Origin of the sequence: Kribbella sp. NPDC059898 (genome assembly GCF_042730855.1) — a bacterium.
Taxonomy (GTDB): Bacteria; Actinomycetota; Actinomycetes; order Propionibacteriales; family Kribbellaceae; genus Kribbella.
In genome coordinates, this window is sequence record NZ_JBHWKR010000002.1 from 115,030 (window position 1) to 172,583 (window position 57,554).

The following is a 57,554-nucleotide window of genomic DNA, read 5'->3' on the forward strand; positions in this document are numbered from 1 at the left end:
ACTGGTCGGCGCAGGCCGCGTACGACGCGATCCTGGCGCTGCCGGACGACACCGACGTGACCGCGGTGGTGGCGGCGAACGACGTGGTCGCGATGGGCGTCGTGCGCGGCGCGCTCGCCCGCGGATGGAAGGTGCCGGACGACCTGAGCGTGTTCGGCTGGGACGACGAGGAGATCGGCCGGTTCGCCACGCCGTCCCTGTCCACCGTCGCCGTCGACCGCGAGGCGCAGGGCCGGGTCGCGATCCAGCGCCTGCTGGCCGAGATCCGCGGCGAACCGGCTCCGACGCCTCCCGAGCAGAAGATCAACCGGCTGATCTTCCGTGAGTCGACGGCACCTCCGCGCGATCAGCGTGGGTGACGATCGACCAACCGATCCAGCTGCCGCAGATCCATCGCGTCCGCCAACTGCTGGTACGCGGCGGCGTTCGGGTGCAGGTGATCGCCGCTGTCGTAGGCAGCCAGCAGGTGGTCCGGGTTCGCCGGGTCGCGGACCACGGCGTCGAAGTCGACCACCGCGTCGAACGCTCCCGACGTACGGATCCAGCTGTTCACGATCGCCCGCTGGGCAAGGGGCCCGGCGCCGCAGACGCCGTACCCGCCGCACGGTGTGATGGTGAGGCCAACGATCTTCAGGCCGGCCGCGTGCGTCCGGTCGACGAGGTCCCGCAGGCCGCCGATCACCTCGTCCGCAGGGATGTTGCTCGCGGTCAGGTCGTTGATGCCTTCGGCAACCAGTACCAGTGAAACCCCTGGCTGGTCGAGGACATCGGCGTCGAGCCGGTGCTGCGCGCTGACGCCGAAGTAGGGCGGCTGGCGGTCGAGTGTCACCTCGTTGCCGCCGATCCCGGAGTTCGTGACCGCCTGCAGTTGCCCGGGTTGGCCGGCCGCGATCCGGGCGAACAGCGCGTCGCTCCAGCGTGTGTTGCTGTTGTCGGCCGTTCCGGTCCCGTCGGTGATCGAGTCGCCGAGCGCGACGCTCGTACCGACATGCGGCGCCGTCACCACGTCGACGCCGGCCGCGAGCGTCACCGACGTACCGCCGCCGAAGGTCACCGGGGTCTTCGCTCCGTTGGGCTGGCCAACGGTCACCTGGTCGAACGTCACCGGCCGGGTGCCGTACCGGTTGGTCAGCCGGACGCGGACCGACGTACCGCCGACGGTGGGGTAGACGACGTTCCGGATGGTCTGGTTGGCAGCAGCCAGGCAATCGAGGCGACCGAAGGTAGGGCGGACTCCACTTTCGGCGGTTACGCTGAGTGTTGTGATCACAACACCGCAGGGGTGGGTGCCGGTTGAGCATCGGGTGGTTGGGCTGGATCGGCGGACGTTCGGGGCCGGGTTCGCCGCGCTGGTGGTGGCGTTGCTGTTGATCTACGGGTTTCAGGCGTTGAACTCGGCGATCCCGTGGCACAACGAGATCAAGGCTGGGCAGGTGCTCGACCTCGGCGGCGGTGCGAGCGCCGTACCGCCGGTGGGGTGGCAGCTCGAGCGCGGCACGCTGGTCGGTGGTGCGGGGGCCGTCGCCACGAATCTGCAGGTGGTGCTCGCGTCCGGCGGTGCGACGGTCGAGCTCGACGGGACGACGTACGACGGGGACGCCGCCGCGTTTCTCGATCAGGTACGGCGGTCCGAGGGCGACTCGGCCACCGTGCTCGGCGCGCGGGGGTCGTTGACGACCGAGGCGGGGCTCGTCGGGGTCGTGCAGAGCAGCACCGGGCCGAGCGGGGACGCGGTCGACGTCGCGTTCAAGATGGCCGTCGGTACGCCGGAACAGGTCGCCGCGGCGCCCGCGCTGCTGGTGGAGGTGCGGACCTCGGCCGGGCAGTTCGAGCGCTACCGGGATCAAGTGGACGCCTTGCTCCGCAGCATCAAGCCGGGAGCGCCGCAGTGACCGCGCAGCAGGAAGCGATCGAGGAGTCCGGGTGGGGACAGCCGTACCGGTTCCTGCAGCCGCAGAACGTCGCGTTCTGGGTGTACCTGTTCGGTGTCGGTAGCGGCGCGTTGACGATGTGGCGGTACTTCGCGACCGGCGCCCAGTTCTACCAGGCGGCGCTGACCGGCGGCGTGATCCTGTTCGGGCTCTACCTGGTCCCGTGGCTGATCCTGCTGCAGCGGCAGAACCGGTTCACCGCGCAACCTCCGGCGCTGCTCGCGACGGGCTTCGTCTGGGGCGGGGTCGCGGCGACGTTCTGGATCGCGTTGCCGGCCAACAGCGCACTTCTGGAGATCTGGACCAAGCTCGGCGGTACGTCGTTCGCGACGAACTGGGCGGCCGGTCTGACCGCGCCGGTCAACGAGGAGTTCGCGAAGGCGCTCGGCCTGGTGCTGCTGATCGGGCTCGCGCCGCGGCTGGTGCGGAGCGCGTACGACGGGTTCATCATCGGCGCGTTCATCGGGCTGGGGTTCCAGGTCTTCGAGGACCTGCTGTACGTGTACAACGGCGCCACCCAGGTGTACGGCGTCGACCAGTTCAGCTCGTCGTTGCGGGTCTTCGTGGTCCGCGGCGCGGCCGGGATCGTCTCGCACGCGATGTTCAGCGCGATCTTCTGCGCGGGGCTGATGTGGGTGCTCGGGCGGAGCGGTGACCGCCGGGTGGTGCGCGGCGTACTGACGATGCTGATGGCGATGGTGTTCCACTTCGCGTGGGACGACATGGGTGGACTCAGCGGCGGCTCGGCGTTCGCCGTCGTGCTGCCGTTCCTGATCGCGATCGTCGAGCTGACGGCGCTCTTCTACGTACTGCGGCACGCGGCGGCGCAGGAGCGGACCTGGATGCGGGACCTGCTCGCGCCCGAGGTGGAGTCCGGCGTACTGGACGAGGCCCTGCTCGACGCGGTCAGCGGGCTGCGGAAGGACCGGAAGAAGTACCGCAAGCAGCTGCACAGCCGGTCGAAGGCGCGGCACCGGATCGAGGCCGCGAACGACCTGGCGCAGGAGATCGCCCGGGCCGGCGGCGGCAGCTCCCCCGGCGTCGACCACGCGCGCTCCGAGCTGGTCCGGGTCCAGGGGTAGAGCACGCTCTACCTCGCGCCGGGCGCCAGCGGGATCGATTGCCGACGGCATCGTTTCTAGCCTTTTCGACATGCCAAAGTTCACTCTCGCCGTCGCCGCCGTCCTCGCACTCGCCGGACTCGGCACCGCCGCGACCCTGACCAGTACGCCGCCGGCCGCCGAGGCGGCAACGATCCGGCACGACGCCGTACAGCAGCAGCTCGACGCCCTTGCCAAGGGCAACAGCTTTCCAGGCGCGATCGCCACCGTCCGGGACCGCAGTGGTCGGGTTCGGACCTACACCGCCGGAGTCGCGGACCTGACCACCCACGCACCGATCGCCCGCGACAGCCGGGTGCGGATCGGCAGCAACACCAAGCCGTTCACGGCCACCGTCGTACTGCAGCTCGTCGGCGAGGGGAAGGTCGACCTGGACGCGCCGATCGACAAGTACCTGCCGGGGATGGTCCGCGGCGACGGTCTGGACGGGCGGCGCATCACCGTTCGCCAGATCCTCCAGCACACCAGCGGGATCCCCGACTACGACGACGTACTGGCGGGCGATTACCTGAAGCTGCAGCACGTGTACTGGGAGCCGCGCGAGCTGGTCGACGTCGCGCTGAAGCACAAGGCATCGTTCCCGCCGGGGACGAGCTGGGAGTACAGCAACACCAACTACATCCTGGCCGGTCTGCTCGTGCAGAAGGTGACCGGGCGGCCGATCGGCGAGGAGATCACCCGGCGCGTGATCGACCGGATCGGCCTCAGGGACACGTACTGGCCGGCGCTCGGCGACCAGACCATCGCGGGCCCGCACCCGCACGGCTACTACAAGACGACGCCCACCGGCCGGAACGTCGATGTCACCGAACTCGAGCCGTCGCCGGGATGGTCCGCCGGCGCGATGATCTCGACACCCGCGGACCTGAACCGCTTCTTCACCGCGCTCATCAACGGCAAACTCCTCCGCCCCGCGCAGCTCAAGCAGATGCTCACCACCGTCCCCGCACCCGACCTGGATGTGACGCCCGGCGGCAGATACGGCCTCGGCATCGCCGCCCGGCCACTCCCCTGCGGCGGCTACGCCTGGGGCCACGGCGGCGACATCTTCGGCTTCGAGACCCGCAACGAGGTCACCACCGACGGCCGCGAAGCTGCCCTCGCCGTCACCTCGATGCCAACCACCGAAGCCGACGCCAAGCGGGTGGCCGGCGCTCTCGACACCGCCCTCTGCCAGTAACTCAGGCCGGGACCGGGGCGGTGAGGCGCCCGTCGTCCATCGTCACGGTCCGGTCGACGAGGTGCAGGTGTTGCAGGTCGTGGGTGACCATGACCGTGGCGACCTGCTGCTCGTGCGTGATGTCGCGCAACAGACGGACGACCGCCTCGCCGCGGTCGTGGTCGAGGGCCGAGGTCGGTTCGTCCACCAGGAGCAGAGCGGGGTCGCCCATCAATGCGCGGGCGACCCCGACGCGTTGACGTTCGCCGCCGGAGAGCTGCTGCGGCCGCTTGCCCGCCTTGGAACCGAGCCCGACCCGGTCGAGCAGTTCGCGCGCACGGGTTTCCGCCGTACGCCGAGAGGTTCCGGCGACATGCGCGACGAGCAGCAGCTGGTCGACGGCCGTCAGCGAGGCGAGCAGGTTGGCCTGCTGGAACACGAACCCGATCCGCTCCCGCCGGAGCCGGTCACGGCCCTGCTGGTCGAGCGCGGTGACATCGGTCGACTCGAGGACGACGGTCCCGTGCTCCGGTGTCGTGAGCGCTCCGGCCACCGCGAGCAGACTGGACTTCCCGGAGCCGGACGGGCCGGTCACCGCGACGAACTCGCCCGGCGCGACCCGCAGGTCGACGGCGTCGAGGGCGACCAGGCGCCGGTCGCCGTCCGGATAGGTCAGGCGGACATCGGTCAGGGTCAGGGTCATCGCGCTGCTCCCAGAGCGGTCAGTGGGTCGGCGGTGCTGACCCGGCGGACGGAGAAGGCGGCGCCCAGGGCGCCGGTGACGATCACGGCGACGAGCGGGATTCCGATCGTGCTGACGTCCAGGACGAACGGCATCACGCGAGCCGCCAGTACGCCGACGCCCGCGGCGACCGCCGCGCCCACGGCGGCACCGGTGAGCAGGACGATCCCGGCCTGCGCCAGTGCATCGCGCAACAGGTATCCACGGCTGCCGCCGATCGCCCGGACGACGGCGAGGTCGGGGCCGCGCTGCATGGTCCACACCGTGAAGAACGCGCCGACGACGAGCGCGGAGACCACCAGCAGCAGCGCGCGCATCAACTGCAGCGAGCCTTGCTCGGAGGCGTACCCGCCGACCGCGGCGAACGCCTGATCGCGGCTGACCGACGTCCACCCGTCGCCGTCGCCCGGCAGTTTGCCGGCGGACGCGACCGCGGAGATCGTGTCGGTCCGGGCGATCCGCTGCCAGGCACCGATCGGGGTGTACACGACCGGCAGGTGGTTGAACGAGGTGCTGTCCACGATCGCCGCCACGGTGACCCGCTGACCGCCGAGCAGCACGGTGTCGCCGACGGCGTACGACTGGGACTTGGCCAGCTCACTGCCCAGCGCGACCTCGGCACCGGTCGGCGCCCGGCCTTGCCGGAGCGCCGGGTAGAGCGCGGGATCGGTACCGAGCACCGTGACCGCGGTCGAGCGGTCGCCGGTCTGCAGCCGGGTGGTCGCGGCGCCCAGCGGATAGGCGGCATCGACACCGGGCCGGGCCGCGACCGCGCCGGCGGTGTCCGCGGGAAGGTTGCTGGTGGCAAAGGAAATCTGCTGCCCAGCGGCCGGGCGCTGGAAGGTGACGGCGTCGACCGGCAGCGCCGACACCGCCGACACACTGGCCGCGCCGAGCCCGGCTGTCAGCCCGGTCAGCAGGACGACCATGGCGGTCATCAGCGCGATGATCGACCCGAGCAGCACGAACCGCCCGCGGGCGAATCGAAGGTCACGAACTGCGATGAACATGTCTCCAGCGTGCTCGCCCGGACGCCCGCGCACATCGCGCGACCGATGGGACCTGGAACCCATCGAAAGTTGGGGGTGCGGCGCCCGCCGGGCCGGTACCGTCGTTACCGTCATGGATCGTCCCCCGACGCGGCCCGCGGCCGTCACGCTGTCGTTCCTCCGGCAGGCCGAGCATGTCCTGTTCGCGGTCCTGCTGGTGGTCGGTGCCGTCCGTACGGCGCGGTCCGGCGGGCACACAGCCGCCGTACTGGCGGTGGTGGTCGCGGTCGCGGTCTGGTACGTGCTGGGCATCGTCCTGGCGCGCCGGGCGTCGGGCCGGGGCGTCGCCGGCGGCTGGTTCGCCGGTCTCGTCGCGGGGTGGATCGTGCTCGCCGTGCTGTCGGTCGACTTCGTGTGGCTGGCGTTCGCGTTGTTCCTGCTCGCGATGCAGCTGCTGCCGCGGACGGTCGGGCCGCCGGTGGTCGCCGTACTCACCGCGGTGGCGATCGCGGCCGTCGCCGTACCGGCCGGGAAGCTGACCGCGCCGAGTGTGCTCGGCCCGGTGATCGGCGCGGCGGTCGCGGTCGTGATCATGACCGTCTACCGGAACCTGCGGCAGTTGCTCGCCGAACTCACCGCGGCGCAGGACCAGCTCGCGGCCGCGCAACGCGAGGCCGGGGTGCTCGCGGAGCGGGAGCGCCTGGCCGGCGAGATCCACGACACCACCACCCAGAGCGTGTCGGCGATCGTGCTGCTGCTGAAGTCCGCGGCCGGCCGCTGGCCCGACGCACCGCCCGCGGCCCGCGAACAGTTGGACGCCGCGATCGAGTCGGCCCAGGCGGCGCTCGAGGACACCCGCCGGACGATCCGTGCGCTGACGCCCGCGTCACTGGCCGGACGCCCGCTGACTGACGCGCTTGGCCAGCTGGTCGAGGACGCGCGGCGGCTCGGCGTGGACGCCCACCTGACCGTCGACGGTACGCCGTACCCGCTCGCTACTCCGGCCGCTGTCGCGCTCCTCCGCGCCGGGCAGGAGGCGGTCGCCAACGTCCGTGCCCACGCCGGCGCCGGCCACGCGGAGCTCACGCTGACGTTCCATCCCGGCGCGGTCAGCCTGGACGTCGTCGACGACGGAGAGGGCTTCGATCCTGGACGGCCGCGGTCCAGCAGCACCGGTACGGGCCTCGGGCTGAGCACCATGCGCCGCCGGCTGGAGGCCGTCGGTGGCACGCTGGTGATCGAGTCCGGTGCCGGGCAGGGCACCGCGCTCAGCGCCCGGATCCCGATCGAGGAGGCACCGTGAATGCCGAGCCGCTGCAGGTGCCGATCGAGGAGGAACTGTGAGTACCGAGCCGCTGCGGGTGCTGATCGTCGACGACCACCCGATCGTGCGCCGCGGGCTGCGCGCGGCGCTGGCCGCCGACCCGGGGATCGAGGTGGCCGGTGAGTCGGCCACCGGCGCCGACGCGGTTACCCAGGCGGCCGAGCTCCACCCCGACCTCGTCCTGATGGACCTCAATCTTGGCCCCGGGATGAACGGCGCCGAAGCCACCCGGCGGCTGCTGGAGCTGCCGCGGCCGCCGCGGGTCCTGATCCTGACGACCTACGACAGCGACGCCGACATCCTCCCGGCCATCTCGGCCGGCGCCACCGGCTATCTGCTGAAGGACACCGACCCGGACGAGCTCCTGACCGCGGTACGGCTGGCCGCCGCGGGCGAGACCGTCCTGACCCCGGCCATCGCCAACCGCCTGGTCACCCGGGTCCGGGCACCCGAGCGGGCCTTGACCGCACGCGAGATCGAGATCCTCGGCATGGTCGCGGCCGGCCGGTCCAACCAGGCCATCGCCCGTGCCTCGTTCATCACCGAGGCGACCGTCAAGTCGCACCTCGTCCAGGTCTTCGCGAAGCTCGCCGTCGACAGCCGCACGGCTGCCGTCGCGGAGGCCCGCCGCCGCGGCATCATCCCGTGAGCGTCGAGTGCGCGCCGGCGTCGCTGCTCTTGCGCCGCGACGAGGCCGGCCGCACGGCCTGCGCGTACCCACCGATGCTGGTCCGTATAGTCGCCGCATGACCCCCTTCGGTTCGCTGGCCGGGCTTGGTGTCGGGCCGGCTGCCGAACGGGTCTACCGGGACCTGATCTCCGGCGGTACGTCGACCGCGGCCGAGGTCGGCGTACGGCTCGGGATCGGCGCCGGCGAGGTGACCGCTGCACTGGACGCGCTGGTGCCCGCGGGGCTGGTCGACGTTGCCGACGGGCGGCTCTCCGCGGTGTCGCCGTCGCTCGCGCTCGGAGCGATCGTCGTGCGGCGGGAGCAGGAGGTGCGGGACGCCCGGACGGCGCTCGACGCCTTGGCCGAGGAGTACCAGAAGGCCCGTCAGGTGCACGTCTCGGACGGGATCGAGATCGTCCGCGGTGAACGCGAGCTCGGCGGTCTGCTCAGTCGCTTGCTGTTGTCCGGCCGGGAGCAGTACCGGCTGTTCGCCAAGCCGCCGTTCTCGGTCAACGGGCTGTCGGAGACCGAGACCGAGCGCGAGGTGGCGGGCCGTGGTCTGCGCGAGCGGGTGATCATCGAGCGGACCGTGCTCGACGAACCGGCCGCGGAGAAGGATCTGCTGACCTCGCTCGACCGCGGTCAGGAGATCCGGATGGTGCAGTCGTTGCCGGCGAAGTTCCTGATCGTCGACGACACGATCGCGATCGTCCAACTCACCCGCGGCGGGGCCGCCGAACCGGAGAACGCCCTGGTGCGCAGCGGCGGGTTGCTGGACTGTCTGATCTTCACGTTCGAGAGCTTGTGGCGTACGGCGATGCAGTTGCGGGAGGCACCGGGACGGCGGGTCGACCCGTATCTCGCCTCGCCGACGGACCTCAACGACCCGGCGGACCGCGAAGTACTCACGTTGCTGCTCGCCGGGTACACCGACGCGGCGGTGGCCGCCCGGCTCGGGATCGGGCTGCGGACCGTGCAGCGCCGGGTGCGCCGGCTGATGGACCTGGCCGGCACCGACTCCCGCGTCCTGCTCGGCTGGCACGCGCGGGATCGGGGCTGGCTGTAAAGCGGGCCGGGCCGCCGCGGAACGACGGCCCGGCACCACGTGCTACTGACCCAGACCGGCCGGGATGCTCAGCAGGACCGAGCTGGACGTCGCGTTGCCCGGGCCGCCCTCGCCGTACAGCATCAGCTGGTGCTTGTTGTTGATGCCGAAGCTGTACGTCGGCTGGAACCAATCGCTGCCCGGGATCATCCCGGACAGGTCCCACAGCCGCCCGGACGGATCCCAGAGCGCGGACACCTCGAAGTCCGGTGCGAGCTCGACCGTCCCGAGGATCCAGCCGTCGTCGGTGACGCCGGTCGCGGTCGCGTTGAATCCGTAGTCCGCGAGCCGCCGCATGCCGCGGTCCTTCGTCCACACGAACGCGTCGTCGCCGCTGGTCCCGACCACGGTGCCGGTCGCATTCACGTCCATCGCCTGCGCCGAGCGCTGCCCCGGCAGGGTGCCGAGGTCGTGGACGGCGCCGGAGCCGGCGTCCCAGGTGACCGCGTGCATGACGTGGTCCGCGGTCAGCGCGTTGCCCGCGATCGTGCCGGAGTCGTTGATCGCGCGCGGCTGCGTCCCGGACGGGTCGCTCGACAGGTGCTCCAGCTTGGTGAACGTCCCGTTCGCGTGGACGAACGGGTCACTGTAGTTGTGCCAGCCGTCGGCCTCCTTGACCGTCAGCTCCGCGAACCCGGTCACGGTCCCGGAGTTGTTGATCGCGGTCGCATAGCCACCGGAGTACGCACGCCAGCCAGGCACACCCAGCTCTGTGAGTGAACCGTCCTTGGCCCACTCCGCCGGCATCAGGTGGCCGGACGAGCCGATCACGATCCCGGCCGCGGTCTGCGCGTCGTTCAGACCCAGGACCGAGCCTTCCCGGTTGGTCCCCAGGTCCAGGTTGGTGAACCCGGTCTGCGCGGTCCAGACCGTCGGGGTCATGTGCGAGTTGTACTGCCGGTCGCCCGCCACCACACCGCTCTCGTTGATGGCCGCACCAACGAACGGCTTGTCCCACTTCACGACGTCCAGCTTCGGTACGTCGACCACCGGCAGCTTCACGTTGACGGCGCCGATCGTGGTCCCGTACTGGTTCGCGACCCGGACCCGGCCGACCATCGGCGCACTGCTCAGCTGCCGCGCGGCGACGGTCATCGTGGCGTCGATCGGCATCGTCCGGCCGCTCGCCACCGGATAGCTGGTCCCGGTCGCCGAGGTGATGGTGCCGAGGCCCTTCGAGTACATCTCCTCGTGGTAGTCGAAGGTGACCTCACCGCTTGGCACGTTCGCCCCGGCCACGACCACGAAGTACGAACCCGGCCGCGGGTCGTCGAGCACGATCCGCTCCGGCGCACCCCCGGTCGTGGTGCCCGAACCGACCATGCTGCTGCCGAGGAACAGGTAGAAGTCCAGGTCGGCCGCCGGGTCCCGCGGCGTCAGCGTCAGGTCCAGGCGGGTCGCCTGCCGCGGTACGTCGACCTGGTTCATCGTCGTCGCGCCCTGCGACACCGGCGCGTACAGATCACGGACGTACCCGATCTCGCCCGTACCGACCGTGGCGATCGCCGGGGCGAACGCATTCGTACCGGTGCTCTTCACGGGCGTCGGCGCGTTCATCGTCACCTTGTCGAGCGTGACCGTACCCGGGTCGAACTTCATGCCTTGCAGCGAAACCGTTGCCACGTAGGGGTTCTGCTCGACCGCCGACGTACGGCGGGACTCCACCACGAACTCCCATACCCCGGGCTTCGGGCGGTAGACCGCGCGGGCGGTCGCGTTGCAGCCGGCCGGGTCGGTGTAGTTCGTGTAGCAGTGGTTGCTCGCGTTCGAGTCGGCCGGCATGCCGTCCGGGTCGATCGGCAGGATCCGGACCTGGCTGCCATTCGCGACGCCGTTCAGCGTGAGCTGCAGCGCCTCGACGCCTTCCGGTACGTCGACCAGCAGCGACGTACTGCCCGTCTTCGGGAGCTTGCCCGCGCTGGTGACGGCGAAGTCCGGTGCCGTCAGCTTCTTCGTGGACAACACGGTGACCGGGATGAACTGGTCGATGCCGACCGTGGCCGGGTCGTCGACGGTCATGATCGCGCTGTGCACCCCGGAGGTCCGCGGGAGCGCCGTGACCGTGATCTCGGCGGACTTGCCGAGCTGCAACGGCAGCGCCGCACGGGCGCTGAACGTGCCGTCGTTGCCGATCCAGCCGATCCGGTGCACGGCGTTTCCGGCTGCGCCGCTGGTCCGGGTGACGTTCACCTTGTACGTCTGCTCCGTGCCGGTCGCCTGTCCACAACGGTTGTAGATGCCGGTGCCCGTGTTGGGCTGCGCGAGCAGACCGGACAACGAACTGCAGACCGGCGCGGACACCGTCAGGTTGTTGACGTGGACGCCCGCACTGAGCTGCTTCCAAGCCGCGACAGTGTCGATGACGCCGGCGCCTTGCGCGGTCGTCGGTACGCCGGTGATCGGACGCGCGGTGCCCGTGAACGCCGTACGCAAAGCGGCCGGCGAGACCGTGAGTGAACGAGCTTTGGCCGCAGACAGCAGCAGTGCCGCGGAACCGGTGACCTGCGGTGTCGCCATCGACGTACCGTTGGCCATCCCGTAGCCCGCGGGCAGCGAGTAGCCGGCCTCCGCGACCGCCTCACCGGGCAACCACATCGGGATCGACGAGATCGCCGCGCCGGGCGCCGCGATCTGCGGGGCGAGCGCGCCGTTCTCGGCCGGACCGCGGGACGAGAACCCGAAGATGCCGAGCGGGGTGGCGACCTTCGACCCGTAGTTCGCCCACCAGGTGGCGGAGCTGACCGAGGCCGCGACCGAGAGCGCCTTGCTCGCAACCGACGGCGAGCTGACCGTGTTGGTGCCCAGCTCGTCGTTCCCGGCCGCGACCACGATCTGTACGCCGTACTTGTCGATCAGCGTGTCGTACAGGGACGCGATCACGTCCGAGCCGTCGTTGAGGGCCGGGAGGCCGCCGATCGACAGGTTGACGACGTCGACGTGCCGGTTCACGACCAGGTCGATCATGCCCTCGGTGAGCGCGGCCTGGGAGCAGCCGCCGCTCCACACGCAGGCGCGGGCGGAGACGATCTGGGCGCCCGGTGCGGCGCCGTGCATCTGCCCGCCGAACATCGACGTACCGGCGATGATGCCGGCCACGTGGGTGGCGTGCGCCGCGACCGGGAGGCCGATCGAGACGTAGTTCGCGGTCTTGCCCGCGTAGCTCGGGCCGAGCGGCGAGAGGTCGACGTTGTCGCGGTACTCGACGACGAACGGGATCCGCTCGTTCTGCGGGGTCTTCGGGTCGTCGGCGCCGAAGTGCCCGACCTGCTGCCGCACCGCGTACGGGGCCATCGCGCCGTCGTCGAGGAAGTTCTGGTCGTTGTTCCCGTCGACCCAGATCCGGTGCGTGGCCGGGTCGTACAGGACGCCGTACGAATCGTTGGTGTCACCATCCTGGTTGAGGTCGCCGGCGAAGTCGCTGCCGGCGGTGGACCCCTCGTAGAACAGGCCGAACTGGAAGGTGCCCGCGGGCGCGGTCCAGGTCTTGCCGCCGGACGTGAACGTCGGCCCGGTCTTCGTCAGGGTCATCCGGATCCAGCTGCCGTCACCGTCGGTGACCGGGTCGGTCTCGGTGACCCAGTCGACGATCTTCGGCTTGCCGTCGCTGGTCTTCTGCAGCGCCGGGTGCTCCACGTCGACGCCGGTGTCCAGTACGCCGACCCGGACGCCGCGGCCGTCCCACGCCGGGTTCGCGGCGGCGAAGGCGGAGGCGCCGGTCTCGTCGATCGGCAGGTACGGGTTGTCCACCGGGGTCGCCGCGCTCGGCGCCTGCGGACCGGCGGCCTGCTCCGAGCGGGCGCCGGACGTGCTCACGTTGGGAACGGGAACGGCGTACGTGCGGTTGAGGTCGATCGCTCCGACCGCGGGCAGCGCGGCCAGCGTGGTGACGCTGTCGGTCGGGACGCTGGCCCGGACGTACCCGACCTTGCCGGACACCGACCCGACGGTACCGCCGGCCTTCTTGACCGCGGCGACCACGTCGTCGGTCGCACCGTTGTGCGCGAGCATCAGCACGGTGACGGTCTTCTTCTTCGCGGACTGCGCCTGCTGGAGCAGCTTGGTGTCGGCGGCACCGAGCTTCTCGGCGGCCGGCTTCGACACGGTGTCGCCGGTCGGCTGGAACCCGTCGGCCTGGCGCGGCCGGTAGAGCGGGTCCGGCGTACCGGAGTTCTGGCCGAGCGCTGACCGCCCGGCGGCGTGGGGTCCGTTCGGATCCGCGGCGCTGCTCGCGGCGGCGCCGGCCGGCGCCAGCAGGGCGGCCGCGATCACCACCGCGGACGCGGCAGCGATACCGCTGGTACGTCGTTTCATCGTGCTCCTATCAGTGGCGGAGAGCACAACCTCGCAGCCCGGCGACGGCCCGATCAACGCATGCGCGGGGCGGATGTACGCCGTGGCAGAATGCCGCCGCCTTCAGCTGACACTCAGCTACGGGTGGGTAGGTTGCCCTGGTGGCGAGAGTTGCGGTGTGTGAGGACGATCGTGCGTTGCGTGGTGTGCTCCGGCGGGCGCTGGAGGCCGACGGGCACACGGTCGTTGCCGCCGCCAACGGCCGGGAGCTGCTCGCGCAGCTGGAGCCGGCGCCGAACGCCGTGGTCCTCGATCTCGGGCTGCCGGACGCGGACGGGCGGGACGTGTGCCTGGCGTTGCGGGCGCACGGGGTCGACGCGCCGGTGCTGATGCTGACCGCGTTGAGCGGGCTGCACCACAAGGTCAGCGGGTTCGAGGCGGGCGCCGACGACTACCTGACCAAACCGTTCGACGTACCGGAGCTGCTCGTCCGGGTCCGCGCGCTGCTCAAGCGGACGACAGTGAACGTCACGGCCGACGAGGTGGTGCTGGACCCGACGAGCCACGAGGTACGGCGGGGTGTGACCGGCGAGCCGCTGACGCCGACCGAGTTCCGGCTGCTCGGCCGGCTGATCTCGGTCCCGGGCGAGGTGGTACGGCGGCACGCGCTGGTCGCGGCGGGCTGGCCGCACGGCGCGTACGTCAGCGAGAACACGCTCGACTCCTACCTGCGCCGCCTCCGGGTGAAGCTCGACCGCCTCGGGATCGCGGAACGGGTGGCGACCGTCCGCGGGGTCGGGTACCGATGGGACTGAGCGGTTTCCGCGGGCGGATCGTGTCGCTGGCGGTGCTGACGGCGACGCTGGTCGTCGCGGTGCTCGTCGTACTCAGTCACGTCCTGCTGACCCGCGCGACCGACGCCGACACCCGGACGCTCGCGCGGACCCGGGCCGAGGCGGTCGCGGCGACGGTCGAGGTGGTCGGCGGGAAGCTCCGGCTGGTCGAGGGCGCCGGCGACGCGTTCGACACGGTCACCTGGGTGTACGCCGACGGCCGGCTGATCGACGGCACCCTGCACCCGTCGACCGCCGACGACGTCCAGCGCCTCGGGGCGTCGGGCCGCAGCGAGTTCGTGACCACCCCGCCGTACCTGCTGTACGGCGCCCCGCTGCCGATCCAGGGGCAGCACGTGACCGTGGTCGTGATGGTGGACCTCGCGCCGTACGAGAGCTCCGAGCAGCGCAGCCTGGTGATGTCGCTGATCCTCGGCGCGTTCGCGATCGTGCTCGCCGCCGTGATCGCGTACGTCGGGGTCAGCCGCTCGCTGCACGTCGTCCGGCGGATGTCCGCGCTGGCCGACGAATGGGGCGACCACGACCCCGACCGGCGGTTCCGGATGGGGCCGCCGCGGGACGAGTTCGGCGAACTCGCGCAGACCTTCGACCGGCTGCTCGACCGGGTCTCGGACACGATCGCCGACGAGCGCCGGCTGACCGACGAGATCGCGCACGAACTGCGCACGCCGATGTCGGTCCTGCGCGGCGAGGCGCAGCTCGCGGAGCTGTCCGGCGCCGAGGTCGACCCGGAACTCGTCCTCACCGAGACGGACCGGCTGAGTACGGCGGTCACCGCGATCCTGGACGCCGCCCGCTCCCGGATGCCGCGCGAGGCGAGCTGCCGGCTGGCCCCGGTGCTCGAACAGGTCGTGGAAGGCCGGGTCGTGGACCTCGACCTGCCGCCCGACCTCGACGTGGCGGTCCCCGCCGACGTGGTGGTGGCCGTCCTCGCGCCGCTGCTGGACAACGCCGCCCGGCACGCCCGGAGCCGAACGTCGCTGACCGCGGCGACGTACGACGACCACGTCGTCGTCCACGTCCTCGACGACGGCCCCGGCTTCCGGGAGGACGAACTCGAGCGGGTCTTCACGCCCGGCCACAGCCGTACCCGGGGTCACGGCCTCGGGCTGGCCGTGGTCCGCCGGATCGCGACCGCGACCGGCCTCACGGTCCGCGCCGTCGCCGACGGCCGCGGGCACGTCGAAGTACGGTTCCCCAGGCCCTAGAGCAGATCCTGGTCAGGTTGTCTGCAGGTTGCGCGCGCGAGGGTGGGCAGCATGACTACCAACACCGCAACCCGCACAGCGACCCCTCGGGTGTTGCTGAACAAGGTGCCCGAAGTCACTATTTGGTTCTGGCTGATCAAGATTCTCTGTACGACGGTCGGCGAGAGTTTCGCGGACTGGATCAACATGCAGCTGGGTGTCGGGCTGGGGATGACCGCGGTGATCTTCACCGTGGTGTTCGCGGCCGTCCTGATCTGGCAGTTCAGCACCTCGCGGTACAAGCCCGCGGCGTACTGGCTCACCGTTGTCGTCGTCAGCGTCACCGGCACGCTGTACACCGACATCCTCACCGACCAGCTCGGCGTACCGCTGTGGATCAGCACCTCGGTGTTCGCGGTCGCGCTCGCGGTGGTGTTCGGGATCTGGTGGGCCCGTGAACGCACGCTGTCGATCCACAGCATCGTCAGCAAGCCCCGCGAGGCCTTCTACTGGCTGGCGGTGCTGGTCACCTTCGCGCTCGGTACGGCGGCGGGCGACTGGACGCTCGAGCTGACCGGCTGGAGCCCGGGTGTGTCCGTACTCCTCCCGCTGGCGCTGATCGCGATCATCGTCGGCTGCTGGCGGATGGGCGGGAACCCGGTGCTGGCGTTCTGGCTGGCGTACATCCTGACCCGCCCGCTGGGCGCGAACCTGGGCGACTGGCTCGCCTCCCCGAAGGTCCCGGACAAGGGCCTCGGCCTCGGCACGCTGGTCACCAGCCTGATCTTCCTGGCCGCGATCCTCGCCACCGTCGTGTACCTGACGATGACGAAGTCCGACGTGATCGAGGGCCACGAGCAGCGCGAGCGGACGCCGAAGTACCACCGCAAGCACCTCGAATGGCCGATGGTCGGCGTGATGGCGCTGGCCGCCGTCGCCGCCGGAGTCGTGCTGAACTGGGCGTCCGCGCAGCCGCACGCCAACGCGGCCGCCGAGGGCGAAGGCCCGAACCCCGCGGCGAACCTGCACCTCAGCTCGAAGCAGGCGCTCGCGAACTTCCCGGCCGTCGACGTGCGGCACTTCCGGACCATCGTCAAGGGCATGGACGCCGCGCTCGCGAAGGGCGACCAGGCCACGCTGAACCAGGGCGTGAACGCCTACGAGAAGGCGTGGGACGACGACCAGGGCAAGCTCCAGCCGCTCGACGGCAAGGCCTGGGGCTTCATCGACAGCCAGAACGACGCGCTGTTCACCTCGGTCCGCGAGAAGAAGGACCCGACCGCCGAGAAGGCCGCGATCACGGCACTGCTGAAGACCTTCGGCTGACGTAGTACCGCGGTACCACGCACTCCGGAAGATCAGGCCCCCGGTACTACGGTTCCGGGGGCCTGGACTTCCTACCTTGGCTCCATGATCGAAGCGAAACAGCTGACGAAGCGGTACGGCGAGACGACGGCGGTCGACGGACTGGAGTTCACGGTCCGCCCGGGCGCCGTCACCGGGTTCCTCGGGCCGAACGGCGCCGGGAAGTCGACCACGATGCGACTGATCATCGGCCTGGACGCGCCCACCCACGGTTCCGTGACGGTGAACGGCAAGCATTACCGGGAGCACCCGTCGCCGCTGCAGGAGGTCGGCGCGCTGCTCGAGGCGAAGTCGGTGCATCCCGGCCGGTCCGCCTTCAACCACCTGCTCACCCAGGCGCAGACGCACGGCATCCCGCGCCGCCGGGTGGACGAGGTGATCGAGCTGACCGGTCTGCAGTCGGTCGCGAACAAGCGCGCCGGTCAGTTCTCGCTCGGCATGGGCCAGCGGCTCGGCATCGCCGGCGCGCTGCTCGGCGACCCGGCGACCGTGATGCTGGACGAGCCAGTGAACGGGCTGGACCCCGAAGGCGTGCTGTGGATCCGCAACCTGCTCACCCGGCTCGCCGCCGAGGGGCGGACCGTGTTCGTCTCGTCGCACCTGATGAGCGAGATGGCGCTGGTCGCGGACCGGCTGATCATCGTCGGCCGCGGCAAACTGCTCGCTGACACGAGCGTCGACGAGCTGGTCCGGCAGTCGGGCGGTGACGCCGTACGGGTGGCGACCGCGGAGCCTTCGAGGTTGCGGGACGCGCTCGCCGGGCCGGGCGTGCAGATCGTCGGCGCCGGCTCCGAGCAGCTCGAGATCACCGGCCTGACGGCACGATCGGTCGGTACGACGGCCGCCGAGCACGGGATCGCGCTCTACGAGCTGACCACCGTGCAGGTGTCGCTCGAGCAGGCGTTCATGGACCTCACCCGCGACGACGTGGTGTACCACGGCACGACCGACCTGAAGGAGCGTGCCGCATGACCGCCGTCGCGCAGAAACCACCCGCCGCCGCCACGAAACCGGTGTACCGGGTCACCGGGGCGCACGTGCTGCGGTCGGAGTCGACCAAGCTGTGGTCGTTGCGGTCCACCTGGATCACGCTCGGCCTGGCCCTGCTGTTCCTGCTCTTCTTCGGCATCGTCGCGGCCTGGCGCTACCACTCCGCGTTCACCTCGGGCCGGCGGATGGACCCGGACTTCGCGGACTCGACAGCGCTCAGCCTGTCGCTGTTCGGCGTACCGATCTCCCAGCTGGCGCTCGGGGTGCTCGGCGTGCTGGTGACGGCCGGCGAGTACTCCACCGGATCGATCCGCTCCACCCTCGCCGCGGTACCGCGCCGGTTGCCGGTGTTGTGGTCGAAGGCAACGGTGTACGGCGTGGTGGCGCTGGTGGTCGCACTGGTCGGCACGTTCGTGGCGTTCCTCGTGGACAGCGGGATCCTGCACAACACGCCCGCGGCGCTGACGATCTCGAGCAGCGGGGTCCTGCGGAGCCTGCTCGGGGCGACCGTGTACCTCTGCCTGGTCGGCGTGATCGGCGTCGCGCTCGGCGCACTGCTGCGGTCGGTGGCCGGAGCCATCTCGGTACTGGTGGCGGCCCTGATGCTGATCCCGGGGCTGATCTCGCTGCTGCCGACGTCGTGGCACAACGCGATCCAGCCGTACCTGCCGAGTGTCGCGGGCGAGTCGATGTACTCGCTGCAGCACGGACCGCACACGCTGTCGGCAGGACCGGGATTCCTGGTGTTCGCGGCGTGGACCGCGCTGGCGCTGGCGGGGGCGGCGTGGCGGTTGTCGCGCAGCGACGCCTGAGTGGTAGCTGAGAGCAGTCTCCTACCATGCGCCCCGACGGTCACAATGGAGTCGTGACGGTGGTTGGTGGCCAGGTGCCGCCGGTCGATCCTGATCCGCTCTGGCGGCACCCGTGGGTGGTCCGCCTCAGCCAGGTCGCCCGGCGGCTGCGCCGCGCGGACCGTGCCCGCCCGTGGGTTCTCGACACGCTCGTGGTGCTCGGCGTCGTGCTGCTGTTCTGCGTACCGGACCTGCTGCGCGGCGTCGATCCGCGGGAGCTGGCGCGTCCGTTCGCCGAGCCTCCCAGGTGGGCCATGATCGCGCTCCAGGCCGGTCTGGTGCTGCCGTTGTTCGTACGGCGGCGTGCGCCGATGACCGCGTTCGTCCTGACGGCCGTCGCCTTCACCGTGCAGTGGTCGCTGCTCGTGTTCCTGCGGGCGGATGTCGCGTTGCTGATCGCGCTCTACAGCCTCACGTTGCACAGCTCGCTGCGCCGGCTGCTCTGGGCGTGCGCGATCACGATCGCGGCGTTCGCGTTCGCCGTGGTCCGGATCGCGCCGATCGTGTCGGTGGCCGAGATCGCGTTCTTCCTGGTCAGCGCGATGACCGCGGCGATCGCGCTCGGTCTGGTGGTCCGGATCCGGCGCTCGCAGCTGGCCGGGCTCCGGGACCGCGCCGCCCGGCTGGAGATCGAGCGCGACCAGCGCACCCTGCTCGCCGTCGCCGGTGAGCGGGCCCGGGTGGCGCGCGAGATGCACGACATCCTCGGCCACAACCTGTCGGTGATCATCCGGCTCGCGGACGGCGGCGCGTACGCGGTCCGGGTGCATCCGGAACGGACCGCCGAGGCGCTGACGCTGATCGGCGAGACCGGGCGCGAGGCGCTGAACGACCTCCGCCGGACGCTCGGCGCGCTCCGCGACGACACCGTCGTACCGGAGCTCAGCCCGCAGCCCGGGATCGCGGACGTCGACGCGCTGTGCGAGCGGTTCCGGCTGGCCGGGCCGCGGGTCAGCTACCGGACCGCGGGCGAGTTCCCGGCCGACCGCGGTCTGCAGCTGGCGGCGTACCGGATCGTCCAGGAGGCGTTGACCAATACGCTCAAGCACGCCGGGCCGGACACGGAGGCGCAGGTGTCGCTCGAAGTCGTCCAGCAGCAGCTGCGGATCCGGGTCGAGGACACCGGGCCGGTCGGCGTACCGCTCGTCCCCGAATCCGCGGCCGGGCAAGGCCTGATCGGGATGCGGGAGCGGGCCGCGCTGTACGGCGGCGTCGTCCGGACCGGGCGTACTCCGGCCGGCGGGTGGCGTGTCCAGACCGAGCTCGACCTCGCACCGCAAGGGACCCCATGACCACGGTACTGATCGTCGACGACCAGCCGCTGCAGCGCCTCGGCCTGCGGATCCTGCTCGAGTCCGTCCCGGAGACGCAGGTCGCGGGCGAGGCCGAGAGCGGTTCGGAAGCGGTCCGCCGGACCGCCGAGCTGCGCCCCGACGTGGTGCTGATGGACATCCGGATGCCCGGCATGGACGGGATCGAGGCCACCCGGCGGATTGTTGCCAGCGGCAATCGCTCGCGGATCCTGGTGCTGACCACGTTCGACCTGGACGAGTACGCGCACGCCGCGCTCCGGGCCGGGGCGAGCGGGTTCCTGCTGAAGGACGCGCGCCCCGAGGAGCTGCTCGGCGGCATCCGCGCGGTCGCGGCCGGCGACGCGATCATCGCGCCGGCGCTGACCCGGCGGCTGCTCGACACGTACGCCTACCAGCTGCCCAGCGCCGCGCCGGACAGCGAGAAGCTCCGCGCGCTGACCGACCGCGAACGCGAGATCCTGATCGCGATCGGCCGCGGCTGGACCAACCCGGAGATCGCCGCCCGGTTGCACCTGTCCGAGTCGACCGTGAAGACCCATGTCGGGCGAGTGCTCGCCAAGATCGGCGCGCGGGACCGCGTTCAGGCCGTCATTTTCGCGTACGACGTAGGGCTGGCGTCGCCGAATCCCGCATAGCGTCCACGAGGAGCGGGAGCGCCACGGCACAACAGATGCCGAGCACGATCACGCCCGAATCGTTGGCGGCCAGACCGACGACGGCTGCCACCAGGCAGGCCGCGACACACGAGCGCAGGACCGGCTCGGTCTCGAACAGCTGGGTGGCTCTCCGTCCAGGCCGGATCACCACGTACGCGGTGAGCAGGACGACGAGTGCGACCAGTACAGCCAGCCACGGGCGGCCCGCGAACGACTGCACGTTGGCGTCGAGCTTGCGATGCAGCGTGCTGCCGGCGGTGCCGTCGATCACCTGCTGCACGAAGTTCCCGAGGTGCGACCGGCGGCCAGGTCCTCGTGACCAGTCGGCCAGGGCGAGGCCCACGACCGCCGCGATCGCCGCCGCGCCGGCGATCAGCACCCAGCGGGCGCGGACCCGTACTCCGGCGACGGCCGCCGCGAGGAGCGCGAGGCCGGGGATCAGCGCGAGCACTCCGCCGAAGTCGGCGCCGAACGACGGCCAGCCGTCCACCAGCACTGCCGCGAGGCCGATCCCGGCGATGCTCAGCACGGCCCGGCGCCGAGGCGCCACGCTGGCAACCCACGCACAGGCGATCAGGACCGACATCGCGAAGGCGCCGAAAGCAACGTTCCCGACCCCGTAGAACCGTCCCGCGTCGAGCGGCGACAACCCCCACAGACTCGACAACTGCAGCCGCGACCCGGTCACCACATCCGCCGCCAGCACAACCGCCGTCACCGCCGCCACGAACCCGGCCGGCCCGAGCCGCTGCCGCCGCCACGGACCGAACCTGGCCACCGTCCCGACGACGACCGCCCAGCCGATCACGCCGATCCACAGCACGAGTGACGCGGCGGAGAATCGCCACCACTGCAGGAGATTCGCCAGGAACGATGCTACGGGCAACGAGGCACTCACGAGCAGCAACCACCGCGGCCGCCCGAACGCGATCACTAGCCCGCCGGCGACCAGCGCCCCGATCCCGACGAGCCAGTAGAACGCGGTCACGTTCCGATCGATCGTCTGCGCCGCCCGATCGAACTGCGCCGCCTGGTGCGGCGCGCCGGGCGTTGTCCACAGTACCGAACCAACCGCTCGGTCGGGGGTGCTGACGCCCAGGGCGTTCAGGATCGTCGGCGTCAGGTCGGTGAGCTGCACCAGTCCTGGGTGTCGCGTCGAGTTGGCGGTCAGCAGACCCGTACCGCTGCCATGGACGACCAGCGCCTGCAGATGCGGAGCCGATCCGTTGGGCAGCCCCACGACCACCAGCTCGGCCGACGGCGCCGCCGCACGCACCTTCGCGATCGCGGCCTCCAGCCCGCTCGACGGCACGTCGACCACGGTCAGCGGACAAGCTGTCAGGTCCGCGGTCTGCAGGTCCGGGCTGTAGCGCGCCACCTGACCACGCGCATCAGCAAGCGCAAGCCCCGCCCCCGGACCGACCGCACTCGCGCACCCGTGACGCGCCGCGCCCGCCGCCAGCAGTCCGAACTCCGGATCGTACGACGACTGCCTGCCCAGCAGCCCGATGTCGGACCACCGCGACACAGTCCCCTGCCCCATCAACTCCGCCGGCGCGACGCAACCGCCGCCTTCGCTCCGCGGCGCGTCCGTCCGTACGCCGGTGTTCAACGTCAGCCACCCGTCCGCCGCACAACCGACCACAGCCACCGTCCGCACCGAGACAGCGGCCACGGCGGAGTCCCCCACCAGCCCCCACAAACCCGGCGTCGCACTCGTCGACACGTCCGACCACGTCAGCCCACTCACCCCGAGCACCACGACAGGCGCCGCATCGGGCACGGCGAGCGCCGGAGTGGCGGCGGCGTGGGTGAGGAACCCGAGCAGCAGCGCCGCCAGGGCACGCCTCCCGATCCGACGTACGAGCCGTGCCATGGCTGGAAGGTACCCACGGTTACCTGAGTACTAGCTGAGTGCTAGTACGCATCGCGTAGTACGCAGTGTGTACTATGGCCGGCATGCGGAGACATCGATGGAGGCGACGGGTCCTGATCGGGATCGGCAGCGTGCTGGTGCTGCTGGCCTGGTACGTGATGGCGATGGCGGCGTTCGGCGCGCGGCAGGTGGTGCTGCCGGCGCTGACCGGGAAGTACCAGGTCGGCCGGACGAGTTTCGAGTGGGTCGACACCGGGCGGACCGATCCGCTCGACCCGCACCACGGCCCGCGGCGACTGTCCGTCTGGCTGTGGTACCCGGCGCCGGCGGACGCGCAGGGGCCGCATCCGGCGTACGCCCCGGGGCTCTGGTCGAAGCTCGCGTTCGGAGCGCCGGCCGGGTGGTTCGAGACCGACTTCGGGAAGATCCGGGTGCGGTCGATCGAGGGCGCGGCCGTGGCGGACGGACGGTTCCCGGTCGTGGTGCTCGAGCCGGGCCTGGGGTTCGCGGCACCGCAGTACAGCGCGCTGGCCGAGAGCATCGCGAGTCACGGGTACGTCGTCGCGGGCCTGACCCCGACGTACAGCGCGAACCTCACCGTGCTCGGCGGGCAGGCCGTCCGGTCGACCCGGGAGGGGAATCCTCCGGACGCCGGCCAGCACAGCGGCGAGGGCCAGCGGACCGGCGACCGGCTGGCGACCGAGTGGGCGACGGACGCCCGGTTCGTCGCCGATCAGGTGCTGGCGCTCGGGCAGACCGGGCAGTTCGGCGGGAAGCTCGAGCCGAAGGTCGCGTACGTGGGGCATTCGTTCGGCGGGGCGTCGTCGCTGGAGGCGTGCCGGGTGGACGCGCGCTGCGCCGGAGCGGTCGACCTCGACGGGACGCAGTTCGGCAAGGTGGTCGACGCCGGGCTCGCGAAGCCGTTCATGATCCTCGGCGCCGAGGACTCCTGCACCACCGGCGCCTGCGGCCCGAAAGCCACCGACCAGGGCGGCGAACAGGCCGTCGCCTCGAAGTTGCTCAAGGCAAGCACCGGCCCGCACTGGCAGGTCGTCGTCTCCGGTGCCCATCATCTCAACTTCACCGACTACGACCTGTACTTCATCGGCCCACCACTCCGCAGCCTGATCAGCCTCGGCTCCATCAACCCGCGCCAGGCCGTCGCGATCCAGAACGACTACGTCACAGCCTTCCTGGACCACAGCACCCGCAACACCCCAGCCACCACCATCACCGCGCTGCACACCAAATACCCAGCTGCCACGCTGCGGTGAGCCGGGTCAGGTGGTGCGTACTTCGGTCAGGTCGTGGACTGTGCCGTTGACGGCGGCTGCGAGGGTGAGGATGGTGGCGCCGGCCAGTACGCCGGTGAGGTTGCCGCTGGCGGTGAGGAGGGTCAGGCCGCTGCCGGCGAGGCCCGCGGCCGTGGTCCACAGGCCGAGGCGGAGGCGGCGGGGGCTTGGTACGGCGACGGCCGCGAGGTCGACGTCCGCGACCGTGCGGATCACCTGCCCGGCGACCATCATCAACGCCAACCACCAGGCGGCGACCACGGCGAGCTTCACCAGGGCGGGTACGGCGAGATCCCGGTGGACGACGAACACCACCGCCGCCCCGATCCCCACCGGCAAGGCGATCCGCCGTACCGCGAGCACCGCCAACCGGACCACCGAACGCAGCCGCGGCACCGGCAACGCCAGCAGGAACCCGAGAAACGTCAGCGTGTCGCACGCCGTCAGGCGCCACGAGTGCGCCAGCCCCCGCGGCACAGCCCCCGTCAGCTCGAGCACCGCATGCGCCGTCAACCACCCGGCCGCCGTCACCACGACCCCAAGCGCCGCCACCCGCCGCCGCCGCTCCACCATCGAATCAGCCGGCCAGATCGCCGGATGCAACCACATCCCCGCGACCGCCCACACCAACTGCGGCATCCCCCGCCACCCGACCCGCTCGACCTCCCCCACCAACTCCCCACCCCACCGCTCCCGAACCGCCCGTGGATAGCACCGCACCAACACCTGTGCGGCGTTCATGTGGGGTGTACTCCGAGGTTGCGGAGGCCGGCGTTGGCGAGCTTTGCCATTGCGCGGAGTTCTTTTTCGAGGACCTCGCGGCCGGCGGGCGTGAGTTGGACCGGGCGTTGGCGGCCCTGTTCTTCCAGGGTTTCGATCAGGCCCTTGGCCTCCAACCGGGTCAGCGCGCCGTACAGGCTGCCGGCCCCCAACCGCTGCCCGGTCAGCTCCTCGATCGCGTTGTTGATCGCGTAGCCGTGCTTCGGGCCGTCCGCCAGCACCGACAGCACCAGCGTCTGCGAATCGTTCGCCTGCATCCGCCCACGGTACTACGCGACGCGTATCAAGCGCAGTACAACCCGACCCCCAGCAGCCCCGCCCAGCTCAGGCCCGCGACCAGCAGCACGCGGTCGCGGAAGATCTCGTGTTCGGGTTCCTCCCCACGCCCGGTCGACACGAGCAGCGCGTAACGCAGCAGCCCGGTGAAGAACGGGAGGAACGAGATCGCGAGCAGCTCGCGGTACACGTCGTGACCGAGGTACTGGAACGCCCACATCCCGTAGGACAGCGCGGTCCCGAGCAGCGCGACCGTCATCACCTGGTCGAGCCAGGAACTCGGGTACGCCGCCAGCACCGGTCGGCTGACCGCGTTGCCCGCCGAGTGATGCTCGGCCTTCCGCTTGCCGGTGACGAGGAACATCGCCCCGAACAACGACACCAGCAGGAACCAGTGCGACACCGGCAGCCCGGTCGCCGTACCGCCCGCCGCCGCACGCAGCACGAAGCCGAGAGCGACGATGACCAGATCGATCACCGCTACGTGCTTCAGCCCGGTGACGTACAGGACCTGCGCGACCAGGTACGCCGCTGCCAGCGCGAACGTCCGCCAACCGAGCCCGCTCACGACAGCGAGCCCCAGCAGCGCGGCCGTCACTCCGAACACCCCCGCCACCAGCGGGCTCAGCGCACCGGACGCGACCGGCCGCGACCGTTTGCGCGGATGCCGACGATCGTCGGGCGCGTCCCGGATGTCGTTGAACGCATAGATCGCCACCGACAGCAGGATGAACCCGGCTGCCGCGACCGCCGCCCGCGCGACCACGCCCGGCGACTCCAACGCACCCGCGGCGGCCGGTGCCGCGAACAGCATCACCGCCTTGTGCCACTGTTGCGGCCGGCTCAGCCGCAGCAGCGACCTGGCCGTACTCTCGTGCCGGACAGTCTCGAGAACGCTGGTCATTTCGCCGTCACATAGAAGAAGTCGCGCTGGTCGTCGACCAGGTAGCGGTTGGCGGGAGAGCTGATCGACGGCAGCAGGCGATGCCCGGTGACCGTGCCGTTCGGCCCGGGCTGCTCGATGTCGAAGCTGACGATCGCGGAATGGATGTCGAGCTCCATGCCCTGCACGATGCCGGCCTGGTGCATCGCCGCGGCCAGCGTGGCGAGCGTGAGCTTGCTGCCGACGACGTAGATCAGGTTGCCGTGGGCATCGGTCCCGAGCCCGGACCGCCAGGTGTACTGGAACTGGCTGCGAACGGTTCCCCAGCGCCCGTTCGCGTTCGCCGTCAGCCCGGGCACGATCTGACCGTCGACGATCACCTGGTCGAGGTTCTGCCGGACCGCGACGACGTCCTTGGTCATCCGTACCGTCTGGTTCCAGGTACCGATCCGGGCCGAGCCGTCGCGGTAGATCACCGCCGACGCGCGCCCGTCGACCAGCGGAATGGCGGCGGAGTCGGTCGTCCACCAGCCGCCGTGCGAGTCGTTCATCTTGAACCCGGCGTTGAACGTCGCGACCAGGTTCGGCCGGTCCGCCTGCGGGACGGAGTACCCGCTCCTGGACTTCATCCCCACGATCGGCTCGCGGGTGCCGGGGTTCAGGTGCAGGTGGTAGGTGCTCCGCGGCAGGAGCGCGGCCGCGGCCGTCACCGGCAGATGGCCGGGGTCGGTCCGGAACCAGCTCGTCCAGATCAGCGGTACGCCGGTCGTCGACTGACGCGCCGTCGACCAGACGCCCTCCTGCGGCAGCGCGGGCACGCCCGGCAGGAGGTGGACGACCGGCAACCCGGCGGACGTCGGGCGTACTCCAGGCCTGCCTGTCGCCGGCGGTGGGACCGGCGCGGGGACGGTGACGTCGATCGGAGCGCCGGTGGCGGGCGGCTGCTGGTGCGAGTACTTCCAGGTCTCGATCGCGTCGATCAGACCGCCGCCGCCGTGATCACGGAACCACTCGACGGTCCGCACGCTGAAGCTCGCGTTCCCCGGATAGAGCAGCGCCCGCACGTACGAAACCGCGGGGACGACCAACAACAAGCAGACGGCCAGCGCTATCCACCGCTTCCGGAACCGGCGCCGCTTCATCGCCACGCCGCCGGCAGCAGCTTGCGCGGCACGAGACTCAGCACCCGCATCGCGAGACCCATCGCACCAGGCACCCAGACCACCGCCTTGTGCAGCTCGACCGCCGCCGCGACCCGCCGCGCCACCCGCTCCGGCGTCGTCGACAACGGCGGCTTCGCCAACCCCTGCGTCATCCGCGTCGTCACGAACCCCGGCCGTACGACGAGCACCCGCACCGCCGACTGCCGCGCCAGCAGCAGCGCCGTCGAGTCCGCCAGCTGCTTGCCCAGCGAGTACGCCGCGATCGACGCCCGCGGCCGGACCGCGGCCGCCGACGACAGCAGCACGACCTGCTCGGGCGCCCGCCGTACCAGGGCCTGCAGCAGCAGCGAGACCGCCGTACCGTTCACCAGCAACCCCTCCGCGAACGACGTCGTCGCCATCGACCCGACCGCGACGATCGCCAGCTCCAGCGGGTGTTCCGCGCACAGCTGGTCGAGCATCCCGTCGAGCGCGCCGGTGTCGAGCGACGCGTCGTACTCGGTCGTGTCCACCGGGTACCCCGCGTCCCGGAGCTTCTCGGCGTTGCGCCAGAGCTCGCCGCTCGGGCGGCCGGCCAGGATCACGTGCCGCGGCGCGGGGCCGAGCAGCTGCGTCAGGACCGCCATTCCGATCTCGGAGGAACCGCCGACAAGAAGGACGGAGCCCATTCCCACCGCAGCAGTCATGACAGCAGTCCCAGGCGCTCGGCGAGCCCGGACGTCCAGCGCCCGGCCGGGTCGAGCCGTTGCCGCGTACGTCGCCAGGTCGGCAACCGCGGGTACATCAACGGGATCAGCTCCGGGTCGGTCACCGCGTCCTTCGCCAGGTACACCCGCCCGCCGGCGCCCGCGACCAGCTTGTCGATCGGGTGCATCGACCCGGGCCGCAGGTGCCGCGCCGGGAGGTCGACCGCGAGCGTCCAGCCCGGGATCGGGAACGACAGCGCGCCCGCCGTACCGAACCCGAGGTTCTTCAACGTCGCCAGCGCCGGCGTCGGCCCGTGCGTGCCGAGGTACGCGAGTACTTCGTGGATGGTGCCGATCTCTTCGGGCGGTACGGCGAACTGGTACTGCACCAGCCCGCCCCGCCCGAACGCGGCGGGCCAGCCGTCGGCGCGGTCGAGCGGGCACAACGCGGAGCGCATCGCGACGAGCTGCGAGTTCGCGGACCGGCTGAGGTGCCAGCGTGCGGCCGACGCGGCGGCGATCGTCGCGCCTGTCACCACGCCCGGCCCGGGCAGCGATCGGCGGGTGCGGGTGCTCGGCGACCTGGTCTCGGGGAACGGGGCGACGGCGCCCGGGAGGTCCAGCGTCGACGCGCCGTAGTACTCGTCCACGATGCCGCGGCCGAGGCTCGCGCCGTGGGCGTGCGCGTCCAGCCAGGCGACGACGTGCCGCTCCGGATCGAACTCCTGCCGGGTGGCGCCCGCGCGCATCGCCGCGACGGTCTCTTCCAGCGAACGGGTCCGGCGGCGGTTCCGGATCATCCAGCCGGTGTCCACCCGCTGCAGCTGGATCGCCGCCCGGAGGATCACGCCCGTGAGCCCCATCCCGCCGATCGTGGCCCAGAATCCGTCGGCGTCCTGGCCGGCCGACAGCTGCACGATCGTGCCGTCGGAACACAGCAAGGCGATCCACAGCACGTGCTGCCCGAACGACCCCGCGCCCGGGTGGTTCTTCCCGTGGACGTCGGACGCGATCGCGCCGCCGACCGTGATCCGTTCGGTCCCGGGAACCACCGGCAGCTTCCAGCCGATCGGGAGGGTCTGGTCGATCACGTCCTTCAGCAAGGCCCCGCCCTCGACGACCACGACACCGTTGCCCTCGTCGAACGAGACGATCCGGTCGAACGCCGTCAGGTCGAGCACCACGTTGTCGCCCGGGAGCGCCGCGTCGCCGTAGCTCTTCCCGGCGCCGCGTACGGTCAGGCGCGGCGCGCCCAGGACCGCGTCGACCAGCCCGCCGTCGAACGTCGGTCGCCGCACCTCACACGTACGGCGCATCGTGCGGCCCCAGCCGGACAGCGACTCGGTGCGGTGCTCTTCGGGTGTCACCTTTCGAAGCTAGGCACGGGGCGCTGAGAGCGTGCTGAGTCGGCGGGACTCAGGTGCTACTCAGGTCGCGCCGACGAGAATTGCCCGAGGGCACGTCTCGGGAAGGAGCACCGGTTTGCCGTCGATCTCCCGGCTCCGTCGTGCGAGTGTACGGAGCAGATCGACCGCGGCCGCGATCGTCGTCGTCGCGGCGGCGATGGCGCTCGGTGCCGGCGTACTGCTGCTGCTCCTGCAACGGGCGCTGATCAGCGCGGCCTCGGACGCCGCCGACGGGCGGGTCGCCGACGTCGCCGCCCAGGTCAGCGAGGAAGGCGTCGGCAACATCAGCGCGGATCTCGCGAAGACGACGAGGGCCAGCCAGATCGTGCAGGTGCTGGACAGTTCCGGGCAAGTGGTCGCGGCCTCGTCGGCGCGCGCGGAGACCGTACCGTTGACCAGATTGCGGCCGGCCGCGGGGACGGTACTGCGGGCCGAGGTCGGCGAAATGCCCTTGCTGGACGACGATCACGACTACCTGATCGTTGCCCGCGGCGTCGAATACGGCGGTACGACGTACACCGCGGTGGTCGCGTCGTCGGTGGAGACGCAGCGGGCGACCGTTGCCACCGTCACGCAGTACCTGCTGCTCGGGTTCCCGGTGCTGCTGATCGTGGTCGGCACGGCCAGCTGGCTGCTGACGGGGCAGGCGCTGCGGCCGGTGGAACGGATCCGGTCCCGGGTGCAGGGCATCGAGTCCAGCGACCTGACCGAGCGGGTCCCGGTGCCGGAGACCGACGACGAGATCGCGCGGCTGGCCGCGACCATGAACGAGATGCTCGACCGGTTGCAGGCCGGGCAGGCGAACCAGCGGCGGTTCGTCGCCGACGCCAGCCACGAGCTCCGGTCGCCGCTCGCGACGATGTCGGCCGGGCTGGACGTGATCGAGCCGACGTCCCGCGGGCAGGCGTGGGAAGGGCTGCACGAGCTGATGCGGGGCGAGGCCGACCGGATGCAGCGGCTGGTGGAGAACCTGCTGCTGCTCGCGAAGGCCGACGACGCCGCGCTCCCGCTGCATCGTTCCGACGTCGACCTCGACGACCTGGTCGACACCGAGGTACGGCGGCTCCGGGCGGCACGGCGGCTCGAGGTGCGGGCCGACGTCCGGCCGGTCCGGGTCGTCGGCGATCCGCTGCGGCTCAGTCAGCTGATCCGGAACCTGGTCGAGAACGCGGCGACAGCCGCGCACAGCACGGTGCGGCTGAGCGCTTCCGAGCAGGACGGGCAGGCGGTCGTCACGGTCGAAGACGACGGCGACGGGATCCCGGAGAGCGACCGGGAGCGGGTGTTCGAGCGGTTCGTGCGGCTCGACACCAGCCGGGCGCGGGCCAGCGGCGGGTCCGGACTCGGGCTGTCGATCGTCCAGGAGATCGCCAGGGCGCATCACGGCACCGTCACATTGACCCCAGCCGCCTCACAGGGAACCGTCGCAACGGTCACGTTGCCGCTCCCGACACCCTGACTCAGGTTGCTCTCAGCAATCTGGCAGGACACTGGAAACATGCGGGTACTGATTGTCGAGGACGAGGTCCCCCTGGCCGAGACGGTTCGGCACGGGTTGACCGAGGACGGGTTCGTGGTCGAGGTCGTGCACAACGGCGAGGACGCCGTCTGGGCGGCCACCGAGAATCCGTACGACGTGATCGTGCTCGACATCATGTTGCCGAAGCTGAACGGGTACAAGGTGCTCGAGCAGATCCGCGAACGCGGCGTCTGGGCGCCGGTGCTGATGCTGACCGCGAAGGACGGCGACTACGACCAGACCGACGCGTTCGACCTCGGCGCCGACGACTACCTGACCAAGCCGTTCAGCTTCATCGTGCTGGTCGCCCGGTTGCGCGCGCTGATCCGCCGCGGCGCGCCGGAACGCCCGGTCGTGCTGACCGCCGGCGACCTGCTGCTCGACCCGGTCCGGCGCCGGGTGGAACGCGCCGGCCAGGAGGTCGTGCTGACCCGCCGCGAGTACGGCCTGCTCGAGTTCCTGATGCGGCACCGCGGCGAGACCGTCAGCAAGTCCGAGATCCTGGAGAGCGTCTGGGACCCGGCCTTCGAGGGCGACCCGAACGTCGTCGAGGTCTACATCCGCTACCTGCGCCTCAAACTCGACGCCCCCTTCGAGCGCAACGCCATCCAGACCCAACGCGGCATGGGCTACCGCCTCGACCCCGACGGCGGCTGACCCTTGGTGGTACCACGGGCCGCTGTAGGTCTGCTGCTCACCGCGCTGGGCACGTTCGCGTTCGTCGTCCAGGCGGACTCGGCCGTGGAAGGCGACGGTCTGGCCGCCTTCGATCCGCGGCTGACCGCGAACTTCGTTGCCCACCGCACCGATGTGCTCAGCTTCTTCGCCCGCGCGATCACGTTCGTCGGCCAGGTGCCCGTCCTCACCGCGCTCACCGTGGTGGTCGCGGCCCTGATCCGGCTGCGCACCCACCGCTGGCGCCCGGCCGTCGTACTCGCCGCCGGGATGGCGGGCGCGGCGATCCTCACCTACGTACTGAAGGTCCTGATCGGACGGCACCGGCCGGACGCGCATCTCGTGATCGGCACGATCGACACCGGGTTCTCGTTCCCGTCCGGGCACTCACTGAGCGGCACAGTCTTCTTCGGGCTGCTCGCCGGACTGCTCTGGTACACGGCTGTCACCCGAGCGGTGAAGATCGCCGGTACGGCGCTGGCGGTGGTGCTGAGCATCGCAATGGGGCTGAGTCGGGTGTACCTCGGCTACCACTGGGCGACCGACGTACTCGCCGGGTGGACGGTGGCGGTGACCTGGTTGTGTCTACTCGCCACGGTGGTCCACCTGCTCAGCTCGTCGCGGGTGGATCCAGGCGATAGCCGTGGCCGCGGAGCGTCGACACCGTAGGCAGCCGGAGCGACGGTACGGCGGCCCGCGCGGACTCGAGGCGGCGGCGAAGGGCGGCAATCGTGACGTCGAGGGTTTTCGTCGAGCCGAACCAGTTCTCGTCCCAGACCGTCGCCATCAGGTCCTCGCGGGACAGCGCCGCGCCGGCGTTCAGGACCAGCGTCTCCAGGAGCTCGTACTCCTTCGGACGCAGCGGGAACTCCGCGGCGGCGACCGTACAACGACGGGCGGCCGTATCCACGGTCAGGTCCGCGATCGCCACCGGCCCTTCGACCCGCGGCGCCGGCCGACGCCGAAGGTGGGCCCGCAGCCGTGCCAGCAACACGGTCAGGCTGAACGGCTTCACCAGGTAGTCGTCGGCGCCCGCGTCCAGCCCCGACACGATGTCGATCTCCTCGCCGCGCGCGGTCAGCATCACCAGCAACAGCCCCGGCAACTCCGCCCGCAACCGCCGCGCCAGTTCCACCCCGTCGACGTCGGGCAGTCCGAGGTCCAGGAGGACAACCTCGGCCTGCTCCCGACGCGCCACCGCCAGCCCGCCCCGCCCGGTCCGGGCCCAGAACGCCTCGTACCCGTTCCCGGTCAACGCCCGCTCGAGCAACCCCCCGATCCGGTCATCGTCCTCGACGATGACCACCGGAGTACGTACGGCCGTGGATCTCACACCCCCGAAGGTAAAACCCGCCAACTGAGGACAAGCTGAGTTACAGCTCCCGCAGTTCCTCGACCGCGGGCCTCGTCGACCGCTGCGCGCTGGCCAACGCACCGACCGCGATCGCCGCCACCGCGACCACCAGCGTCGCCGACAGGTACGGCCACGGCACGGCCGCCGTCGACGGCGGCGGATCGAACACACCGGTCAGCACCTTGATCAGCATCCCCGACAACCCCCACGCCACCAGCGCTCCACCGATCAGCCCGCCGACCGTCACGGCCAGGGCCTCGCTCAGCACCAGCCCGCGCAACTGCGCCCGGCGCGCGCCGAGCACGGTCGCGATCGCGAACGTACGGCGCCGTTCGGCCAGCCCGAGCGCCAGCACCAGACCTCCCGCGCCGGCCGCGATCAGTACGGCGAAGGCCAACTCGAACCGGGTCAGGCCGGCCAGATCAACCGACGTCAAGCTCGACCCGACCTGCGCCCGGACCTGGGTCAGATCGGTGACCTTCGCCGAGTCGCCGAGCTTGGCCCGTACGGCGGCCGCCACCGCGGCCTGGTTGCTACCGCCGGTGTCCAGCAGGAACGACCCGATCGCGTCGCTCCCGGTGGCCTTCGCGACGTACGCCGCGTTCGCCACGAAGAAGCTGTCCCGCGGCGCGGTCGGGAACTCCTTCACGATCCCGGCGTAGTGGAAAGCGACCGTCTTGAAGCGCTTCGTCCGGCTGTCCTGCAGCCGCAGGCGGATCAGGTCTCCCGGCGACAGCTGGAAGTCCTTCACGGTCTCGTCGCTGACCAGGATCGAGTCCGGCCGCTGCGACAGCTTCTGCAGCAGCGCCTGCGCCGTACCGCCGACGAAGTACGCGTCCTGCAACGCCGTCGACGCGGCGATCGAGTCCGGCCGTACGCCGTAGAAGTCCTGCAGATCCGACCCGACGTACGCGAGCCGGTGCTGCAGCGGTTCCACCCGGCGTACACCGGGAATCGCCGCCAGCGCGTTACCTGCGGAGGGGCCGACGACGACTCCCGGCGACTGGGTGACGGTGACGTCCGCGCCGTTCGTCAGCACCGCATCGGCCTCCGCCTGCTGCCGGTACGTCGCGTTGAACGTCGCCGTCGACACCGCGAACGAGATCGCCAGCGCCAGCAGTACGACGGACCGCACCAGCGGCGTGCGCTGCCGCGACATGCTCGCCGCGGTCGTCCGCGCCAGTCGTCCCGTCAACGGTCGTACCAGCACGGTCAATGCCCCGCGCCCATGCGCCAACGCCAGCCAGGCAAGGCGCCACAGCAGCAGCGCCCCGCCGATCCACAACAGCGCCGGACCGAAGAACGCCCAGTACGACACCGAGATCTGCGGTACGCCCTCGGGCGCGAGCACCAGCGAATAGTTGTTGCTGCTCGACGCGCGGAACACCAGCAGCGACACGACCAGGCAGATGACGTCCAGCCCCAGCCGCATCCACAACGGGCTGCGCGTCCGCTCGACCTGCCGCCTCGCCGCGACCACACTGCTACCGCGCAGATCGCGGACCGCTGGCAGCAACACGGTCAGCCCGGCGATCACCAGGCCGGCGCCGAACGCGATCCCGAACCAGAACAGCGAGGCCCCGGCGCCGAACGACGTACTGCCGAAGGCGATCCGCCCGACCGCCGCCGCCGCGACCACTCCCAGAACGCCTCCGACTACCCCGACCAGGACAGCCTCGACCGCCGCCAGCACGACGACCTGGCGAACGCCGAACCCGCGCACTCGCAGCAGCGCCTGCTCACGCCGCCTTCGGACAGCTCCGGACCCAGCCACCGCCGCCGTCAACAATGCTGCCAGCACGGCGCCGGGAAGTCCGAGGCAGAGGAACAGGATCTGCGCGTACGCCGCGTCGCTCCGGGCCGCGTCGAGCGCCGCCGCGAGGTTGTCCCCCACCACGGCCGACCCCGCCGACGCCGCCTCCAGGTTGTGGGCGGCACCAACGACCGCCGTGTACGCGGCCGCCGGTGCGTGCGGCAGGGGCGCCGTACGGTGCGCATGGACCTGGGTCGTGATCGCCTGCGGATCGACCGCGGCGACCGGGCCCATCAGCTGCGCGAAGCGGTCGGCAGGCAGCAGTACGACATTGTCGGGCGGCGCGGACGGCTGCGACTGCGGCGGCGCGCCCACCTTCTGGAACAGCGAGTCGGCCTGCGGCAGGTCGATCACACCGTCCACCGTGACGCTCACGGCCGGCAGCCCGGGCCGGCCGATCCTGATCGTGTCGCCCGGCGCGGCATGCAGGTTCGCCGCGGTCTGCTGGGCCAGCAGTACGCCGTCCGACCGCCCGGTCAGCTGCCGTACCTCGCCCGGGAACGCCGCGCGGTAGTCCTTCGGGAGCCCGAGTACGACGCCCGGCCCGGTGGACTGCGACGAGCCGGCGGTGGTGGCCTGGAATCCCGTCGTACGACCGAACTGGACCGGCAACGCGGTGCCGATCCCCGGCGTCTGACGGACCGCGGCCAGGACGGCCGCGGGATCGCCGCCGGGCTGGACCTCGACCTGCCAGTCGACCGCGACCGTCGCCACCGCGCGAGCTGTCATCGTCGCCTTCGAAGCGGTCAGGAACGCACCGATCGCCGCGACCAAGGCGACCGACAGACCGACCCCCGCCGCAGTCGCCAGCAACCGCCACGCCCGGTGCTGAACCAGGCCACGCAACCAGAGCATCATCACCGGACACCTTCCGTCGCCGGCACCAGCAGCCGGCCGTCGTTCATCTGCCATTGCTCGTCGAGGCGGCCGGCAACGGCCGGATCATGCGTCGTCACGACCAGGGCGGCGCCGGTCTCCGCGGCAGCCGCCAGCAGTACGTCGAGAACGTGCGTACCGGTGTCCGCGTCGAGCTGGCCCGTCGGCTCGTCGGCGAGCACGAGCCGCGGCCGGAGCGCGATCGCCCGCGCGATCGCCACCCGCTGGGCTTGCCCACCGGACAACGTGTCGGCGAGCTGCCCGGCCAAGGCCGCGACGCCGACCGTTTCCATCGCCGCCGTCGCGCGGCGATCGGCCTCGGCCTCGTCCGTTCCCGTGAGTACGGCGGCCAAGCTCACGTTCTCGGCAACCGTCAACGCCGGCAGCAGACTCGGTCCTTGAAAGACGACAGCGATGTCGCGTGAACGCTCCACCGCGCTGTCTGCCAGCTCCGGCCATTCGACCGTCCCGCCCGTCGGGGCTTCGAGGCCGGCCAGCACGTGCAGCAGCGTCGATTTGCCGGAACCGGACGAGCCGGTGATCGCGATCCGCGCCCCCGGTTCGACCGCACACGTGCAGCCGTGTACCGCGACCACTGCCTGGTCACCCCGCCCGAAGGTCCGCGCGACGTCCGTACAGCGAACGAGCGTCATACCGCGATCCTCCCGTCGGCCAAGGCGATCACGCGATCGGCGATCGCCGTCACCGCCGGGCTGTGGGTCACCAGCAACACCCCACGCCCGTTCCGAGCCCGGCCCCGGATCAGATCCAGCACCACCTGCTCGGTCCGCCCGTCAAGCTCACCCGTCGGCTCGTCGGCCAGCAACACGTCAGGATCGTTGCTCAACGCAACCGCCAACCCGGCCCGCGCCAACTCCCCACCGGACAACTCCCGCGGCAACGCCCCAGCCCGCTCCCTGAGTCCAACCCACTCAAGCAACTCCTCAGCACGCAGCCGCTCACCCGGCCGCTCACCCGGCCGCTCACCCGGCCGTTCACCCCGCTGTCCACCCTTCCCCTCCACCCCGGCAGGTGCCGGCGGTTTGGTCCGGGCCTGGACCACTTGGATGTTCGCCCGCACCGTCAGGTGCGTGAGGAGATTGCCGGACTGCAGAAGCACACCGAGGCGACGCCGCCGGATCCGCGCCCGCTCGGCCTCCGGCCGGTGGCTGATCCGTTCGCCGCCGAGCGTCACCGCACCGCCGTCCGGCTCGTCCAACCCGGCCAGACAGGCGAGCAACGTCGACTTACCCGAACCAGAAGGCCCCACCACCGCGACCACCTCGCCCCGCGCGACCCGCAGGCTGACACCGCGCAACGCCAGCGTCTCCTCGTCCCCCGAGCGGTAGAACCGGTACAGGTCGTCGCACCACAACACGTCGTCCGCCATCACGCCCACCGGAACGAGTCGGAGACGGTCTTCCACGGATCGACGTTGTCGGCGTTCACCGGCCCGATCAGCGTCAGCGCGACCTGCTTGCCGCCGCGGTAGAACAGGTACCGTTCGAAGGCGTCGCGGACGACCTTGCCGGTCACCGGATCCTGCGCCGAGTCCCCCTGGTACGTGACCAGCACGACCCTTCCGGCAGCCCGGGTGATCTCGCTGACCTTGCCCATCGCGAACCGCGGCACGCTCCGCCCGAGCTCCGGGACGACCGTACTCGTCACCGACTGCGTCGACGGCGCCGACGGCACGCTGGACGGTGCGGTCTCGATCCGGTTCAGCTTGTCGGTGAACGACGTCGCCGTACCGGTGACCGTGCGCGCCCAGCCCTCCGGCACCTTCACCGAGAAGCCCGCGCCCTGGAACGCGACGAAGGCCTGGTTGTCCGGGATGTCCCCCGGCGGATTCGACTCGGTCGCCACCGGCTTCGACGGCTGCGGCGACGACGGTGTGGGGGACGACGGTGTGGGAGCAGTGGACGTCGGCGCCGCGGAGGACGATTGCACCGGCGACGGGACGGCAGAGCCGCCACCACCGCAGGCCGTCAGCAGTACGGCGGCGCCGAGGCAAAGCGCGAGGATCTTCATGTCTCCGACGCTAGAAAGCGACGGGTAAACGCCCGCGCCGACCGAGGTTAGAGGACGGCAAAACCTTCCGCCGGAACGGCTTCCGCACCCGCATGATGGTTGCATGCGGCGTCGTGTCGTCCGGGTCGCGCTCGCGGCCGCCCTGGTCTCGCTGGTGCTGGTCGCGGTCCCGCTGGCGATCGGCATCCGGATCTCGTTCCTCGCCGACGAACGCGCCGAGCTCGAACGCTCCGCGCTGGCCGCCGCGGTCCAGGTCGGCCCCGACTTCACCGCCGGCGACCCGGTCGAGCTCCCCCGCGCGGCGACCGACGGTCAGCTCGCGGTGTACGACCGGACGCTGCAGCTGCGCGCGGGCACCGGACCACAGTCCCCCGACGACACCACCCGCGCCGGTCTGGCCGGGCACGTCGTCCAGGGCGAATCGGCCGGCTCGCTGGTCGTCGCCGTACCGGTCGCCTCGTCCGAGCACGTGATCGGTGTGGTCCGCGCCTCCTCGCCGACCAGCGCGGTGTGGACCCGGATCGCGCTAGCCTGGCTCGCCGTACTCGGGGGTGCCGTCGTCGCCCTGCTGATCGGCATCACAGTCGCGACCTGGCAGGCCCGACGCCTGAGCGCGCCGCTCGAGTCTCTGGCCCGCACCGCCGACGCCGTCGCCGCCGGAGACCTCTCCGCCCGCGCGAACCCGACCGGCATCGCCGAGGTGGACGCCCTCGCCAATGCCCAGAACGCCATGGTGGACAGGCTTTCGCGAGTACTGGACCACGCCCGCCGGTTCGCCACCGACGCCGCCCACCAACTCCGTACGCCGTTGGCCGGGCTCCGCCTGACCCTCGAAGCCGCCGAGGCAGACCCGGCCGCCGACCCCCGCCTGGCAGTAGCCGACGCGCTCCGCCAGACCGACAGCCTGCAACACACCGTGCAGGACGTCCTCGAACTGTCCCGCCTCCCCGCCGACGGCCCGCGCGGAGCCCTGGTCACGATCGGTGACCTCTTCACCGAAGCCGAACACCGCTGGCACGGCCTCCTCGCCGACGCCGGACGCCGCCTCGTCCTCACCGTCGAGCCGCCGGTCGGTGGACGTCGCGTACCGCTCGCGACCTGCCGGCAGATCCTCGACGTCCTGATCGACAACGCCCGTACCCACGGCCAAGGCACCGTCCGGGTCACCGCCCACGACGTCCTCGACACCACCGCCGTCGATGTCGAGGACGAGGGCAGCCTCACCACCCCTGCCCCCGCCCTCTGCCACCGCAGCACTCGCATCGGCCTGTCCCTGGCCCGCAACCTCACCGAATCAACAGGCGGCCGCCTAACCCTCGCCGCTCCCTCCCCAACCCGCTTCCGCCTACTACTCCCCAACGACTAAGGCAGGGACGTCAGCTGCTGGGCGGATGCCGCGCTCTGGAAGCCACGGAGCGGGAGGAATACGGCCTGCTTGCCGACGACGCCCTGACCCTGCTTGCTGATGACGAACTTGATCAGCTCCTGCATGACCGGGTCCATCGAGCGCCCTGGGGTCTTGTTCAGGTTCAGGTAGACGAGCCGGCTCAGCGGGTACTGCGCCGACGCGACGTTCTCGTACGTCGGCGCGTACGCCGGATCGTTGTCGTGGTTGCTCAGCGACAGCACCTTGACCGGCTGGTCGACGTACGCCACGCCGGTGTAGGCGATGCCGTACGGGTCGTTCTTGACGCGCTCGGCCTGCTTGAAGACCGTCGTGTCCCAGGAGACCTGCGGATCGGTGTCCGCCGACCGCCACTCGCCGCGGTTGCCGTTGTAGTCGAGCACCCGCTCGCGGACGAACTCCTCGAACCCGTTCCACGGCTTGATGCCGTAGATGTGGATCGGCTTGTCCTTCCAGTCGCCGGTCAGCCCGAGATCGCCCCAGGTGCGGATCGGCGTGCCGCCACGGTTGTGGGTGCTGGACAGCAGCCGGTCGAGCTGGTCGAACGACAGCTTGCTGATCGGGTTCGACGCGTTGACGACGAAGCCCATCGAGTCCAGGAACCCGAAGTGCCGGTAGCTGCCGCCGGAGATCGGGATCGACGTCGGCCCGTAGCCGAACTTCGCCCGGAACGCCACGTCGTCGGACGGTTTCAGCTCCCGGGACACGAACACGCAGTCCAGCTTCCCGTCGATCAGTGCGAGCGCCCCGAGACTCCCGGCGTACGGCGGATCGAGGTTGATCGTCACCTTCGGGTACATCCGGGTGAACTCCCGGACCCAGTCCTTCGAGAGCGCGGCGAGTACGTCGGATGCGCCGCAGTCGTACGACCCGCGCAACTGGTTCCTCCCGAGCGGCTTGTACACGGGAAGGCTGCTGTCGAGGGTCGGTTGGAGCAGCTCGGGCGCGGGAGCGGGCCGGCCGTGCTCCTGGTTGTACTTGTCCTGCTCGCCGGTCTGTTTCGTCACCGTCTGCTGCGGCGCGACGGCCCAGATCGTCAGCTCCTTCGCGTTCAGGTCGGGCACGGCCAGGGCACTGATCGCGCCGGCGGCGGTAAGAGCCGCGCACGTCACCAGGATCGTCGCGAGTCGTACCGGGCGTTGTCTCATGCTGTCCTCCTCGTTCGGTGGATCGTCACGGTAGGAAGAAGCGTTGGTCCGGCCTACGTTGCGCGCGTTCGCGGCGTTGAGTTCATAAAGAACACGGCCGCTCGCCGGTCCGCCGGCGCGGCGTTCGCACTATGGTTCGGGCTGTGCGCCTGATCAGTGTCGCCGCGCGGAGGCCGCGGCTCCGGTTGCGCGACCAGCTCCTGCTGCTCGTCACCGCGCTGGTCGCCGCCACGCTCGTCAGCTCGGTGGTGATCGCGACGTACGTCGTCCGCGCGATCGTGCAACGGCAGTTCGAGATCCGGGCGCTGACGATCGCCCGCGGGGTGGCGCTGGACACCCGTTACGCGCAGTGGCTCGGTGGCTGGCCGGTCCCGGGCGGACCGGTCCAGGTCGAGGCCGAGCGGGTGCGGGCCGGCACGAACGCGCAGTACGTCGTGGTCGCCGACAGCTCGGGGATCCGCTACAGCAGTCCGGATCCGGCGCGGATCGGCAGCAGGATCGGAACCGGTCTCGCCGCCGTCCGGGCCGGCGGGCAGCTGATGACGATCGACCGCGAAGCATCCGGTACGTCGGCCACCGGAAGCGTGCCGTTGCGCGCTGCCGACGGGCGCATCGTCGGGACCGTGAGTGTCGGGCTGGCGATGAGCCGGGTGAACGAGCGGGTCTGGACGCTCACCCGCCAACTCGTTGCCGGCGGCACCGTTTCGCTGCTGCTCGGGATCGGCGGCGCGATCGCGCTGGCCCGGCGGTTCCGGCGTACCACGCACGGACTCGAACCGGCGGAACTGGCCGACCTGCTGCGCGGGCAGCAGGCAGTACTGAGCGGCGTCCGCGACGGCGTCGTCGCAGTCGACCCGAACGCCATCGTCACCGCCTGCAACACCGAGGCCGAACGACTGCTCGCCCCGCCACCGCCAACGAACAGAGACGCCGACGCCGGTCCACCGGTCGTGGGACGGGAGGCCACGGTCCTCAGCAGGTCCCCGGTCGTGGGTCGTGGGGCCACGGTTCTCGGTGGGTCGCCGGTGGTGGGGCGGGGGGTTCGGGAGGCTGGGTTGCCTGGGGTGGTGGTGGAGTTGCTCACTCGAGGGGAGGCGCCGGTCGGTGAGAGTGTGGTGATCGGCGACAACACGGTCCGGGCGACCCGGCTCGCCGTCACCCGGGACGGCACCGACCTCGGGCACGTGCTGGTACTGCGGGACCACTCGGACCTCGACAACATCGCCCGCGAACTGGAGGCGACCCGGGCGCTCACGGACGCGCTGCGGGCGCAGGCCCACGAACACAACAACCGGATCCACGCGGTGTCGGGGATGCTCGGCCTCGGCCATGTCGACGAGGCCCGGGACTACCTCCGCGAGCTGGGCGGATCCACCACCGCCTGGGGCGACAGGATCGCCGACCCCTACCTGGCCGGCCTGCTGGCGGCGAAGTCGGCCGCCGCCTCGGAGGCCGGCGTCCGGCTGCGGCTCGGGGACACCACCTGGGTCGACGGCCGCCTGACCCAACCCCTGGACTGCATCACGGTCGTCGGCAACCTGGTGGACAACGGCATCCGCGCCGCCGCGGAGCCCACCGCCAGGGAACCCAGCGTCGCCGGGTGCCGCTCCGCGCGGCCGGGCAGCGCGTGGATCGAGGTCACGCTTGCCTCGGACGGGCACGCGCTGGTCGTGCACGTCGTCGACTCCGGTACCGGCGTACCGGCCGCGGCGCGGGGCGAGATCTTCGAGCCGGGGTTCACCACCCGGGAGTTCGCCCGCGAGAGTCACGGGCTGGGCCTCGGGCTGGCCCGGCGTACCGCCCGGCGCTACCGGGGCGACGTACTGCTCGCCGATCCCGGTGCACCGGGTTCGCACGGCGCGGTGTTCTCGGCCCGGCTGGAGGACGTCGTCGCGGCGCCGCGGACGGCGGTGCTGCCATGACGCTCCGGGTGCTCGTGGTCGACGACGACTTCCGGGTCGCGAAGGTGCACGCGGACGCGATCGACACGCTGGCGGACTGCGAGACGATCGGCCAAGCCCGGAGCGCGACCGACGCCTTGCGCCTGGCGCGGGCCGAGCGCCCTGCTCTGGTGCTGCTGGACGAGTACCTGCCGGACGCACCCGGTACGACGTTGATTGGCCGCCTCGGTGCGCCGTGCATGATGATCACCTCGGCGAACGACTCCGCCACAGTCCGCCGGGCGTTCGCGGCCGGCGCCGTCAACTACCTCCTGAAGCCGTTCCCGATCGAGTTCCTCGCCGCCCGCGTCGCGGCGTACGCGCGCGGCCGGGCAACGCTCACCGGACCACGTCCGGTCGACCAGGCACAGATCGACCACGCGTACGCCGTCCTGCACAGCGCCGACCTGACCGCCGCGAAGGGCCGCTCGCAGGAGACCACCGCACTGGTGCGCGACATCCTGATCGCCGCGGCCGGCTCGGTCACCGCAGCGCAGGTGGCCGACGACGCGGGCATCTCCCGCGGTACAGCGCAACGCTACCTGGCCGACCTGGCGAAGACCGGCCGCGTCCAACTCACCCTCCACTACGGCTCCACCGGCCGCCCCGAGCACCACTACACCTGGCTGCACTGAAAATCTCGCTGGTGCCCGGCTGTCTTAGGCTACTGGTGCGACTGTTGTCGCCGGCTACGTCGCGAGCGAGGCGGGGGTCGCGGAGCTGACGCCGGCACCTCGATCCAAGTGGTCCGTCGTCCTGAAACGGACCGCCAGTGTTACGCCACCGTTCGTGATTGTTTCGGCGACGGTGGGCGACCGAATTGTTACCCCCAGCCGCAGTTTCGTGGAATTGGCACTCTTTTTACATTGGTGTTGCCCACGAGTGCGGTTCGGGGGTAATAATCGTTGCGGTTCTTGACGCGGCGGACTGGGGGCCGTGTCCACGGGGAGGAAACATGAGCGGGGGCTCACGCACGCCTGCCGTCACGGTGGTGGCGCTACTGCCGGCTCACAACGAGGAAGCGTCGCTACCCTCCGCACTGGCCGCGTTACGCCAGCAGACAAGGCGTCCTGACCACATCATCGTGATCGCCGACAACTGCACCGACGGCACCGTCGACGTTGCCCGCGCCCATCAGGTCGAGGTCTACGAGACCGTCGACAACCGGCACAAGAAGGCCGGCGGGCTGAACCAGGTCCTCGACCTGCTGCTGCCGAACCTGTCCGACGAGGATGTCATTCTCGTCCAGGACGCGGACTCGTTTCTGGACCCGGGATTCATTCAGGCGGGTTTGAAGGCGTACGCCGGAAATGTCGGCGGTGTGGGCGGCGTGTTCCGCGGGCGGATCGATTCCGGATCGCGGTGGGGCCGGTTCGTGGAATGGCTGCAGGCGAACGAGTACGCCCGGTACGAACTCGACATCCGCCGGCAGCGCGGCAAGGTCCTGGTGCTCACCGGTACGGCGACGCTGCTGCGGGTCGGCGTACTGCGGGAAGTCGTCCGGGCGCGGGCCGACGGGCGGCTGCCCGGGGAGCCGCAGGTGTACGACACGCGCGTCCTCACCGAGGACAACGAGTTGTCGTTCGCGCTGATGAAGCTCGGGTACATCCTGCGTTCGCCGTCCGGTTGCACGCTGACCACCGAGACGATGCAGAGCTGGCGGTCGCTCGCGAACCAGCGCATCCGGTGGAAACGCGGCGCGCTGGAGAACCTGTTCGACTACGGCTGGAGCCGCACCACCCGTCCGTACTGGGGCCGTCAGGCGCTCGGCGCGATCGGCGTCCTGATCACCGGGGCGTACCTGTTCTCGCTGGCGTACGGCGCCGTACACGGCCTGCGGCTGCACGGGTTCTGGCTCGGGGTCACGGTCCTGTTCATGGCCGAGCGGGTCGTCACGGTCCGCCGCCGCGGAAAGCTCGCGATGGCGGTGGCGGCGACGCTCGTCGTGGAGATGGTCTACGACATGTTCCTGCAAGGCGTGCAGGCGACCGCCTACCTGCACGCGGCCACCGGACGCGAGAGGAGGTGGTAATTCGTGTACAGCGTGAGTGAACTCGCGTCGACCGGCGCAGCGGCAGCCTTCTGGCTTCCCCTGGCCGGCTTCGCCCTGGTCATGCTCGGCATCGCACTATGGCGCGCGGCCGGTACGTTCCGGCGCACCACCGACGACCAGTAGGCACTTGGTCACCGGACCGGGCGCGGGAGCGGGGACCTTCGCCCGGTCACTAGTGGAAGGCATACTGAAGCCATGCGGGGAGTCGTACGGGGGCTCGGCATCGTGCTGCTGGTCGCGGGCCTCGGCGTGCTCGGATGGGTCGGCTGGCAGTACTTCGGTACCGGCATCGCCTCCAACCAGCAGATGAACCAGGCCGAGAACTCGCTGCGCAACCAGTGGAAGACACCGGCCAGCACCACCACCGCCGAGCCGGCCGCCGGCAAGCCGTTCGTACTGCTCCGGATCCCGAAGTTCGGCGCCGACTGGGTGAAGCCGATCGTCGAAGGTGTCACCGCCGACGACCTCGCCCGCGGCATCGGCCACTACCCGCAGACCCAACTCCCGGGCCAACCGGGAAACTTCGCGATCGCCGGCCACCGCGTCACCCACGGCTCGCCGTTCCGCCGCCTGCTCGACCTGAACAAGGGCGACCAGATCATCGTCGAGACCCAGAACGCCACCTACACGTACGAGCTCGACGGCTCCCCCCGCGACCTCACCGTCAAGGCCTCCGCAACCTGGGTCCTCGACCCGGTCCCCGGCCGGCAAACAACCCCCACCCGCGCCATCATCACCCTCACCACCTGCCAGGACCTCTTCCACTCCCCCGACCGCTCAATAGCCTTCGGCCACCTCCTCAAGGTCACCAAGAAGTCCTAGGCAGCGAGCAGGCCTTGGACCATCAGGTCGTTGCGGGCGTCTTGGCCGGCGGGGACTGTGGTGTGGACGCCTTCGCGGAGGAGTTGGGTGAGGCGGGAGGGCTTGGCGGCCAGGTATTCGGCCCAGCGGACGAGGTCGAGGTTCGGGTACTTCTTCTCGGCGTCGTGGAGCTGGGAGTTGATCCAGGCGCTGTTGCGCTGGTCGGCGACCTGGATCGCGGCGGACTTGGCGGTGCGGGAGATCTGGGTGTTCACCCAGACGACCTTGCGGTTGCTGCCGACGATGCGCATCGTGCGGTCGACCTGTGCCGCGAAGACCGGCGGGTTGAAGATGTCGTTGGTACCGGTCGCCATCAGGATCCGGCGCGGCAGGCCGTACTTCAGCGCCCAGTTCTCCAGAGCGTCGACGGCCGGCATCGTCGGCCGTCCGGACCAGTTGTGCACCGCGAGGCTGATGCCGCGGCTCAGCAGCTTGCTGGCGAGCGCCTTGCCGTCCTGTACGGCGATGCTGTCACCGAACATGCACACGCCGTCATGGTCGCGGACGTAGGTGACGGTCGCCGCGGTCGAGATCGAGCGGCTGAGGATCGTCCAGTCCCCCAGTTCGCCGGACCCGTACAGGTCGGCGGCGCTCGCGGTCTCGGCTGCTACGACACCCGCGACAGCGGCCGCGGCCCCCGCCACGAACAGCTGCCTACGGTTCGGTTTGATTGCTCTCAGACTCCCCACAGACAGGAACTGTGGGCTATACCAACTCGTCCGCGCAAGTACGGCTATTCGAACGTTATATCCGCACGGTGCGGATTGCAGCTTGTTGCAATCCGCACCGCTCAGATCGGCCTCAGCCGACGGTCAGGATCTTGTTCGCCGTGAACGCCTGCGCGTGGTCTCCGTCGGTGGGGAACCACACCCGGTAGACCAGCTGCCCGCGGACCGCGGGCTTGATCCCGAACGCGTACGCGCCCGACGTACTCAGCTTGGCCGAGGCGATCGACTTCCACGCCCGGTTCACGTACTGCTGCAGGTAGACCGGCTTGCCGTAGTGCGCCGGCGCGACATACCCGCTGAGCTTGCTCGCCTGACCCAGCCGGATCGACGCCGGCGACAGCGTGGCCGAGATCGTCGGCGCGACCTGCACGGTGAGGTCGGCGCTGCGGGTGCCCATCAGGTCCCCGTTGCCCGGGAACGTCATCATGAACACCGACGACGTCAGCGGCTTGTACGCGTAGCTGACCGCTCCGGTCGAGGTCGTCTTCAGCGCCGCGAGCAGCCGGAACGTCTTCGAGTTCGCCGGCCGCACGTACAGGTTGACGGGCAGCCCGGCGTACGCCTTGTTGTCGATCCGGACCGTACTGCCGCGCACCGTGATCGTGCCGCCGTAGTTCAGCGACGTGGCCGTGCTGCTGATCGTGGTCTTCATCCCGAGCAGCTGCGACGCCGCGACCGGGCTGAACTTGCCGCCGCGGTCCTTCGCCCAGGCGCCGTACGTGTACGTGACGCCCTGCGCGAGCCCGGTGTTCTTGTACGCCGCGGCCGTCCCCGAGTACACGAGCGTGCCGGTGGTCGGCGTCGGGACCTGGCTGGTCGAGTTCCGCCGTACGACGATCTGGTCGAGGTCCGGCAGCGCCGGCACCTTCCAGGTCAGGTTGGCGGCCAAGTACGCGCCGCTCGCGTCGAAGGTCAGCTTCGGCGGCGCGGCGTCCAGCGTCGAGAACACGCTGGTGAACGGCTCGAGACCGGTCCCGCCGGCCTCCTGGACGCCGTTCACGGAGATCCGGTACGGCGTGTTGTCGAGCAGCGGCGCCGACGGTGTCAGCACGGCCAGCCTGTTCTCCGCGTCGTACGCGACCGTGGCGCCGATCGCCGCACCGGACTTGCCGTGCAGCAGCCGAACCGTGGACTCGGTGACACTGCTCGCCACGACGTCCCGCGCGAACGTGACGCTCGGACGCGTGTCGAGACCCTGCCCGCTCGCGAGGTCGGGCGGCGACACGTCCCGCACCGGGTAGTCGACGCCGGGCTTGGTGCTGCCGGTGTCGGTGTCCTCGACGCTCAGCGTGTACGGGCGCGTGTCGCGGGAGCCGTTCGCGTTCCGGACCGCGATGAAGGTACTGCCGGCCGGCACGCTCACCTTGGTGGCCGCGGTCAACGGCCCCCACTTCGGGCTGCCGGTCGCCGGGTCGGTCGCCGGGTACGGCGTGACCACGGACACCAGCGACTTCAGGTTGCCGTCGTACAGGTCGATCCGCGGGCCGAAGTTCAGCGGGTACTTGTCGCCGTTGAACTCGGAACCGGTCAGCGAGACGCTCAGGCTCCGCGCGGCCGAGCTGACCACCTCGTACCAGTCCGTCTCGCCCTCGGTGCTGATCGTCGTACTGATCGAGCTCGACAGCGGGATCGCGCGCTCCGGGGAGTCGTTCAGGTCGATCGAGCTCATCGGGAAGTCCGCCGCCCAGCGGCCGCCGAGCGCGGCGTACGCGTCCAGGATGCCGGCGCCGAAGTACGGGTCGGTGCCGCGCGGTCCGGCGTCCCGCGCGTACGCCTTCAACCGGGCCTCGAGCTGCGCCGGGGTGAGCGCGGGCCACTTGTTCTTCACCAGCGCGGCGACACCCGCCACGATCGGCGCGGCGCACGACGTACCGCTGCACAGCCAGTACGGCGACTGGCTGAGGTTCCGCGCGCCGGTGGTGACGATGTCCCAGCCCGGCGCGGCGACGTCGACCCAGTCGCCGTACGAGCTGAAGTCGGTGAGCACGCCGCCGGCGTTGGTGGCGCCGACCGCGATCACCTCGGGGTACGCCGCCGGGTACTGCGCGATGTCGCTGCCGTCGTTGCCGGAGGCCGCGACCACGATCACGCCCTTCGCGATCGCGCGCTTGACCGCGTCGTGCAGGACCGGGTTGTCGCCGGGGTTCGCGATCGAGATGTTCAGCACAGTGGCGCCGTGCGCGACCGCCCAGTCGATGCCCTCGACCAGGTCCAGGTCGTTGGCCAGGCCGTTGGAGCCGGCGACCTTGACCGGCATCACCTTCGAACTCCAGCCGACACCCGCGACCCCGGCGCCGTTGTTCGCGCCGGCGGCGATGATGCCGGCGACCATCGTGCCGTGGCCGTTGTCGTCGACCGGGTTCGGCCGGGTGGTCGAGACCGCGTTGTACCCGGCGACCAGGTGCCCGGCGAGGTCCGGGTGGCCGGCGTCGATGCCGGTGTCGAGGACCGCGACGATCTGGGTACCGGTGGACTTCGAGACGTCCCAGGCCTGCGGGACGCGGACCGTGTTCAGGTACGTCGCCTGGCTGGAGGCGTAGTACGGGTCGTTCGGGACCGCGGCGACCTGGCGCCGGTAGTTCAGCGAGGCGAGCTCGACCGCCGGGTCGGCCTTCACCTTCTTCAGCAGGTCCCGCGCGGGCAGGTCGCCCTTCACCTTCACGACGTCGCCGGCGGTGTCCTCGGCGGTGCCGACCCTCGACGCCGCCGCCTTCCGCGCCGACGCGGTGGCCTTGGACTTGAACTTGACCAGCACCGCGTTCGGCTCGATGTCCGCCGCGGACGCACCGTGCCGCGCGAACCCGGGCCGGTACGGCCCCGGCTCCGCCGCCGACCCCGACGATCCGGTCAACGCGACCAGTGAACCAGCCACCAACGCCGCCGGCAGCCCCCACCGCAGCAGCTCAACAGGACGAACCGACACAACGCCCCCAGGTCTGAGAGTTACGAACGCGGGGAGTATGTCAGAGGTCTGCTCCGGAATCCCCCTCCCCGGCATGTCACTACCTGCAATTCACCACCCGCCCATCCCGCGCTTGCTCCGCTCCGGCCACACCCAACTCCCTATATTGAGCACATGTCGAACCAGGCCAAGCCGTCGCGTCGCGGAGTCAAGGGGCACCCGAAGTCGGGGCCCTCGATCGGTGATGTGGCGCGCTTGGCGGGGGTGTCGGCGCAGACCGTCTCGCGGGTGTCGACCGGCGCCGACCCGGTCCGGCCGGAGACCAAGGAGCGCGTACTCGACGCGATGCGCCAGCTCGGCTACACCCCGAACCACGCCGCCCGCGCCCTCCGCCGCGGCAACTTCCGGTCGATCGGGCTGATGGCGCCGAAGATCATCCGGACCGGCGAGTCCAAGACCATCGAGGCGGTGATCGACGCCTCCCGCCGCGAGGGGTACTCGGTCAGTCTGGTCGACGTGGAGACACCGTCGTCCAGCGAGGTCAGCGACGCGGTGCAGCAGCTCAACCACCAGGCGATCGACGGCCTGATCATCATCCGTGCCGAAACCGCGACACCGAGCACACTCGCGCTCCGGCCGACGCTGCCGGTCGCCGTGTCCGACTCCCGGTTCATCGGGCATCATCCGTCGATCGGTGCCGACCAGGTCGGCGGCAGCCGCGCCGCCATACAGCACCTGCTGGAGCTGGGACACAAGACCGTGCACCACATCGCCGGACCCGACGGCTCGGGACCTGCCGAGATCCGGGCGACGGCATGGCGCCAGACGCTGGAAGAGGCCGGGCGCGCGGTGCCCGCGATCCTCAGGGGCGCCTGGTCCGCGGACTCCGGCTACGAGCTCGGCAAGGGGCTCGCCAAGCGCAAGGACGTCACCGCTGTTTTCGCTGCCAACGACGAGATGGCGTGCGGGCTGATCCACGCGCTGCACGAGGCCGGGCGGGAGGTGCCGCGCGACGTCAGCGTCGTCGGCTTCGACGACATCGACCTCGTCGAGCACTTCTGGCCGCCACTGACGACGGTCCGGCAGCCGTTCCAGCAGGTCGGCACCGAGTTGGTCGAGCTGATCCTCCGGCAGCTCCGGCAAGGCGCACCGCTGACCGACTTCCACGGCACGGTCGCCGCACCGCTGATCGTCCGCGAGAGCACTGTCGCGCCCCGCAAGCGCCGCTGACCGGCCGCAGCCGCGCCGGCTGATTCCCTGGTCACACACCTATGGACATGTTCACGTAAACAAGCTAACGTCCGGCTCAGATGTTTGCGTAAACAGAAACAAACAGAAACGGAGGTCGACGGACATGGCGCAGTCCGTGGCCCAGCGCGTGGCGATCGCACCCGCGACCCGGCGGAAGCGGGCCTTCAAGGACGGCAAGGGCTGGCTGTTCGTCGGTCCGTTCCTGGCCGTCTTCGCGGTCGCGTTCCTGGCCCCGATCGGGTACGCGATCTACCTCAGCCTGTTCCGCGAGCAGGCGTTCTTCGGCGGTCGCACGTTCGTTGGCCTCTCCAACTACACCGAGGCGCTCCAGGACCCGAAGTTCTGGGAGTCCTTCGGCCGGGTGGCGATATTCCTGGTCGTCCAGGTGCCGATCATGCTGGTCCTCGCGCTGCTCGCGGCGCTCGCGATCGACAGCGCGCGCCTGCACGCGGCCGGCTTCTTCCGGATCGTGATCTTCCTGCCGTACGCCGTACCGGGCGTGGTCGCCGTACTGATGTGGGGCTACATCTACGGCGACAACTTCGGCCTCGCAGCGAACCTGAACGACCTGCTCGGCACCGCGCTGAAGCCGTTGAGCGCGGGCTGGATGCTGCCGTCGATCGCGAACATCGTCACCTGGGAGTTCGTCGGCTACAACATGCTGATCTTCTTCTCGGCGCTCCGCACGGTCCCCGGCGAGCTCTACGAGGCGGCCGCGATCGACGGCGCCAACACCTTCCGGACCATCCTCGCGGTCAAGCTGCCCGCGCTGCGCGGAGCGATCGTGATCGCGACGATCTTCTCGATCATCGGCAGCTTCCAGCTCTTCAACGAGCCGAACATCCTGCGCACGCTGGCGCCGAACGTGATCAACACGTACTACACGCCGAACATGTACGCCTACAACCTCTCGTTCGCCGGCCAGCAGTTCAACTACTCGGCCACCGTCGCGATCGTGATGGGCGTCATCACCGCGATCATCGCGTACATCGTCCAGCTCCGCGGCTCCCGGGAGGCGCTGTGAAGACCAAGCGTTCCAAGGTACTGACCGCGGCGATGGTCCTGTACCTGCTCTATACCATCGTCCCGCTCGCCTGGCTGTTGCTCAGCGCAACCAAGACCCAGGACGACCTGCTCTCCACGCCCGGCCTGTGGTTCGGCAACAGCTTCGCGTTCTTCAGCAACGTGAAGGACACGCTGACCTACGACAGCGGGATCTTCCTGCGCTGGTTCGGCAACACCCTGCTGTACGTCGTGGTCGGCGCCGGCGGGGCGACCCTGCTGGCGACCGCGGCCGGCTACGGGCTGGCGAAGTACAAGTTCGCCGGCCGTCGCGCGGTGTTCGCCGTACTGCTCGGAGCGGTCGCCGTACCGGGGACCGCGCTCGCCGTACCGACGTTCCTGATGTTCTCGAACCTCGGGCTGACGAACACCGTGTGGGCGATCATCATCCCGTCGCTGGTCAGCCCGTTCGGCCTGTACCTGATGTGGGTCTACTCCGCCGACGCGGTCCCGCCGGAGCTGCTCGAGGCGGCCCGGATCGACGGCGCCGGCGAGGTCCGCACGTTCTTCACGGTGGCGCTGCGGCTGCTCAGCCCCGGCATCGTCACCACCTTGCTGTTCGCGATGGTCTCGACCTGGAACAACTACTTCCTGCCGCTGATCATGCTCAGCAAGCCGAATCTGTACCCGCTCACCGTCGGGCTCACCCAGTGGAGCAACCAGGCGACGGGAGTGGGCGCCCGCCCCATCTACAACCTGGTGATCACCGGATCGTTGCTGACCATCGTGCCGTTGGTGATCGCCTTCCTCCTTCTCCAGCGCTTCTGGCAATCAGGCCTGAGCGCCGGCAGTGTGAAGTGAAAGGAAACAGCATGAAGTCACACCTTCGCGGCCTCCGGCAGCTGGTGGTTGCCGGAGCCGCGCTGACGGCGCTGGCCGTGGTCGCGGCGTGCGGCGGCGGGTCGTCGAGTTCGGGCGGGTCGGGCAGTCAGTCCACGGGTTCGGCCGACGCGGTCGACGCGGCGCTCAAGGCGGGCGGCGAGCTCACGTACTGGAGCTGGACGCCGTCGGCGCAGGCGCAGGTCACCGCGTTCACGAAGCAGTACCCGAACGTCAAGGTGAACCTGGTCAACGCGGGCACCGGCAACGACCAGTACACCAAGCTGCAGAACGTGATCAAGGCCGGCTCGGGCGCACCCGACGTCGCGCAGGTCGAGTACCAGGCGCTCCCGCAGTTCGCGCTCCCGGGTTCGCTGGTCGACCTGAACCAGTACGGGTTCTCGCAGTACGAGTCGTCGTACACGGCCTCCACCTGGGCGTCGGTGCACGCGGGCAGCGGGCTGTACGGGCTGCCGCAGGACTCCGGGCCGATGGCGCTGTTCTACAACAAGGAGGTCTTCGCGAAGTACGGGATCGCCGTACCGAAGACCTGGGACGAGTACGTCGCGGCCGCGAAGAAGCTGCACGCCGCGAACCCGAAGGCCTACATCGCCAACGACTCCGGTGACGCCGGGTTCACCACCAGCATGATCTGGCAGGCCGGCGGTACGCCGTTCAAGACCGACGGCAAGAACGTCACGATCAACCTGCAGGACGACGGTACGAAGAAGTGGACCGGCACCTGGAACCAGCTGGTCCAGGGCGGCCTGGTGGCGAGCATCCCGGGCTGGACCGACGAGTGGTACAAGGCGCTCGGCGACGGCACGATCGCCACGCTGCCGACCGGTGCCTGGATGCCCGGCGTGATGGAGTCCTCGGTCAAGGCGGGCGCCGGCAAGTGGGCGGTCGCGCCGATGCCGACGTACGACGGCCAACCGGCCACCGCGGAGAACGGCGGCAGCACCGAGTCGGTCCTCAAGCAGAGCAAGAACCCGGCGCTCGCGGCGGCGTTCGTCCGGTGGCTGAACCACGACGAGGGCGTGAAGACGTTCCTCGCCAGCGGCGGCTTCCCGGCCACCACGGCCGACTTGAAGGACCCGGCGTTCGTCGGCAAGGCCAGCGCGTACTTCGGCGGCCAGAAGATCAACGAAGTACTGACCGGTGCCGCCGACTCCGTCGTGAAGGGCTGGACGTACCTGCCGTACGAGCTGTACGCGAACAGCATCTACGGCGACACCGTCGGCAAGTCGTACCAGTCCAAGTCCGACCTCAACGCCGGCCTGAAATCCTGGCAGGATGCCCTGGTGACGTATGGCAACCAGCAGGGCTTCCAGGTCAACGGCTGAACCTTCAGAGAAACGAGCTCCAGTGCCTGACTTCGCGATCGGTGCGTCCGACTTCCTGCTGGACGGCCGCCCGTTCCAGATCATCTCCGGTGCACTGCACTACTTCCGGGTGCACCCGGACTGCTGGGCCGACCGCATCGAGAAGGCACGGCAGATGGGGCTCAACACCATCGAGACGTACGTGCCGTGGAACCTGCACAGCCCGCGGCCCGGTGCGTTCGACACCATCGGGATCCTCGACCTCGGCCGCTTCCTGCGCGAAGTGGCCGAGGCGGGGATGTACGCGATCGTCCGGCCCGGCCCGTACATCTGCGCCGAGCTCGACAACGGCGGGCTGCCTCCGTGGCTGCTGCGCACGCCGGGCATCGGGGTACGGCGGTACGAGCCGCAGTTCATGACCGCGGTGACGTCGTACCTGGAGAGCGTGCTGGAGATCGTGCGGCCGCTGCAGATCGACCAGGGCGGGCCGGTTCTCCTCGTGCAGGTGGAGAACGAGTACGGCGCGTTCGGGTCCGACCAGACGTACCTGAAGGCATTGGCCGACGTCATCCGCGCAGGCGTTGCCGTTCCGCTCGTCACCGTCGATCAGCCGACGGACGAGATGCTCGGCGCGGGCGGGCTGGACGGCGTACTGCGGACCGGGTCGTTCGGGTCGCGGGTCGCGGAGCGGCTGGAGACGCTGCGCCAGCACCAGCCGACCGGGCCGTTGATGTGCATGGAGTTCTGGGACGGGTGGTTCGACTACTGGGGCGGGCGGCACCACACGACCTCGGCGGCCGACGCGGCGGCCGAGCTCGACGCGCTGCTGGCCGCGGGGGCGTCGGTGAACATCTACATGTTCCACGGCGGCACGAACTTCGGGCTGACCAGCGGCGCGAACGACAAGGGCGTGTACCGCGCGACCGTGACGTCGTACGACTACGACGCGCCGCTCGACGAGGCCGGTCGGCCTACGGAGAAGTACTTCGCTTTCCGGGACGTGCTCTCGCGGTACGCACCGGTACCTGCTTCGGTGCCTTCGGCGGCTCCTGCCGCGCCCGAGTTCAACGTTGCATTGGGCGAGCCGGCCGGGTTGCTCGCCTGCCCCGGCGGTCGTTGGTCGGACCACCGGTCGATGCCGACGCTGGACGAGCTCGATGCGCGGCTCGCGATCTTCCGGACCGAGCTGCGGCAGGGCGGCCCGGCGTTGCTGACCTTCGGTGAGGTCCGCGACCGCGTGCAGGTGTTCCTGGACGGCGCGCCGGTCGGCGTACTCGAACGGGAACGCCACGAGCGCACCATCATGCTCCCGCACACCCGCGGCCGCCTCGAACTGGTCGTCGAGGACATGGGCCGGGTGAACTACGGTCCCCGGATCGGCGAGCAGAAGGGCCTGATCGGGCCGGTCCTCCTCGGCACCCTCGAGCTCACCGACTGGTCCGCGTGCCCCATCGACCTCGACCACCTCCCACAACTCTGGCGAGCCGCCGGCCCCACCCCGTCAACCCTCGTCCCCGGCCCCACCGCCTGGCACGCCACCTTCGAGTCCGTCGCCCGCGCCGACCTCTTCCTCCGTACCGATGCCTGGGGCAAGGGTTACGCCTGGATCAACGGGTTCTGCCTCGGCCGGTACTGGCGGCGCGGGCCGCAGCAGACGTTGTACGTACCCGGTCCGTTGCTGGTCGAGGGACCCAACGAACTCGTCGTACTCGAGCTGGAAACCCCCACCTCCCTCACCGCCACCTTCACCGCCCGCCCATGGCTCGGCCACACCGACCTGTAGTGGAGCGGTCAAACGAAAGAACAAAAAGACAGCGGATGGAGTGGGAGTTGGGCGCGTCGCCGGTCCGGCAGGCCAGTGACAGGTTGGCGCTCAGGACGGAGGCTCTCGGGTCTGTTGTGCGCGCTGCGCCGCCCGGGCTCGCACCTTGTCGAGCTCGATTCGATCTTGGTCATCCAACGTGGCCAGCGTCTCGGCATCGATCGGGATCGGCGCCTGCGCCAACCGGTCGTCGAGGCTGCCATAGACCACACCGGCGATGGGGAGCTCGATCCCGGCCTGGCCGTTCCAGAACTCGCCTCCGAGCTCAAAGACCTGCACCATAGGCTCGTACGGATCATCGAACTCCGGGAAGCGCTCGTACGGCCGACCTCCCAGCGACGCCCACCGGAACATGTCAGTAATGACCTTGCGAACCAATGGGTTGTTCAGTTCGTGGCCACTCTCGTCCTCAAGCCGCTCCACCCAGGTCGGATCGCTCTCGACTGACGGATCGAGCGCCAGGGCAATATTCGAGAACGGCCAGCGCTCGGTAATCCCCAGCGCGTTCGCCCAGACCGCCTTGCGCCGAAAGAACTCACTGGCCAACTGCCGCCGTGACGTCTCATGCAGTTGCTCGGCCTCGTCGTCGTCCCATCTCGCCCCGACCAACCGCGTCAGGAGCCGCTCACGCGCCACCGTTTCCGTCACAGCCCCAATCCTTCCTTCGCCACCCGAACCACCTCGTCCAGATTGGAGAGGTCCTCTGCCACTCGCAAATCACCCTGCGGCAGGTTCAGCTTCTCCCAGTGTCCAAGCAGGTCCCTCATCGCCGCTTGCAGGCTCCGCGGCGCCACGGTATGTGCCGTCGGATACTCCTCTCCGACCTTCGGCCCACGCTCGTCCCAGGCGTCGGTAGCCGCAAGCAGATACGGGACCCCAGCCTCCATCAGTCTCGCCTCCACGTATTCGTGTGCCAGCAGTGACCAGAACCGCGCCTGCTGTTTGTCTGTCAGATCTGCACCCGAAGCAACCTGCTCCCACAGTTGCCCGACCATCGGGAGCGGCGTGAAGTAGCCGTGTCTTGTCTCACCGGGTCCGACAGCAACGTCGTGCTGCCGAATGAACAGATTCTCTTTCGCGACTTCGACAACCTCACGCGGGTATCCGCTGTTGATCGCTACCGCGTCCACGTCGTCGGCTTCGCGGATCCGGCGGTAGATGTCCATATCGCGCGGATCGTCGGGCGTATCGACAAACTCGTGGGCGGGCTGGTCAGCGTGTTCGAGGGCCTGCTCCGCTTGGGGCTCGGTCGGTTGATCGCGTTGGATTTCGGCGGCGTTCGGGTGTTCCGTCGATGGTGGATCGGCAACCGGCCGACGACCGTCTTCGGTAGGCGTGGTGCGTGCGACCTCGGCTGAGTCCACGGGCGGCCGCTGTGGCTCGTCGATGTCGGCGGCTGCGCGGTGCTCTCGCACGGCGGGACCGGGCCGGCTGGCCGTGGCCGGTGGCTCGTTGGTGGGTGGGTCTTCGGGCGGTGGGTGGGATCCGCTGTGGTCGCCGGCGGCGGGATGGTCTTGCACAGCGGCGTTGGGTCCGTCGGCCGCGGCTGGTGGATCGTCGTCGGTCGGATCGTGGTTCTCGCGGGACCAGCCGGCGCGGGTGAAGACTGGGTCGTTCGCCATCTGCTCGCGGAGCTTTGCCGGGAGATGTGGCAGGTCGTCGGTTGACGGTTCGCGGGCGGGCCTGACGGCGTCGTGCTGAGGGGTGTCTTGCTCGGTGGGCTCGCGCGAGTCGGATGGATCGCGGGGTGACGTGTAGTGCAGCCTGGCGATGGTGTCGTCGGCTGCGAGCTTGCGGCGCATTTCGGGCGAGTATCGGTCGGCCCAGTTCGGGAGCGGCTCTTCGGGTTCGGGGACCGGGTCCGGACGTTCGGGCCGGGAGTCTGCGGGCTGTTCGCGATCGGGGCGGTCCGGGTCATGGTCGCCGTTCCTCGCGCGCAACTCGCTCACAACCACCCGCCTCTCGAACCAACAGGACCAGTCAGCACGGTACTTCATAACGTGACAGCCTGACCACGATCCGTCGTCCCCCTGGTGGGCGCCCTCGCCGTTAGCAACCAGGCACCTGCGAGCGGGGGCTGACCACCTCAGCCCGGCGGAACTATCCGTTAAGGGAGCGCAGTACCCCTTTCGTCCGGTGCCGCGGCGAAGACCGAGGGCTTGGCCTTGACGAGGGCGCGCCAGCGGTTGAAGAAGAGGTTGAGCAGTACGGCGGTGACGGCCGCGGCGCTGATGCCCGAGTCGAGGACGACGCCGACGCCCGACGGGAACTTGTCCCAGAAGTGCGGGCGGGCGATCGGGACCAGGCCCATCGCGATCGCCACCGCGACCACGACCAGGTTCAGGTTGTCGGCGTACTCGACCCGGGACAGCGTCCGGATGCCGCTCGCCGCGACCGACCCGAACAGCACGATCCCGGCGCCGCCGAGCACCGGAGCGGGGATCGCCGCGACCACCCGGCCGAAGATCGGCACCAGCCCGAGGAGGACCAGGACGCCGCCGCCGACCGCGACCGTGAACCGGGACTTGATCCCGGTGATCGCCACGAGGCCGACGTTCTGCGCGAACGCGCTCGCCGGGAAGGCCCCGAAGACCGGCGCGACGGTGCTCGACAGCATGTCCGCGCGCAGCCCGTTCGCCACCCGCCGGTGGTCGACGGGTGTCTCGACAATCTGGCCGATCGCGATGATGTCGGCCATCGTCTCGGTCATGATCACGAAGATCACGATCGTCATCGCGACGATCGCGCCGGCGTGGAACACCGGCGTACCGAGCCCGAAGATCGGCGGGAACGAGACGACCTTGCCGTGCGGTACGGCGGAGAAGTCGGCCTTGCCCCACGGTACGGCGACCAGCGTGCCGGCGATCATCCCGATCAGGATCGACAACCGGGACACGAACCCCTGGAACACGCGGCTGATCACCAGGATCACCAGCAGTGTCAGGCCCGCGAGCGCGATGTTGCTCGGGTTCCCGTACCCCTTCGCGCCGACCCCGCCGAGCGCCCAGTCGAAGGCGACCGGCAGCAGCGACACCCCGATCACCGTGATGATCGACCCGGT

At 70.3% G+C, this 57,554-nt stretch carries 51 protein-coding genes (2 of these 51 only partly in view); 29 read left to right on the top strand and 22 right to left on the bottom strand.

The annotated features are described in order from the left end of the window. Positions 1-359: the end of a LacI family DNA-binding transcriptional regulator gene (locus tag ACFV9C_RS06100; protein ID WP_380190993.1), read on the top strand. 616 nt of this gene lie to the left of the window's left edge; only the last 359 of its 975 coding nucleotides appear in the window; its start codon lies off the left edge, out of view; the stop codon is at positions 357-359. On the opposite strand, the gene ACFV9C_RS06105 is transcribed toward ACFV9C_RS06100, so the two are convergent. Beyond that, complete coding sequence (locus ACFV9C_RS06105; RefSeq protein WP_380190994.1) at positions 347-1,270, bottom strand: SGNH/GDSL hydrolase family protein; 924 nt, start codon at positions 1,268-1,270, stop codon at positions 347-349. The two genes, ACFV9C_RS06100 and ACFV9C_RS06105, sit on opposite strands and share 13 nt — an antisense overlap. Here ACFV9C_RS06105 and ACFV9C_RS06110 point away from each other — a divergent pair. The 3 genes from ACFV9C_RS06110 (at position 1,263) to ACFV9C_RS06120 (ending at position 4,232) form a co-directional block, all read left to right on the top strand. Further along, complete coding sequence (locus ACFV9C_RS06110) at positions 1,263-1,892, top strand: hypothetical protein (protein ID WP_380190995.1); 630 nt, start codon at positions 1,263-1,265, stop codon at positions 1,890-1,892. The genes ACFV9C_RS06105 and ACFV9C_RS06110 overlap by 8 nt on opposite strands. Continuing rightward, positions 1,889-3,013 carry a PrsW family intramembrane metalloprotease gene (locus tag ACFV9C_RS06115; RefSeq protein WP_380190996.1) on the top strand — a complete coding sequence of 375 codons (1,125 nt, stop codon included), beginning with the start codon at positions 1,889-1,891 and terminating at the stop codon, positions 3,011-3,013. Before ACFV9C_RS06110 ends, ACFV9C_RS06115 begins: the two co-directional genes overlap by 4 nt. A 70-nt stretch (positions 3,014-3,083) precedes the next feature. After that, entirely contained in the window at positions 3,084-4,232 is a 1,149-nt protein-coding gene (locus tag ACFV9C_RS06120; protein WP_380190997.1) for a serine hydrolase domain-containing protein, read from the top strand. Between the two features lies 1 nt (position 4,233). Here ACFV9C_RS06120 and ACFV9C_RS06125 read toward each other — a convergent pair whose 3' ends face one another. Together ACFV9C_RS06125 and ACFV9C_RS06130 are read right to left on the bottom strand one after the other, a co-directional pair. Beyond that, the gene (locus tag ACFV9C_RS06125; RefSeq protein ID WP_380190998.1) at positions 4,234-4,914 is read right to left on the bottom strand and encodes an ABC transporter ATP-binding protein; all 681 of its coding nucleotides are present in this window, start codon (positions 4,912-4,914) and stop codon (positions 4,234-4,236) included. Then, a complete protein-coding gene (locus tag ACFV9C_RS06130; RefSeq protein ID WP_380190999.1) occupies positions 4,911-5,963 on the bottom strand; it encodes an ABC transporter permease in 1,053 nt (350 codons plus the stop codon). The genes ACFV9C_RS06125 and ACFV9C_RS06130 overlap by 4 nt, the downstream gene beginning before the upstream one ends. A 112-nt stretch (positions 5,964-6,075) precedes the next feature. On the opposite strand from ACFV9C_RS06130, the gene ACFV9C_RS06135 reads away from it, so the two are divergent. From ACFV9C_RS06135 to ACFV9C_RS06145, 3 genes are all read left to right on the top strand, one after another. Next, entirely contained in the window at positions 6,076-7,245 is a 1,170-nt protein-coding gene (locus ACFV9C_RS06135; RefSeq protein WP_380191000.1) for a sensor histidine kinase, read from the top strand. Positions 7,246-7,282: 37 nt separating this feature from the next. Then, positions 7,283-7,915, top strand: a complete 633-nt coding sequence (locus tag ACFV9C_RS06140; RefSeq protein WP_380191001.1) for a response regulator — start codon at positions 7,283-7,285, stop codon at positions 7,913-7,915. 97 nt (positions 7,916-8,012) lie between these two features. Next, a complete protein-coding gene (locus ACFV9C_RS06145; RefSeq protein ID WP_380191002.1) occupies positions 8,013-9,002 on the top strand; it encodes a helix-turn-helix domain-containing protein in 990 nt (329 codons plus the stop codon). 42 nt (positions 9,003-9,044) lie between these two features. On the opposite strand, the gene ACFV9C_RS06150 is transcribed toward ACFV9C_RS06145, so the two are convergent. After that, a complete protein-coding gene (locus ACFV9C_RS06150; RefSeq protein ID WP_380191003.1) occupies positions 9,045-13,352 on the bottom strand; it encodes a S8 family serine peptidase in 4,308 nt (1,435 codons plus the stop codon). Positions 13,353-13,492: 140 nt separating this feature from the next. Here ACFV9C_RS06150 and ACFV9C_RS06155 point away from each other — a divergent pair, with 140 nt between their 5' ends. From ACFV9C_RS06155 to ACFV9C_RS06185, 7 genes are all read left to right on the top strand, one after another. Further along, entirely contained in the window at positions 13,493-14,146 is a 654-nt protein-coding gene (locus ACFV9C_RS06155; protein WP_380191004.1) for a response regulator transcription factor, read from the top strand. Next, positions 14,137-15,393, top strand: coding sequence for an ATP-binding protein (locus ACFV9C_RS06160; protein ID WP_380191005.1), 1,257 nt, complete (start codon positions 14,137-14,139; stop codon positions 15,391-15,393). The genes ACFV9C_RS06155 and ACFV9C_RS06160 overlap by 10 nt, the downstream gene beginning before the upstream one ends. A 51-nt stretch (positions 15,394-15,444) precedes the next feature. Further along, the gene (locus ACFV9C_RS06165) at positions 15,445-16,698 is read left to right on the top strand and encodes a hypothetical protein (RefSeq protein WP_380191006.1); all 1,254 of its coding nucleotides are present in this window, start codon (positions 15,445-15,447) and stop codon (positions 16,696-16,698) included. An 84-nt stretch (positions 16,699-16,782) separates the two neighbouring features. After that, a complete protein-coding gene (locus ACFV9C_RS06170) occupies positions 16,783-17,709 on the top strand; it encodes an ABC transporter ATP-binding protein (protein ID WP_380191007.1) in 927 nt (308 codons plus the stop codon). Next, positions 17,706-18,539: a hypothetical protein gene (locus tag ACFV9C_RS06175; RefSeq protein ID WP_380191008.1), complete on the top strand. Its 834-nt coding sequence runs from the start codon at positions 17,706-17,708 to the stop codon at positions 18,537-18,539. The genes ACFV9C_RS06170 and ACFV9C_RS06175 overlap by 4 nt, the downstream gene beginning before the upstream one ends. 53 nt (positions 18,540-18,592) lie before the next feature. After that, complete coding sequence (locus ACFV9C_RS06180) at positions 18,593-19,870, top strand: sensor histidine kinase (protein ID WP_380191009.1); 1,278 nt, start codon at positions 18,593-18,595, stop codon at positions 19,868-19,870. Further along, positions 19,867-20,526 carry a response regulator gene (locus ACFV9C_RS06185; protein ID WP_380191010.1) on the top strand — a complete coding sequence of 220 codons (660 nt, stop codon included), beginning with the start codon at positions 19,867-19,869 and terminating at the stop codon, positions 20,524-20,526. The genes ACFV9C_RS06180 and ACFV9C_RS06185 overlap by 4 nt, the downstream gene beginning before the upstream one ends. On the opposite strand, the gene ACFV9C_RS06190 is transcribed toward ACFV9C_RS06185, so the two are convergent. Beyond that, complete coding sequence (locus ACFV9C_RS06190; RefSeq protein ID WP_380191011.1) at positions 20,480-22,423, bottom strand: hypothetical protein; 1,944 nt, start codon at positions 22,421-22,423, stop codon at positions 20,480-20,482. The genes ACFV9C_RS06185 and ACFV9C_RS06190 overlap by 47 nt on opposite strands. Before the next feature lie 83 nt (positions 22,424-22,506). Here ACFV9C_RS06190 and ACFV9C_RS06195 point away from each other — a divergent pair, with 83 nt between their 5' ends. Continuing rightward, on the top strand, positions 22,507-23,697 hold the full coding sequence (locus ACFV9C_RS06195; RefSeq protein WP_380191012.1) for an alpha/beta hydrolase family protein: 1,191 nt from the start codon (positions 22,507-22,509) through the stop codon (positions 23,695-23,697). A gap of 6 nt (positions 23,698-23,703) precedes the next feature. Here the strand turns inward: ACFV9C_RS06195 and ACFV9C_RS06200 are convergent, their stop codons facing one another. The 6 genes from ACFV9C_RS06200 to ACFV9C_RS06225 all read right to left on the bottom strand — a co-directional run bounded on the left by ACFV9C_RS06200 (position 23,704) and on the right by ACFV9C_RS06225 (position 28,870). Continuing rightward, positions 23,704-24,387, bottom strand: a complete 684-nt coding sequence (locus tag ACFV9C_RS06200) for a hypothetical protein (RefSeq protein ID WP_380191013.1) — start codon at positions 24,385-24,387, stop codon at positions 23,704-23,706. 65 nt (positions 24,388-24,452) lie between these two features. Then, positions 24,453-24,752 carry a PadR family transcriptional regulator gene (locus ACFV9C_RS06205; RefSeq protein WP_380191014.1) on the bottom strand — a complete coding sequence of 100 codons (300 nt, stop codon included), beginning with the start codon at positions 24,750-24,752 and terminating at the stop codon, positions 24,453-24,455. A gap of 26 nt (positions 24,753-24,778) precedes the next feature. After that, on the bottom strand, positions 24,779-25,675 hold the full coding sequence (locus ACFV9C_RS06210) for a decaprenyl-phosphate phosphoribosyltransferase (protein WP_380191015.1): 897 nt from the start codon (positions 25,673-25,675) through the stop codon (positions 24,779-24,781). Next, positions 25,672-26,802 carry a phosphodiester glycosidase family protein gene (locus ACFV9C_RS06215; RefSeq protein ID WP_380191016.1) on the bottom strand — a complete coding sequence of 377 codons (1,131 nt, stop codon included), beginning with the start codon at positions 26,800-26,802 and terminating at the stop codon, positions 25,672-25,674. The genes ACFV9C_RS06210 and ACFV9C_RS06215 overlap by 4 nt, the downstream gene beginning before the upstream one ends. Continuing rightward, positions 26,793-27,503: an SDR family NAD(P)-dependent oxidoreductase gene (locus ACFV9C_RS06220; protein ID WP_380191017.1), complete on the bottom strand. Its 711-nt coding sequence runs from the start codon at positions 27,501-27,503 to the stop codon at positions 26,793-26,795. The genes ACFV9C_RS06215 and ACFV9C_RS06220 overlap by 10 nt, the downstream gene beginning before the upstream one ends. Beyond that, entirely contained in the window at positions 27,500-28,870 is a 1,371-nt protein-coding gene (locus tag ACFV9C_RS06225; protein ID WP_380191018.1) for an FAD-dependent oxidoreductase, read from the bottom strand. Before ACFV9C_RS06225 ends, ACFV9C_RS06220 begins: the two co-directional genes overlap by 4 nt. A 115-nt stretch (positions 28,871-28,985) precedes the next feature. Between ACFV9C_RS06225 and ACFV9C_RS06230 the strand changes: the two genes are divergently transcribed. The 3 genes from ACFV9C_RS06230 to ACFV9C_RS06240 are packed head-to-tail and all read left to right on the top strand — an operon-like array spanning position 28,986 to position 31,772. Beyond that, positions 28,986-30,368 carry an ATP-binding protein gene (locus tag ACFV9C_RS06230; RefSeq protein WP_380191019.1) on the top strand — a complete coding sequence of 461 codons (1,383 nt, stop codon included), beginning with the start codon at positions 28,986-28,988 and terminating at the stop codon, positions 30,366-30,368. A gap of 39 nt (positions 30,369-30,407) precedes the next feature. Next, positions 30,408-31,085 (top strand): response regulator transcription factor, encoded by a 678-nt coding sequence (locus ACFV9C_RS06235; protein WP_380191020.1) that lies wholly within the window; start codon positions 30,408-30,410, stop codon positions 31,083-31,085. Between the two features lie 6 nt (positions 31,086-31,091). After that, positions 31,092-31,772, top strand: coding sequence for a phosphatase PAP2 family protein (locus ACFV9C_RS06240; RefSeq protein ID WP_380192294.1), 681 nt, complete (start codon positions 31,092-31,094; stop codon positions 31,770-31,772). Here ACFV9C_RS06240 and ACFV9C_RS06245 read toward each other — a convergent pair. The 5 genes from ACFV9C_RS06245 to ACFV9C_RS06265 are packed head-to-tail and all read right to left on the bottom strand — an operon-like array spanning position 31,714 to position 37,177. Continuing rightward, complete coding sequence (locus ACFV9C_RS06245; RefSeq protein WP_380191021.1) at positions 31,714-32,436, bottom strand: response regulator transcription factor; 723 nt, start codon at positions 32,434-32,436, stop codon at positions 31,714-31,716. The genes ACFV9C_RS06240 and ACFV9C_RS06245 overlap by 59 nt on opposite strands. A 40-nt stretch (positions 32,437-32,476) precedes the next feature. Then, entirely contained in the window at positions 32,477-35,128 is a 2,652-nt protein-coding gene (locus ACFV9C_RS06250) for an ABC transporter permease (RefSeq protein ID WP_380191022.1), read from the bottom strand. After that, positions 35,128-35,799 carry an ABC transporter ATP-binding protein gene (locus tag ACFV9C_RS06255; protein WP_380191023.1) on the bottom strand — a complete coding sequence of 224 codons (672 nt, stop codon included), beginning with the start codon at positions 35,797-35,799 and terminating at the stop codon, positions 35,128-35,130. Before ACFV9C_RS06255 ends, ACFV9C_RS06250 begins: the two co-directional genes overlap by 1 nt. After that, positions 35,796-36,536, bottom strand: coding sequence for an ABC transporter ATP-binding protein (locus ACFV9C_RS06260; protein WP_380191024.1), 741 nt, complete (start codon positions 36,534-36,536; stop codon positions 35,796-35,798). The genes ACFV9C_RS06255 and ACFV9C_RS06260 overlap by 4 nt, the downstream gene beginning before the upstream one ends. After that, the gene (locus ACFV9C_RS06265; RefSeq protein WP_380191025.1) at positions 36,536-37,177 is read right to left on the bottom strand and encodes a hypothetical protein; all 642 of its coding nucleotides are present in this window, start codon (positions 37,175-37,177) and stop codon (positions 36,536-36,538) included. Before ACFV9C_RS06265 ends, ACFV9C_RS06260 begins: the two co-directional genes overlap by 1 nt. A gap of 103 nt (positions 37,178-37,280) precedes the next feature. On the opposite strand from ACFV9C_RS06265, the gene ACFV9C_RS06270 reads away from it, so the two are divergent. Then, positions 37,281-38,543, top strand: coding sequence for a histidine kinase dimerization/phospho-acceptor domain-containing protein (locus ACFV9C_RS06270; RefSeq protein ID WP_380191026.1), 1,263 nt, complete (start codon positions 37,281-37,283; stop codon positions 38,541-38,543). Here ACFV9C_RS06270 and ACFV9C_RS06275 read toward each other — a convergent pair. Then, entirely contained in the window at positions 38,540-39,730 is a 1,191-nt protein-coding gene (locus ACFV9C_RS06275; RefSeq protein ID WP_380191027.1) for a PstS family phosphate ABC transporter substrate-binding protein, read from the bottom strand. The two genes, ACFV9C_RS06270 and ACFV9C_RS06275, sit on opposite strands and share 4 nt — an antisense overlap. Positions 39,731-39,873: 143 nt before the next feature. Between ACFV9C_RS06275 and ACFV9C_RS06280 the strand changes: the two genes are divergently transcribed. From ACFV9C_RS06280 to ACFV9C_RS06300, 5 genes are all read left to right on the top strand, one after another. Beyond that, positions 39,874-41,652 carry an ATP-binding protein gene (locus ACFV9C_RS06280; RefSeq protein WP_380191028.1) on the top strand — a complete coding sequence of 593 codons (1,779 nt, stop codon included), beginning with the start codon at positions 39,874-39,876 and terminating at the stop codon, positions 41,650-41,652. Further along, positions 41,649-42,305 carry a response regulator gene (locus ACFV9C_RS06285; protein WP_380191029.1) on the top strand — a complete coding sequence of 219 codons (657 nt, stop codon included), beginning with the start codon at positions 41,649-41,651 and terminating at the stop codon, positions 42,303-42,305. Before ACFV9C_RS06280 ends, ACFV9C_RS06285 begins: the two co-directional genes overlap by 4 nt. Positions 42,306-42,625: 320 nt before the next feature. Then, positions 42,626-43,702: a glycosyltransferase family 2 protein gene (locus ACFV9C_RS06290; RefSeq protein WP_380191030.1), complete on the top strand. Its 1,077-nt coding sequence runs from the start codon at positions 42,626-42,628 to the stop codon at positions 43,700-43,702. Positions 43,703-43,705: 3 nt separating this feature from the next. Then, positions 43,706-43,846: an LPXTG cell wall anchor domain-containing protein gene (locus tag ACFV9C_RS06295; protein WP_380191031.1), complete on the top strand. Its 141-nt coding sequence runs from the start codon at positions 43,706-43,708 to the stop codon at positions 43,844-43,846. Between the two features lie 72 nt (positions 43,847-43,918). After that, complete coding sequence (locus ACFV9C_RS06300; RefSeq protein ID WP_380191032.1) at positions 43,919-44,545, top strand: class E sortase; 627 nt, start codon at positions 43,919-43,921, stop codon at positions 44,543-44,545. Here ACFV9C_RS06300 and ACFV9C_RS06305 read toward each other — a convergent pair. After that, complete coding sequence (locus ACFV9C_RS06305; protein ID WP_380191033.1) at positions 44,542-45,228, bottom strand: hypothetical protein; 687 nt, start codon at positions 45,226-45,228, stop codon at positions 44,542-44,544. The genes ACFV9C_RS06300 and ACFV9C_RS06305 overlap by 4 nt on opposite strands. A gap of 157 nt (positions 45,229-45,385) precedes the next feature. Further along, positions 45,386-48,235, bottom strand: a complete 2,850-nt coding sequence (locus ACFV9C_RS06310; protein WP_380191034.1) for a S8 family serine peptidase — start codon at positions 48,233-48,235, stop codon at positions 45,386-45,388. A 153-nt stretch (positions 48,236-48,388) separates the two neighbouring features. Here ACFV9C_RS06310 and ACFV9C_RS06315 point away from each other — a divergent pair, with 153 nt between their 5' ends. From ACFV9C_RS06315 to ACFV9C_RS06335, 5 genes are all read left to right on the top strand, one after another. Then, positions 48,389-49,444 (top strand): LacI family DNA-binding transcriptional regulator, encoded by a 1,056-nt coding sequence (locus tag ACFV9C_RS06315; RefSeq protein WP_380191035.1) that lies wholly within the window; start codon positions 48,389-48,391, stop codon positions 49,442-49,444. Between the two features lie 124 nt (positions 49,445-49,568). Beyond that, complete coding sequence (locus tag ACFV9C_RS06320) at positions 49,569-50,489, top strand: carbohydrate ABC transporter permease (RefSeq protein ID WP_380191036.1); 921 nt, start codon at positions 49,569-49,571, stop codon at positions 50,487-50,489. Further along, positions 50,486-51,328 (top strand): carbohydrate ABC transporter permease, encoded by an 843-nt coding sequence (locus ACFV9C_RS06325; protein WP_380191037.1) that lies wholly within the window; start codon positions 50,486-50,488, stop codon positions 51,326-51,328. The genes ACFV9C_RS06320 and ACFV9C_RS06325 overlap by 4 nt, the downstream gene beginning before the upstream one ends. 11 nt (positions 51,329-51,339) lie before the next feature. Beyond that, the gene (locus ACFV9C_RS06330; RefSeq protein WP_380191038.1) at positions 51,340-52,692 is read left to right on the top strand and encodes an ABC transporter substrate-binding protein; all 1,353 of its coding nucleotides are present in this window, start codon (positions 51,340-51,342) and stop codon (positions 52,690-52,692) included. Between the two features lie 22 nt (positions 52,693-52,714). Further along, on the top strand, positions 52,715-54,454 hold the full coding sequence (locus ACFV9C_RS06335; protein ID WP_380191039.1) for a beta-galactosidase family protein: 1,740 nt from the start codon (positions 52,715-52,717) through the stop codon (positions 54,452-54,454). A 90-nt stretch (positions 54,455-54,544) separates the two neighbouring features. On the opposite strand, the gene ACFV9C_RS06340 is transcribed toward ACFV9C_RS06335, so the two are convergent. The 3 genes from ACFV9C_RS06340 to ACFV9C_RS06350 all read right to left on the bottom strand — a co-directional run. Continuing rightward, positions 54,545-55,141, bottom strand: coding sequence for a hypothetical protein (locus ACFV9C_RS06340; RefSeq protein ID WP_380191040.1), 597 nt, complete (start codon positions 55,139-55,141; stop codon positions 54,545-54,547). Continuing rightward, positions 55,138-56,490 carry a hypothetical protein gene (locus tag ACFV9C_RS06345; protein WP_380191041.1) on the bottom strand — a complete coding sequence of 451 codons (1,353 nt, stop codon included), beginning with the start codon at positions 56,488-56,490 and terminating at the stop codon, positions 55,138-55,140. Before ACFV9C_RS06345 ends, ACFV9C_RS06340 begins: the two co-directional genes overlap by 4 nt. A gap of 110 nt (positions 56,491-56,600) precedes the next feature. Further along, positions 56,601-57,554, bottom strand: the 3' portion of a protein-coding gene (locus tag ACFV9C_RS06350) for a nucleobase:cation symporter-2 family protein (protein WP_380191042.1). It continues 414 nt past the right edge of the window; 954 of the gene's 1,368 nt are visible here — the last part of the coding sequence; its start codon lies beyond the right edge, outside the window — the gene reads right to left on this strand; the stop codon is at positions 56,601-56,603.

Coding starts and splice junctions, on each gene's coding strand:
- ACFV9C_RS06120 (WP_380190997.1), top strand. CDS start 3,084: ATGCCAAAGTTCACTCTCGCCGTCGCCGCCGTCCTCGCACTCGCCGGA.
- ACFV9C_RS06125 (WP_380190998.1), bottom strand. CDS start 4,914: ATGACCCTGACCCTGACCGATGTCCGCCTGACCTATCCGGACGGCGAC.
- ACFV9C_RS06130 (WP_380190999.1), bottom strand. CDS start 5,963: ATGTTCATCGCAGTTCGTGACCTTCGATTCGCCCGCGGGCGGTTCGTG.
- ACFV9C_RS06135 (WP_380191000.1), top strand. CDS start 6,076: ATGGATCGTCCCCCGACGCGGCCCGCGGCCGTCACGCTGTCGTTCCTC.
- ACFV9C_RS06145 (WP_380191002.1), top strand. CDS start 8,013: ATGACCCCCTTCGGTTCGCTGGCCGGGCTTGGTGTCGGGCCGGCTGCC.
- ACFV9C_RS06150 (WP_380191003.1), bottom strand. CDS start 13,352: ATGAAACGACGTACCAGCGGTATCGCTGCCGCGTCCGCGGTGGTGATC.
- ACFV9C_RS06160 (WP_380191005.1), top strand. CDS start 14,137: ATGGGACTGAGCGGTTTCCGCGGGCGGATCGTGTCGCTGGCGGTGCTG.
- ACFV9C_RS06165 (WP_380191006.1), top strand. CDS start 15,445: ATGACTACCAACACCGCAACCCGCACAGCGACCCCTCGGGTGTTGCTG.
- ACFV9C_RS06170 (WP_380191007.1), top strand. CDS start 16,783: ATGATCGAAGCGAAACAGCTGACGAAGCGGTACGGCGAGACGACGGCG.
- ACFV9C_RS06175 (WP_380191008.1), top strand. CDS start 17,706: ATGACCGCCGTCGCGCAGAAACCACCCGCCGCCGCCACGAAACCGGTG.
- ACFV9C_RS06185 (WP_380191010.1), top strand. CDS start 19,867: ATGACCACGGTACTGATCGTCGACGACCAGCCGCTGCAGCGCCTCGGC.
- ACFV9C_RS06190 (WP_380191011.1), bottom strand. CDS start 22,423: ATGGCACGGCTCGTACGTCGGATCGGGAGGCGTGCCCTGGCGGCGCTG.
- ACFV9C_RS06195 (WP_380191012.1), top strand. CDS start 22,507: ATGCGGAGACATCGATGGAGGCGACGGGTCCTGATCGGGATCGGCAGC.
- ACFV9C_RS06205 (WP_380191014.1), bottom strand. CDS start 24,752: ATGCAGGCGAACGATTCGCAGACGCTGGTGCTGTCGGTGCTGGCGGAC.
- ACFV9C_RS06210 (WP_380191015.1), bottom strand. CDS start 25,675: ATGACCAGCGTTCTCGAGACTGTCCGGCACGAGAGTACGGCCAGGTCG.
- ACFV9C_RS06220 (WP_380191017.1), bottom strand. CDS start 27,503: ATGACTGCTGCGGTGGGAATGGGCTCCGTCCTTCTTGTCGGCGGTTCC.
- ACFV9C_RS06235 (WP_380191020.1), top strand. CDS start 30,408: ATGCGGGTACTGATTGTCGAGGACGAGGTCCCCCTGGCCGAGACGGTT.
- ACFV9C_RS06250 (WP_380191022.1), bottom strand. CDS start 35,128: ATGATGCTCTGGTTGCGTGGCCTGGTTCAGCACCGGGCGTGGCGGTTG.
- ACFV9C_RS06255 (WP_380191023.1), bottom strand. CDS start 35,799: ATGACGCTCGTTCGCTGTACGGACGTCGCGCGGACCTTCGGGCGGGGT.
- ACFV9C_RS06260 (WP_380191024.1), bottom strand. CDS start 36,536: ATGGCGGACGACGTGTTGTGGTGCGACGACCTGTACCGGTTCTACCGC.
- ACFV9C_RS06265 (WP_380191025.1), bottom strand. CDS start 37,177: ATGAAGATCCTCGCGCTTTGCCTCGGCGCCGCCGTACTGCTGACGGCC.
- ACFV9C_RS06270 (WP_380191026.1), top strand. CDS start 37,281: ATGCGGCGTCGTGTCGTCCGGGTCGCGCTCGCGGCCGCCCTGGTCTCG.
- ACFV9C_RS06275 (WP_380191027.1), bottom strand. CDS start 39,730: ATGAGACAACGCCCGGTACGACTCGCGACGATCCTGGTGACGTGCGCG.
- ACFV9C_RS06285 (WP_380191029.1), top strand. CDS start 41,649: ATGACGCTCCGGGTGCTCGTGGTCGACGACGACTTCCGGGTCGCGAAG.
- ACFV9C_RS06290 (WP_380191030.1), top strand. CDS start 42,626: ATGAGCGGGGGCTCACGCACGCCTGCCGTCACGGTGGTGGCGCTACTG.
- ACFV9C_RS06300 (WP_380191032.1), top strand. CDS start 43,919: ATGCGGGGAGTCGTACGGGGGCTCGGCATCGTGCTGCTGGTCGCGGGC.
- ACFV9C_RS06315 (WP_380191035.1), top strand. CDS start 48,389: ATGTCGAACCAGGCCAAGCCGTCGCGTCGCGGAGTCAAGGGGCACCCG.
- ACFV9C_RS06320 (WP_380191036.1), top strand. CDS start 49,569: ATGGCGCAGTCCGTGGCCCAGCGCGTGGCGATCGCACCCGCGACCCGG.
- ACFV9C_RS06330 (WP_380191038.1), top strand. CDS start 51,340: ATGAAGTCACACCTTCGCGGCCTCCGGCAGCTGGTGGTTGCCGGAGCC.
- ACFV9C_RS06345 (WP_380191041.1), bottom strand. CDS start 56,490: ATGAAGTACCGTGCTGACTGGTCCTGTTGGTTCGAGAGGCGGGTGGTT.